Annotated in this window: 37 protein-coding genes; 18 read left to right on the forward strand and 19 right to left on the reverse strand. The window is 64.4% G+C overall.

Annotated features, from left to right (window positions below; genetic code table 11):
- The 4 genes from VNH11_13840 to VNH11_13855 form a co-directional block, all read right to left on the reverse strand.
- On the reverse strand, positions 1–4995 hold a 4995-nt coding region (locus VNH11_13840; GenBank protein HVA47446.1), incomplete at its 3' end, for a M56 family metallopeptidase.
- Between the two features lie 10 nt (positions 4996–5005).
- Positions 5006–5380 carry a BlaI/MecI/CopY family transcriptional regulator gene (locus VNH11_13845; GenBank protein ID HVA47447.1) on the reverse strand — a complete coding sequence of 125 codons (375 nt, stop codon included), beginning with the start codon at positions 5378–5380 and terminating at the stop codon, positions 5006–5008.
- Positions 5381–5612: 232 nt separating this feature from the next.
- Positions 5613–7730: a carboxypeptidase-like regulatory domain-containing protein gene (locus tag VNH11_13850; protein HVA47448.1), complete on the reverse strand. Its 2118-nt coding sequence runs from the start codon at positions 7728–7730 to the stop codon at positions 5613–5615.
- 97 nt (positions 7731–7827) lie between these two features.
- Complete coding sequence (locus tag VNH11_13855; protein ID HVA47449.1) at positions 7828–9903, reverse strand: hypothetical protein; 2076 nt, start codon at positions 9901–9903, stop codon at positions 7828–7830.
- A gap of 208 nt (positions 9904–10111) precedes the next feature.
- On the opposite strand from VNH11_13855, the gene VNH11_13860 reads away from it, so the two are divergent.
- Positions 10112–10249, forward strand: coding sequence for a hypothetical protein (locus VNH11_13860; GenBank protein HVA47450.1), 138 nt, complete (start codon positions 10112–10114; stop codon positions 10247–10249).
- Between the two features lie 6 nt (positions 10250–10255).
- Here VNH11_13860 and VNH11_13865 read toward each other — a convergent pair whose 3' ends face one another.
- A complete protein-coding gene (locus tag VNH11_13865) occupies positions 10256–10456 on the reverse strand; it encodes a hypothetical protein (protein HVA47451.1) in 201 nt (66 codons plus the stop codon).
- Positions 10441–11025: a sigma-70 family RNA polymerase sigma factor gene (locus VNH11_13870; GenBank protein ID HVA47452.1), complete on the reverse strand. Its 585-nt coding sequence runs from the start codon at positions 11023–11025 to the stop codon at positions 10441–10443. The genes VNH11_13865 and VNH11_13870 overlap by 16 nt, the downstream gene beginning before the upstream one ends.
- Positions 11026–11325: 300 nt before the next feature.
- Here VNH11_13870 and VNH11_13875 point away from each other — a divergent pair, with 300 nt between their 5' ends.
- The 5 genes from VNH11_13875 (at position 11326) to VNH11_13895 (ending at position 18730) form a co-directional block, all read left to right on the forward strand.
- Positions 11326–15177 carry a family 10 glycosylhydrolase gene (locus VNH11_13875; protein ID HVA47453.1) on the forward strand — a complete coding sequence of 1284 codons (3852 nt, stop codon included), beginning with the start codon at positions 11326–11328 and terminating at the stop codon, positions 15175–15177.
- 182 nt (positions 15178–15359) lie between these two features.
- Positions 15360–16022: an RNA polymerase sigma factor gene (locus VNH11_13880; protein ID HVA47454.1), complete on the forward strand. Its 663-nt coding sequence runs from the start codon at positions 15360–15362 to the stop codon at positions 16020–16022.
- A 15-nt stretch (positions 16023–16037) separates the two neighbouring features.
- The gene (locus VNH11_13885; protein ID HVA47455.1) at positions 16038–16712 is read left to right on the forward strand and encodes a hypothetical protein; all 675 of its coding nucleotides are present in this window, start codon (positions 16038–16040) and stop codon (positions 16710–16712) included.
- Between the two features lie 16 nt (positions 16713–16728).
- Entirely contained in the window at positions 16729–17748 is a 1020-nt protein-coding gene (locus VNH11_13890; protein HVA47456.1) for a serine/threonine-protein kinase, read from the forward strand.
- A gap of 10 nt (positions 17749–17758) precedes the next feature.
- A complete protein-coding gene (locus VNH11_13895) occupies positions 17759–18730 on the forward strand; it encodes an alpha/beta fold hydrolase (protein HVA47457.1) in 972 nt (323 codons plus the stop codon).
- A gap of 52 nt (positions 18731–18782) precedes the next feature.
- Here the strand turns inward: VNH11_13895 and VNH11_13900 are convergent, their stop codons facing one another.
- Positions 18783–27935, reverse strand: a complete 9153-nt coding sequence (locus VNH11_13900; GenBank protein HVA47458.1) for a DUF4214 domain-containing protein — start codon at positions 27933–27935, stop codon at positions 18783–18785.
- 319 nt (positions 27936–28254) lie between these two features.
- Entirely contained in the window at positions 28255–29439 is a 1185-nt protein-coding gene (locus VNH11_13905) for a M24 family metallopeptidase (protein HVA47459.1), read from the reverse strand.
- 215 nt (positions 29440–29654) lie between these two features.
- On the opposite strand from VNH11_13905, the gene VNH11_13910 reads away from it, so the two are divergent.
- From VNH11_13910 to VNH11_13925, 4 genes are read left to right on the forward strand one after another with little or no spacing between them, the layout of a single operon-like run.
- Positions 29655–30899 (forward strand): nucleotide disphospho-sugar-binding domain-containing protein, encoded by a 1245-nt coding sequence (locus VNH11_13910; GenBank protein ID HVA47460.1) that lies wholly within the window; start codon positions 29655–29657, stop codon positions 30897–30899.
- Positions 30896–32617, forward strand: a complete 1722-nt coding sequence (gene polX / locus VNH11_13915) for a DNA polymerase/3'-5' exonuclease PolX (GenBank protein HVA47461.1) — start codon at positions 30896–30898, stop codon at positions 32615–32617. Before VNH11_13910 ends, polX begins: the two co-directional genes overlap by 4 nt.
- Positions 32568–32867, forward strand: a complete 300-nt coding sequence (locus tag VNH11_13920; protein ID HVA47462.1) for a type II toxin-antitoxin system HigB family toxin — start codon at positions 32568–32570, stop codon at positions 32865–32867. Before polX ends, VNH11_13920 begins: the two co-directional genes overlap by 50 nt.
- 2 nt (positions 32868–32869) lie before the next feature.
- A complete protein-coding gene (locus VNH11_13925; protein ID HVA47463.1) occupies positions 32870–33271 on the forward strand; it encodes a helix-turn-helix domain-containing protein in 402 nt (133 codons plus the stop codon).
- 50 nt (positions 33272–33321) lie between these two features.
- On the opposite strand, the gene VNH11_13930 is transcribed toward VNH11_13925, so the two are convergent.
- The 4 genes from VNH11_13930 to VNH11_13945 form a co-directional block, all read right to left on the reverse strand.
- The gene (locus tag VNH11_13930; protein HVA47464.1) at positions 33322–34668 is read right to left on the reverse strand and encodes an MFS transporter; all 1347 of its coding nucleotides are present in this window, start codon (positions 34666–34668) and stop codon (positions 33322–33324) included.
- Positions 34659–35114, reverse strand: coding sequence for a YhcH/YjgK/YiaL family protein (locus VNH11_13935; protein HVA47465.1), 456 nt, complete (start codon positions 35112–35114; stop codon positions 34659–34661). The genes VNH11_13930 and VNH11_13935 overlap by 10 nt, the downstream gene beginning before the upstream one ends.
- Position 35115: 1 nt before the next feature.
- Entirely contained in the window at positions 35116–36306 is a 1191-nt protein-coding gene (locus tag VNH11_13940) for a SpoIIE family protein phosphatase (GenBank protein ID HVA47466.1), read from the reverse strand.
- Between the two features lie 107 nt (positions 36307–36413).
- Positions 36414–37700 (reverse strand): PP2C family serine/threonine-protein phosphatase, encoded by a 1287-nt coding sequence (locus VNH11_13945; GenBank protein ID HVA47467.1) that lies wholly within the window; start codon positions 37698–37700, stop codon positions 36414–36416.
- Positions 37701–37980: 280 nt separating this feature from the next.
- Between VNH11_13945 and VNH11_13950 the strand changes: the two genes are divergently transcribed.
- The 3 genes from VNH11_13950 (at position 37981) to hisN (ending at position 41401) form a co-directional block, all read left to right on the forward strand.
- The gene (locus VNH11_13950; protein HVA47468.1) at positions 37981–40062 is read left to right on the forward strand and encodes a hypothetical protein; all 2082 of its coding nucleotides are present in this window, start codon (positions 37981–37983) and stop codon (positions 40060–40062) included.
- Between the two features lie 139 nt (positions 40063–40201).
- Complete coding sequence (locus VNH11_13955; protein HVA47469.1) at positions 40202–40594, forward strand: 4Fe-4S binding protein; 393 nt, start codon at positions 40202–40204, stop codon at positions 40592–40594.
- A gap of 6 nt (positions 40595–40600) precedes the next feature.
- The gene (gene hisN / locus VNH11_13960; GenBank protein ID HVA47470.1) at positions 40601–41401 is read left to right on the forward strand and encodes a histidinol-phosphatase; all 801 of its coding nucleotides are present in this window, start codon (positions 40601–40603) and stop codon (positions 41399–41401) included.
- A 189-nt stretch (positions 41402–41590) separates the two neighbouring features.
- On the opposite strand, the gene VNH11_13965 is transcribed toward hisN, so the two are convergent.
- Positions 41591–42883, reverse strand: a complete 1293-nt coding sequence (locus VNH11_13965) for a hypothetical protein (GenBank protein ID HVA47471.1) — start codon at positions 42881–42883, stop codon at positions 41591–41593.
- Positions 42884–43167: 284 nt separating this feature from the next.
- Between VNH11_13965 and VNH11_13970 the strand changes: the two genes are divergently transcribed.
- The 3 genes from VNH11_13970 (at position 43168) to VNH11_13980 (ending at position 46341) form a co-directional block, all read left to right on the forward strand.
- Entirely contained in the window at positions 43168–43476 is a 309-nt protein-coding gene (locus VNH11_13970) for a HEAT repeat domain-containing protein (protein HVA47472.1), read from the forward strand.
- Between the two features lie 115 nt (positions 43477–43591).
- Positions 43592–44839 (forward strand): MFS transporter, encoded by a 1248-nt coding sequence (locus tag VNH11_13975; protein ID HVA47473.1) that lies wholly within the window; start codon positions 43592–43594, stop codon positions 44837–44839.
- Positions 44840–44883: 44 nt separating this feature from the next.
- Complete coding sequence (locus VNH11_13980; GenBank protein ID HVA47474.1) at positions 44884–46341, forward strand: leucyl aminopeptidase; 1458 nt, start codon at positions 44884–44886, stop codon at positions 46339–46341.
- A 614-nt stretch (positions 46342–46955) separates the two neighbouring features.
- Here the strand turns inward: VNH11_13980 and VNH11_13985 are convergent.
- The gene (locus VNH11_13985; GenBank protein HVA47475.1) at positions 46956–48740 is read right to left on the reverse strand and encodes an adenylate/guanylate cyclase domain-containing protein; all 1785 of its coding nucleotides are present in this window, start codon (positions 48738–48740) and stop codon (positions 46956–46958) included.
- 82 nt (positions 48741–48822) lie between these two features.
- On the opposite strand from VNH11_13985, the gene VNH11_13990 reads away from it, so the two are divergent.
- Entirely contained in the window at positions 48823–49719 is an 897-nt protein-coding gene (locus VNH11_13990) for a YihY/virulence factor BrkB family protein (GenBank protein HVA47476.1), read from the forward strand.
- Between the two features lie 13 nt (positions 49720–49732).
- Here VNH11_13990 and gmd read toward each other — a convergent pair whose 3' ends face one another.
- The 4 genes from gmd to VNH11_14010 all read right to left on the reverse strand — a co-directional run bounded on the left by gmd (position 49733) and on the right by VNH11_14010 (position 53373).
- Positions 49733–50710 (reverse strand): GDP-mannose 4,6-dehydratase, encoded by a 978-nt coding sequence (gene gmd, locus VNH11_13995; protein ID HVA47477.1) that lies wholly within the window; start codon positions 50708–50710, stop codon positions 49733–49735.
- Between the two features lies 1 nt (position 50711).
- Complete coding sequence (locus VNH11_14000) at positions 50712–51359, reverse strand: Uma2 family endonuclease (protein ID HVA47478.1); 648 nt, start codon at positions 51357–51359, stop codon at positions 50712–50714.
- 39 nt (positions 51360–51398) lie between these two features.
- A complete protein-coding gene (locus tag VNH11_14005; GenBank protein HVA47479.1) occupies positions 51399–52046 on the reverse strand; it encodes a Uma2 family endonuclease in 648 nt (215 codons plus the stop codon).
- A gap of 64 nt (positions 52047–52110) precedes the next feature.
- On the reverse strand, positions 52111–53373 hold the full coding sequence (locus tag VNH11_14010) for a hypothetical protein (GenBank protein HVA47480.1): 1263 nt from the start codon (positions 53371–53373) through the stop codon (positions 52111–52113).
- Between the two features lie 343 nt (positions 53374–53716).
- Between VNH11_14010 and VNH11_14015 the strand changes: the two genes are divergently transcribed.
- A complete protein-coding gene (locus VNH11_14015; protein ID HVA47481.1) occupies positions 53717–54436 on the forward strand; it encodes a hypothetical protein in 720 nt (239 codons plus the stop codon).
- Positions 54437–54457: 21 nt separating this feature from the next.
- Here VNH11_14015 and VNH11_14020 read toward each other — a convergent pair whose 3' ends face one another.
- Complete coding sequence (locus VNH11_14020; GenBank protein HVA47482.1) at positions 54458–57643, reverse strand: PVC-type heme-binding CxxCH protein; 3186 nt, start codon at positions 57641–57643, stop codon at positions 54458–54460.
- Positions 57644–57671: the final 28 nt, after the last annotated feature.

Here is a 57671-nt window from a genome sequence, read left to right on the forward strand (position 1 = left end):
AGCCCTCGCGCCGGCCAAAGGTTGGCCGCTGGCGTCGAGCACTTGTCCGCTCAGGGTCCGGCCGCGCACCAGGCGCACGTCCAGCGGTTCTGGCGGCGTCCGCGCGTCGGGACTAATGAGCACCGTCCGCGCGTGGCCGACCTGGCTCATGAAGCCAAATGCAAGACCAGCGCGGGCCGTGGGCAAGGAGTCGGGTAAGCCCCGCTTCAGCTCCGGCAAGTGCGCCAACGCGCGATGTTCCGGCGACCGCTCGAAAAGCTTGACCACGTCGTCGTAACCGACGCGAATCGTCGCGTACCCGTTCGGCACGCCGTCCGGGCGATCGACCGCCAGCGCGCCAGGCCCAGGCGCGACGACGATGCGGAACGAGCCGTCGGGGCCGGAGCGCGAGTGCGAGTGGAGATCCACGCCTTGTTCGGCGAGAGATGCCACGTGTTTATTCAGATAGAGCGGTTGGTAATGGATGCCAGCCACCAGCGGCCGACCGGTTTCGCTGTCCACGATAGTGCCGCGAAGCTCGATGCCTTGCACCAGTTCAACGTCTTGCACGAGCGGTGCGAGGCCGGTCGCATCGGCAACCGTTGGACTGGCGCGAAAATAGGCCGGTCCGTCGGCGCGCGGCTCGACGCTGAGCGTGTAGTTGGGCTCTTTGCCGCATCCCTCAAGAACATAACGGCCTGCCTCATCGGTCTCTGCCACGGCGGTCGTGGTGTTCCAACATCGCACCTTCACGCCGCGCACCGGTCGCCGCGTCGCGCGGTCGCGCACGACACCCTCAATGCTGCGCGCGGGTTCGGCCACATAGTCGGACACGGCGCCGTACAGAACGCGACCAGCCCGCGGCGCGGAGGTCGGTTCGACCGGCGGCGCAGGACCGCGAATCGTCTCGCGCACCGCCGTGGTCGCTTCGAAGGTCGTGTGGCGGATGCCGGCGCCGCGCACGTGCAACTTCACCACGGTATTGGCGCTGAGTCCGGCGATGCGGAAGCGTCCATCGGCTGCCGTGGTCACTCGGGCCGGCTGTTTCGGCAACGCACCGTATTGCCAATCTTTGCCCATCCGCAACAGAGTTCGGCCTTGGGCGACGTCGTCGAGCACCATCTTCATCATATCGCCGTCGTAGCGGAGGATTGTTTCGACCCGCAGTTCGACTCCCGCGAGCGGCCTGCCTTCCGCGTTGACGATACGCCCGGTAATCGTTTTCTCCTCGGGCAGGTTGAGAACAATGTCGCCGGGCGGTTGGTCTTTGCGCAGATACTTCCAATCGGGCGCGAGGCCGTCGGCAGTTGCGACCACGAGCAAGTCGGGCTTGGCGCCGATTCGTTCGTCAAATTGCGGCCAGCGGAGCGAAAACTCGAAGCGGCCCGCGTCGTCGGTCGCGGTCGATGCGAGCGGCGGATCGTCCGCGTCGAAGACCGCCAAACGCACATCCACGGCGGCGCCGGCGACAGGTCGTCCGTCGCCATCCCGCACGCGACCGCTGACAATGCTTTCTTTGACCGGCTGAGTGGACGACGCGCCTTTCTCTTGGTTGTCTGAGACGGAGTCGTCACCCACAACCAGATCGCCGAGGTCTTTGACTTCACCCGCATTCACTTGCACGTCTTTGAAAGGAATGCCGATGAACATGTCTATGGTTTGGCCTTGATAGGGGCGCGGCGCCGATGCGTTTGAATAATAGGTCCATCCGGGAATCAGCCCGTCGAGCCGGAAACGCCCTTGCTTGTCGACGGGGATTCCCGTCGGACTTCTTGCCAAGCTGGGATGCGGCGCCCAGACCGCCGAGTTATCGTGGGCGAAGGCTGCGCTAATCGTAGCGTCATCGATCGGCTCGCCGTCGGCGTCGACCAAACGCCCTTGAACGCTGCCCCCCGAGACTAGTTTGATCTCAACAGTCTCTTTCCCGCCGTACTGCACGAAGCCGCCGCCCGCCAGGTTTCGCCAGCGGTGGAAGACAAACACTTTGCGTCGTTCGCCAGGCAGCAAGTCCTGGATTTCAAACTGCGGCCCCTCTTGATTTTGCCATCCCCAGCGCTCGTTGGCGCCGTGAGCTAGGAATCCAACCACAGGATTGCCCTTGGGATCCACGACGCGCACCGCGACCGGGCGGCTGACGAACAAGGGCATGTCGACGCGGACGCTCTCTTGCCCGGCAGTCGTTGAAACCTCGGCAACCCGTTCGTAGTTCGTCGAAATAAGCTGCTGCTGCAACGTCGGGAAAACCTTTCCACCGCCGAGGTCCTTGCCGCCCGCAATCTCGTTGGCACCGAACCCGCGCGGGTAGCGGTCGATGTCGTGGTGCTTATCGAAACCGTCGTAGCGGAACGCCAGAATGCCGCGGCTGGGCAATACCGGCACGCGAAACTCTCCGTTGGCGTTGGTCCAATAGCGGCCGTCCAAAAAGGCCTCGGTCAGCCCAGGAATGGCCTCCTCCAGCTCGCGGTTCTGGAAGAAATGGTAGCTGATCTCTCCGGTGAATGGCTTGCGGGTTTCCGCGTCGAAGACGCGTCCCTCAGCCCATACGCCACGCTTGAGTCGAAAATCTCGCTCGATCACGGCGCCCTGGGCGGAGGTGTCAGTTGCATGCCCGACGGGGATATATGCCGCGTTGCCGGTGGCAAAGGCGACCAGGCTGTTGCCGCTGCCGACGGGCAGGCCCGTGATTCGATAGCGGCCGGCCGCGTCGGTGGTGGCGGCGAGATGTTCCCGCTCTCGACTGGTGGTCACAAGCTGGCCTTGCACCTGGAAGGCCCGCACGACGGCGTCGGCGATCGGTTCGCCGGTGTCAAGATCCAGCACTCGCCCTTCGACCGGCTTGGAGGGACCGACGACGAAATCGAACTCGTTGGAGTAGACCGCCAGTGTACCGCCTCCCTCGAACCGATCGAGCACGATTTTCTCGCCCGGCTCGTTTCGGGCCACGATTTCCGTCGCTTCGATGCCGTCACCTCGCACCAATAATTGCACGAACCGCTTGGCGCCGATGTCGCGCAGCTCGAAGCGTCCCGTCGCATCGGTCACGGCGCTGGGCAATACGTCTCGCAACTGAACCGGCTCAATGACGTTCATTAAGTTGGCGACCCGCTGCCGCCAGACGGCGTTCTCAACTCCGCGAGCTTCGGCATCCCCGTAGCCGCCAATGTCTCTTTCGCCATTGAACCAGCGGATGCGGACCTTCGCGCCGGCGACCGGCTGCCCATCGATGTCGATCAAGCGTCCGCGGACCGGTTCGCCGGCTTCGGGCAAGCGCGTCCGCTCCTGTTGAGCGCCGGTCACCGCGCGCGCCAGCGCCTCAAGGAATCCTGCCGGCGGGCTCGTCGCCCGGCGAATCTCGTCGGGCGAGGTGAACGCGAACCCGTGGCCGGGCGCCGTGACCGCGATTCGATCCGTGTAGCTCCAACTCGCCGGCATCGTCGGCTCGACCGGCGGCGGTTCGGCAAAATGGTATTTGCCGTCATCGCCGGTGGTCGCCAGCAATCGCGGCGGCTCGGGCTGTAGATCGTGGACGCGTGCGCGGATCCAATACAGCCTCGCCCCCGCCACCGGCTTGCCGTCCGCTCCCACCACGATGCCGTGCAGTTGGTTGTCTGGTGCCCGCTCGGGCTTATCGGTTTGTTCCCGCGGTTTCCCACGTTCCTCGGCGGCCTTCCGCTTGGATTCCGTATCGTCGGCTTTACCGGCTTCGGCGTTGGCTTTCTTATCCACCGCGTCGGATGCCGCTGGCGGGTCGGCCAACGACGGCCGTTGACCCAGACCGACGAAACCCACGGCGGTGGCCCCGATGAGCCCGCCGGCGATGATCAGGACAACCAAGAGATTACCTGTCCGCGTGGAGAGACTGCGCGACGAATCGACGATCCGCGTCACGCGCCTGGCCAAGATCGACCGCAACGACACCATAGCGACGCCGGCCGCGCCCACGGGCGGCGACGAAAGCTCGGCGATTTCCAACAGCCCGCGCGCATACCCTTCTCGGTCGCCGCCAAGCTGTACGACATAGTCGTCGCACACCTCCTCAGCCGCAGACTCCAGCCGGCGCGCGAGCAACCACACGAGCGGCTGATAGAAAAACAGGGCCTCGGTCAGTCGCATCAGCAGGTTCCACCAGCCATCGCGGCGGCGCAGGTGAGCCAGCTCATGAACCAACACGTCGCGCAGTGGCAGCGACGCCTCGGCTTCGGGCAACAGCACGACCGGACGCCGCAGCCCCGCCAGGCAAGGGCTGGCCAGATACGGACTGCGACGCACCTCCGGCGCGGCTACTGCAAGCAGGGCCGAGAGTTCGCGGCAGGCCTGCTGCGCGGTTGGCTCGGCCACCGCCGCCGCGCGACGCAGTCGGCCTAGCCGGCGCCAAGCCAGGCCCAATCGCGCGAGAAGCCACGCCGATACCGCCAGCCATATCAGCGCAATTCCGATCGCCGCGTAGCCGAATGCCCGCACGTGGAACGCCGATGGCTGACGGGCTTCGGCGGCCGACTGCCGTACGGGCGCGTTGGGCGACACCGGTGGTTCTGCCGCTGGTTGTAAGGTGGAAAAAGCGAGCTTGCGAGCGCCGGCCCACCGAGATGGACGCGCCGCATGGTGGGCCGGCGCTCGTTCCACTCGCTTGTCCCACCCTACGCCCGTAACAATGCCGAAATCGCCGGGCAGTGGCCCGCCCTGTGCCGCAGAATTGGCGACGACCGTGGCCTCTTCGGCACTTTCGGGAGGAAACGATTTCAACTCCTCGTAACCCCAGGCCACGGACAATTCCACCGACCAGCCGGAGACGCCGCCGCGTGCCAACAGGGAGGTTACCAGCGGGCAGACGATTACCGCCGCCAACGTCGTGCGATACATGGCCGACTGCAACGCCGAGCCGCGGCGGCCCAAGAACCACGCGACGGCCAGGCCCGCCGCGATCAGCAAAGTCGATTGCAGCAGCCAGTTGGCCGCGAACGAGACGACGGCCCGCGCCGCGTCGAGCAGAGCCATTTGCGCGTGAAGCCAGTGCATGGCGGTCACCTCACTTCTTGATGCGTCGATTGATGAGCTTGCGAATCTCCTCGATTTCCTCGCGCGAGACGTTTTCGTTCTTCAGCAGATGGGCCACCAGGCCCGACGCGCTGCCGCCGAACACGCGCTCCAGCACGTCGCGCGTGGCGCTCTGCTGGAACTCCTGTTCCTCCACCAGCGGGTAGAACACGAACGTCCGTTCCCGTGCTTCGTGCGACACGGCGCCTTTTTCCTCCAACCCGCGCAGCAAGGTCTGCACGGTGCTGTGGGCGATCGGTTCTCGCCGATTGATGGCGTCGGTGATTTCGCGGGCCGTCGCCCGCCCGCGCTTCCACAAGACCTGCATGATGACGAGTTGCACTCGGCCGAGTCGAGGTGCTGGCATGAATGTCTTTCCTTTGAATGCCGGTTAGTTTACTCTGATAAATCTATCAGCATAGACTGTCGCTGTCAACCGAATTCTTTTGATGCTGCCGCCGGGCAAGCGTTCGGCGCACACTGCGTAGCAGAAACTCGTGAGAGTTCTGGCCCAACTCGCGACGGCGGCCAGACTTCTCACGAAGCCTGCTACGGGCGGGGTCGACCGCGTTGCTCCGCGACTACCGCCGCCTTGTCGTTCAGTTGAGCGCCTTCATTTTCAAATCGCCCAGTTCGAGTTGTTCGCCCGGACCGAGTTGGCGGTTTTCGCTGGTGATGCGTGGACCGCCGAAAAACTTGTCGCCTTGCTGGAAGCTCAGAGTCAGCCGCTCGCCCGGCAACACGTTTTCCACCCGGAACCGGCCTTCCGCGTCGGTCTTAAGCGGCGCCTGGTCCCGCTGCAGGAACCAAAACAGCTCCCTAGCGGCGCGACGCTGGTAGCCGATCTGCACCACCGCGTCGGCGAGCGGCTCTCCGTCAGGGTCGAGAGCACGGCCGGCGATGCTGGCCGTTGGCCGCAGCCGGACCGTCACCGGCCCTGGCTCGCCGCCGGTCAGTGTCAGCGACGCGGCCAGGTGGCGCCGGGCATGGAGGATGCACACGTGTCGCGGCCGGTCGGCCCCAAGGCCATAAATCGTGCAGGTGGCCGCCGCGATTTTGAAGGTGATCGGCCCCGTGTCCGCCACCCCGGAGACAACCGCATCGGTCAGCGGCTGACCCTGCTCATCTTCGATCGCAATGGTCGCGGTCTTGCCGGGATCGAGCGGCAAGTCGCACGTCACCGGCCCGCCGTCGGGCGCAAGGTCGAGAACCTTGACGGCATTTTGCATTGTCAGCGACTGCCTTGTATCGTCCGCGCCGGCGAAATAACGATCGTCGTCGTCGCCTATCGTCGGCACGCGTTTACTGTCTTCTTCGCTGAAGCTGGCCTGCCGATAGGTCATCGGCTTGTTGCCGTCGATGCCTGGACGGCCGATTTGCACCCCCCTGGCCGTCAGCACGCCGGGGCCTGGAATGGCCAATATGCGGAAGCGGCCGTCGTCGTCGGTCTGCTTCGACCCTGTCCGCAGGAATTTGGACCAACCGTAGCCGGGGTCGTCGGCATACTGGTTTCCGGGCAGCGGCACAAACTGTACGCTGCCCTTCACCCTGCGGCCGGTTGCCTGGTCGAACAAACGGCCCTCGACAACGACCCCCTCCTTCATCTCCACATCGACGTCGACGATTGTCTGGCCCGGCGTGAGCTCGAGCCGCACCGACCTGAAAAGCAGGTTGCCGCCCGGGGGCCCATAAACGCCCAGCCCGGCGTCGTGACTGCGGCGCAGGCCGCGCAGCTCGAAGCGGCCCGTTTCGTCAGTTTGCGCATCGATGGGATTGTTCCCTGTGCCTATCCTCACGCCGGCGCCCGACGAGCCAACCAGGGCCCGCGCCACCGGCTGGCGGTCGCGTCCGGTAAACACCGTGCCGCGAACCACCAATTCCGTTTCGGCAACGTGATCGAAGACTGGGCCGGTCAACCGGGGGAACATTCCCAACCTGCGCATTTGCGGCAGCATGTTGGCCTGGGCCGCCTTGTTGTACTTCTCGGCATCGAAGCCGTCGCGGTTGATGACCCAAAGCTCGTCGGAAACGAGGCCGGCAGCGGAGATGTTCACCGACGCCACCCGCTCGGTTCCAATACCCGACAGCTCGAAACGCCCGTCTTTGTCGGTGACGGTCGTGAGAGTCGTGAGAAGCGGGAGGAAACTGGCGTACAAACTCGGTTCGAGCTTGCCGCGAGGATTGCTCTGCTTCCACCAGTCCGTTAGAAAATCGTCAAGATTACCGCTCGGCGAAGCGGATATCATGGTGACCGCGACTTTGGCGCCGGCAATATGCCGGCCTTCCGTGTCGGTCACACGGCCGCGAATTGGGCGATCTTCGACCAACCGCAGCACGGCGTCGTCCGGCACCTGATCCGGAACGAAGTAGACCCAATCGGCCCCGTAGCCCGGCTTGTAGGCGAGCAATGGCCAGTGGGCCATCCCGACGGCCGTCGGATAGATTGGTGCGTCGTTCTCCCTGAGCGACAACTCAAAACGTCCCTCGTCATCGGCGACCGCGCGCTTCTCAAACAGCACATCTTCGCGCTTGCGGGGTGGCGGCGCCTTGAAATGAACCCAGTACAATCCCGCCCCCGCCGCCGGTTTGCCGTCGGGCAACAGCACATGGCCGCGAAGCACGGTCGGCTCGTCGGCGCCGGCCGCAGCCGCCAACGACGCCGCGACAAGTGCCACTAAGATTACGCCAGAGCGAGCAAGTTGAAGTCGGGTCATCATCGGCCTCCTGAAGCATGGGGGGATTGGCGTGCCTGCCGGCATTATGTCGCGCTGCCTGTGGTGAAAGCAAATCCAGCTAAAAGTCAGTCGTCGGCGTTCACCGCACTTGCTTCACCTTCACATCACCTAGCTCGAGCTTCTGTCCGGATTCGAGCTGCCGTTCTTTCGTCGTCAGACCGTCGATATAAAAATAGGCGTCGCCTTGCTTGAAGCCGAGCGCGAGCCGCTCGTTGGGCAAGACGTCTTCCACCTGGAACCGGCCCTCAGCATCGGTCTTGAGCGGCGCCTGCTCCATGCGCGCGAATCGTAGCAGCTCCGACGCGCTGCGGCCGAAGTAATTGACCTCCACAACCGCATCGGCCAGGGGCGCTCCGTCGGGATCGAGCGCGCGACCGACGATGCTTGCCGGCGCGCCAAGGCGAACGGTTACCGGTCCTGGCTCGTCGCCCGTCAGCGTGAGTGACGCTGCCAAGTGGCGCTCGGGATGCAGGATGCACAAGTGCCGCGGCCGGTCCGCACCGAGACCGTAAACAGTGCAGGTCGGCTCGGCGATCTTGAACGTGATCGGCCACACATCCGTGACTCCCGCCACCCACGCATCCGAGACGGCCTGGCCCTGCTCATCTTCAATGGCAATCGTCACGGCCTTGCCGCGATCGAGCGGCAAATCGCAGGTGATCGGCCCACTGTCGGGCGCCGGGTCGATGACTTTGACCGCGCCGAAGAGGCTCAGGGAGCTGCTTTGATTTCTCGAGATGGTGAAGTAACGGTCGTCGTCCCCGACGGTCGTCGGCACGCGCTTGCTATCTTCTTCATTGAAGCTTGCCTGTCGATACGGTATCGGCATATTGGCGTCTAACCGCGGGCGGTTTGTTTGCACCTGGGCCCTGAGCACGCCCGGGCCCGGAGGCACCAGAAGGCGGAAGCGCCCGTCGTCGCCGGTGATCAAGCTTCCGCGCATGACGTCGTAGCCGGGTTCTTCGACGAAGCGGTTCTCGGCCAGCGGCACATAGCCCACGCCGCCCTGGACGCCCAGTCCCGTCGCCTGATCGAAGATTCGCCCTTCGACGACGATCCCCGCCTTCAATTCGACTTCCACGTCGATGACGGTCTGACCTGGCGCAACGTCGAGCCGAAGCGCGCGAGAAAGCAAGTCGCCGCGCGGATGAACACTCAGCGGCACCTCTTGACTGCGGCGCACTCCACGCACTTCGAAATGCCCGGCCGCATCGGTCGTCGGCATTGTGGAAAAGTTCTGACGACCGCCGCCGGCGCCAACTTTGGCCATGGCGATGGGCTTGCGGTCCGGCCCGGTGAATACGCTGCCGCGGATCACGAGCTCCGCTTCCATGACATGATCGAACACGGGTCCCACGAACCGCGGCAGCCGGCCCGGCTGGCGCATGAACGGACCCGTGTTGGCGGTCATCTGCTTGTTGTATTCAGCGGCGTCGAAGCCTTCGCGGGTGACGACTCGTAGCTCGTCGGACATGTAGCCCGGCGCGATGATTTTCAGCAACGCCACTCTCTCCTTGCCCACGCCCGAAACCGTATATCGCCCCTCGCCATCGGTCTCGACCGCCAAAGGCGCAAACCCCTTGTAGAGGGGCAAGATCCGCTCGGGATGGCCCATGAGTGATTGCGAATTCCGTTTCCATTTTTCCAGCAAGCGATCGAGCGGCCCGTCTTCTGCCGCTTCGATACCGTTGACGACGATTTTGGCGCCCTTGACAGGCCGGCCTTCCGTATCCGCCAGTCGCGCGCGAATGGGGCATTTTTCCGTAAGTCGTAGCGAAAGCTCCGTCTTTGCGTCGTCGCGACCGACGGTGAAGCCGTCCAGCCCGAAGCCCGCCTTGTAGGCAATCAGCGGAGGCCGGTTCGCCGGACCGATCTTGGCATCGGTCTTTTCCAACGTCCATTCAAACCGTCCCTCGTCGTCCGTGACCGCGCGTTTCTCCCACCAGAGCTCGGCCGGTGCGTCGTCGGCCTTCGGTTTCAATTGCAACCAATGAATCTCCGCCGCCGCGGCCGGCTTGCCGTCGGGCAACAGCACGCGCCCGCGAATGACGGCCGGCTCTTCGGCAATTGCCGACGCGGCCGTGGCAAGAAGCAAGAGTGCCGCGCAGAGAGTTGCCGAGAGCGACGAAGTGCGACCGATTCGGAGCCGAGTCATCGTTGGCCTCACGAAGCAAGGGATGGTTTCCGTGCCCGCCAGCATTATGCCGCGCCGCGAGTGGCGAAAGCAAATATCCGCCTCGAAATCAGTGTCGTTTGCCACTGCCCCTTGACCCGCGGAGAGCGATGCGGTAACTGTTTCTCAGTAAGCCATCAATGGCTGCTGTTGTTGCTCAGGTTCGTGTTTTTGAGAGGGGGAGCTTGCCGTGACGGTGACTCACGTTGGTTCGACGAAAAAGTACGCGGAAGGCTGGCAGTCGATTTTCAGCGGCCAGAAGGGGGCGAAAAAGCCCGCGGCCAAAGCTGCCGGCAAGAAGAAGCCCGCTGGAAAAACGAAGCGGTAGGCCCGGTCATTCAAGCTGGAACCGCACGGGGCGAATCACCACGGTGTCGTCGACGAGATCGAACGGCTTCGCGTCGGCCAGGATCGCGTTGCAACGTTTTAGCCCTTCGTCGGCGGTTTCGATGGCGGCTTTCAGCGGTTGGATTTGGTTCTTTAACTGAGCAAGTTCGGCAAGCCGCCGTTGACCGTCGATCAACTCATCAAGCACTTTCTGCTGCGCGGCAAAGCTGGCCAGATCAGCGCGTCGGCCAACCGCCGCCGCGCGGCGCTTAATTGGCCGCGCACCGTGGCGGGCGGCAGGTCCAGTATTTGCCCGATGTCAGTCGAGTTCAGGTCGCAGTAATAGCGCAGCACAATGGGGTTTCGCAGTTCGGGCGGCAATCGCCGCAAGGCCAGCCGCAGCGCCCGCTGCTCTTCGTTTTCCGCTGCCGCCTGGCTTGCATTGCCGCGCGACAGCTCCGTCCATACCGCTTGCAGCTTTTCCCAAACGTTCAGCCAGCTTCGCCGTCGGCGGTGCTGCAAGCGGCAACGGTTGATCGCCACGCGGAACAACCAGCGGCGGCAATCCTCCTGGCCGCACGGCAACGACTTGGCTTGATGCGCGGCCAGATAAACATTCTGCAGTACGTCGTCAACTTCGGTTCGTGCCACGCCCATCGCGGCGATGAGCCGGCGCAACTTGGGTTCGGCCTCTTGCCAGGCGATCAGCAACGTGTCGTCGGGTTCGGCGCGCACCGCATCTCGCCGCCTGCGGCCGGTGGGCCGGCCCGAAGGCATTGCGACCTCCTGTTTTAGAGCCGCATTCGTCACAGTCGCTTCCCGTGCTCGTGGCCGCCCTAACAAGACAATGCGCGAGGGTGCCCAAGTGTTTGGCGAACTTCGCCACTTCTCCCAATCGGCCCAGAATTCGCTGTTAAGATGGCATAGTTTCGTCCGGCCTGCCTCATTATAATCCCGGCCCTTTCGGGCAGTGTACCCTGCCAGTCTCACCACCCGTTCCATTCGCTTGGGCCAACCGAGATGATCGGACGACGCCCGACAGCATCGCGGCAGTTGCCGGCTCGCGCCGCGTGCGCGGTGCCGTTGCTACTTGTCTTGGCGCTCGCGCCCGCCGTGGCCTCGGCCGACGAGAGCGACGACGGCGCCCCGCGCGCGCCCGCCCTTCGCCTGCGCATCGAATGGGGCAGAGGCCTCGCCCGCAAATGGCAGGGCACCCTGGCCCTGAGCGAGGGCGTGCTGTCGAACCCCTCGCCGCTGGGCATCGAAGCCGACGAACCCGGCTCGATGTGGATCGAAGAAGGCCGCTTATCCGTCAGCCAGCCCAGCGCTCGGCCGTACGACGGCGTCGATGTCGACGTCGACGCCCCACTCGAGGCCTCGTTGATCGTCGCGCTCTCGCCGGCTGACAATCCGATCAGCGGAACGCCTCGGGAGATTCCCCTCGCGCAGTTGATCCATCGCAGGTTCGACGGCCAGCTCGACGACCGCAAGAACGTATTGCGAGTGCTACGCGCGCCGGGAGACAAGCTGCGAGTCACGCTCGACCGCGACGCCTTGATCTACCAGTCCGACGAGCCGCTCGAAATCGAGGTGACGCCGACCTGTCTTGCCGAGGCCGCCGGCGCCCGACTCCGCTTGCAGGCCCGGCTGACGAACGCACTGGACAAGAGCGACGCCGGCGTCCTGGAAAAGGAATGTCAGCTCGACGAGCACGGCTCGTCGCCGCCCGTGGCGTTCTCGCTGCCTCTGCCGAAGCAAGAGGGCGTCTACGATCTCGATCTCCAGCCGACCCGCCACCGGTTCGGCCTTTGGTCGCCGGTGAGCGGCGGCCGGCGAATCCAATTCGTCGTGCTCAGCCCCGGTCCGCACTTGCCCCAAGGGGGCAGCGAGCCGCCGGCGGAAACCGTCGTGGAAATCGACCCCGCCAACCCCACCTGGTGGCAGCGATTGCCGAGCATTCCGATGCTGCCGTCGCTGCGCAGGCCCTTGGGCAGCGGCGATGCCGCCGTCTGGCAGCATTCGCTCGGCAATCTGGTGCAGATTGGCGCCAGGAACGCCGCGGGCTGGGAGGCCTACCCCTTGCCGATCGATCGGCCGGGCGAACCCCACATCGTCGAAATACAGTATCCCAACGACGTGCCGCAAGTGCTCGGCGTCAGCATTGTCGAGCCAAACGACACGGCGGTGGTCACGCCGACCGGCCTCGATTCGGGCGTTTACTTGCCCGACGACGGGGCCGAGGTCGAACCGAAGATGAACCTGCACCGGCTGGTGTTCTGGCCGCGCACCAAGACGCCCCTGCTGCGGCTCGACGGCTCGAAAGCCGTGTATGGCAAAATCCGCGTGCTCGGACCGCGTCGTCCGGGCATGGCCGCCGTCTTCGATCGCGACGATTGGCAAAGCCACAGCTCGCTGCCCCGCCGCTTTCCCGCCGGCGATCAGCCGAACGGCCGACTGCTGGCCGGCTATTACGACCGGCCGCTGTTTGCCGCCAACTTCTCCGCCAATCAGGCGGTCGATCCCATTCACAAGTACCGGCTGGACGACTGGCGGACCTTCTACGAAGGCGGCAGCCGGCTCGTCGAGTACCTGAACTACGTCGGATACAACGGCCTGATGCTCACCGTGCTGGCCGACGGCAGCGCCATCTACCCCAGCGAGCTGCTCTCTCCCACGCCGCGCTACGACACCGGCGCGTACTTCACCACCGGCCAGGATGTCTATCGCAAGGACGTGCTGGAGCTGCTCTTTCGCCTCTTCGACCGCGAAGGGCTGACGCTCGTTCCCGCACTCGATTTCTCCGCTCCGCTGCCGGCACTCGAGAATTTGCGTCGCGACGGACCCGGCGGCGGGGGGATCGAACTGGTCGGGCGAGACGGTCAGCCCTGGCTGAAGCACCATCCCCCGCGGCAGCACATCGGCCCCTATTACAATCCGCTCAACGAACAGGTGCAGACCGCGATGATGGAGGTCGCGCGCGAGTTGGCGCACCGTTACCGTCATCATCCGTCGTTCGGCGGACTGGCCCTGCAGCTTACGGCCGACGGCTACGCCCAGCTTCCCGGCGACGACTGCGGCTACGACGACGAGACCCTGGCCGCCTTCGAAGCCGCCAGCGGCGAGCGGCTTCCCCCGGCCGACGGCGGCCTGGCGGGCCGCGTTGCCTGGATCGAAAAGAAAGCCCGGACCCCATGGCTCCAATGGCGGGCAGCCGAGATGACGGCCTTCTACAGCCGCATGCAGACCCAGATCGCAGCCGAGCGGCCGGGGCTGAAGCTGTATCTGGCCGGGACGGGGCTGTTCGATCGGCCCGAAATGGCGCACAAGCTCCGCCCGGTGCTGAGCCGCGTCACCACCAAGAACGAAGAGGCCCTGCTCAGCGTCGGCATCGACCCTCAAGGCCAGGCCAAGCGCGACGACGTGGTCATCATGCGGCCGCAATGGGTGGCTCCCTTGCAGTCGCTGGCGGCCCAGGCGGTCAACCTGGAACTGAATTTCGACCAGCAGCTCGACCGGCTGTTTGCCGAGCAGCCGGTCACCGCCGCGCTGTTCTATCACGAACCGCGGGAAAGCCGGCTGAAGTCGTTCGATGCCAAGAACCCGTTCAAGGGCGTGCCGTCGCGCCACCTGGCGCAAGTGGTGCCCTCCGCGCAACACACGCGGCGTCGCTTCGTTCACGCCGTGGCGACGCTCGATGCCCGGGCCATGTTCGACGGTGGCCGCTTGCTGCCCCTCGGCCAGGAGCACGAACTGGGGCCCTTGGTGGCGGCCTATCGCGGTTTGCCCAACCTGCCCTTCGCAACGGTCGAGGGCCATTGCCAGCCGGTGACGGTGCGGTCGCTCTCGCACGACGGGCGGACCTACGTCTACTTCGCCAACGATTCTCCCTGGAAGGTCGATGTCAGCCTGACGGTCGAGAAGGCGGCCGAATGTACGGTGCGGAGCCTCTATCCGGGCCGCCGGGCCACGATTCCTTCCGGCGACGGCTACAAGCAGAATTGGCTGGTGCCGCTGGAACCCTACGATCTCTTGGCCGTCGCCTTCTCCACCGAAAACGTGAAGCTTTCCGGGGCCGAGGTCCGCCTCGACAGGACAATTGTCGCCCAGCTCGATGCCCGCATTCAAGACCTGACGGAACGCGCCCGCGTGCTGAAAGAGCCTTTGCCGCTCGACGCACCGGCCAACGGCGACTTCGAGCGGCCCGCGGTGCGCGGCGGCATCTCCGGTTGGGAAAGCGCTCCGGCCGGGGCGCTGGCACGCCTGGTTCCCGCACAGCAAGGAGAGGTCGTGCTCGACAACCAAGAGCCGTACGCCGGCCAGCAGTGTGTGAAGCTTTCGGCCCGGGGCGGCAAGGTGACGCTGGCCAGTGCCGCGTTTCCCGCTCCGGCCACGGGTTGGCTTTCGGTCTCGGTGTGGATGCGCGCCAAACACGCCGGCCCGCCGCCGAAGCTTACGTTAGCGCTGGAGGGCACCGTGTCGGGCAACGTCTATCGCCGGCAGGAGAGCATACCGGACGCGCGCAACGCAGTCCGATTGGGCGACGAGTGGAAAATGTACAGCTTTGTGTTTGACAACCTGCCGACCGTGGACATCTCGCCCTTGCGGTTGCGGTTCACGTGCGACGGCAACGGCGAGGTCTGGCTCGACGACGTGCGGACGTTCGATCTGGAAAAGCGGGAAGGCAACGATCTGGTGACCTTGGTCTGGTTGGCCATTCAACGGGCCGGGGCCAAGCTGGAGAAGAAAGAGTACGCCGATTGTTGGCAGTTGCTCGACGGCTATTGGCCCCGTTATCTGCGCACCTATGTGCCCCTGACGCAGGAACCGATCGCCAACCATCCGCGTCCGCGGCGTGCGGCCCCCGCCGCGCCGCCGCCCAAGACGGGACTTTATGAGCGCGTGAAAGACAGCCTCCGCTGGTGGCGGTGAAACGGTTTTGGATCTTCGGTTGTTGAGCGTCATTCCTGGCTGCCGGACCATCACGTCTTCCAGCGACTTCGTCCTGCCACTGCGAGAGCATCGGCGCAGACGGGGCAATTCAACGGCCAGGGAGGTTTTTTTGGGGCGCCGCCCTATTGCCGCCGAGGCGGGTCCGAGCGCAAAATGGAACCATGTCGGACTCCGGCCCGCCCATCTCCGATCGGCAGTTGATGCGCCAGGCGCAAGAGGGCGACCGCGCCGCCTTCGCCGAAATCGTCCGCCGCTATCGGCCGGCCCTGCTGCGCGTGGCTCAAAGCCGGCTGGGCCGCCCCGATTGGGCCGAAGACGCCGTGCAAGAGACGCTGCTGGCCGCCTTCCAATGGCGCGGCAGCTACCGCGAAACGAACAACTTCCGCACCTGGCTCTGGACGATCCTCTTGAACCAGTGCCGCCGCTCATGGACGGGCAGGCTGCGGCGGCCTCGCGTCTACGGTTTCGACGACCAGCCAGCCTCCGAGGTCGAGCCGGCGGTTTATCAGGCCAGCATCGAGCGCGGCGAAGCGCCGCCTTGGCAACGGCTGCTGGCGCAGGAACGGTCGGAGCTGCTGGAATCGCTGTTGAAAGATTTGCCGGCGGCGCAGGCCGACGCGTTGCGGCTGCGTTTCTTCGGCGGACTGAAATTCGACGAAATTGCCGAGACCATGCAGTGCAGCCTGGGAACGGCGAAAAACCGCGTTAAATGGGGTCTGGTGCGGCTTGCGGAAATGGTCCGCCAGGCGGAACAAGAGTGCGCCGCTCCGAGAACACGGCGGCAAGACGGCCCGCCCGACAGCCGGGCCGCCGATGGGCATTGAGCGAGAGTGACGGTTATGATCCATTGCGACGAAGTCTTCGACATTCTGACCCGCGGTCCGTTCCCCACCGGTGCGCCTTCCGACGGCATCGTCGAGTCGCACCTGAACCATTGCGACGCTTGCCGCCAGTTGGCCGAAGCGCTGCGGCCCGCCATCGAGTTGCTGCAGGAGGCGATCGGCCCCGAAGAAAGCGGCAGCTTGCCTTGCTATGGCGGCGCGGCCGAGCCCTGGAGCGGGCCTTCCGCCGCATCTCTCAAGACGAAGCAAGCCGTCGCCACACGACGAGCGCGGCAGCCGGAAGCGTTGCCGACCGCGCCGGGCGTTTGGCCTTGGCGATCTGCCGCTCGATTTGCCGCCGCGGCCTGCGTCGGTCTGGTGCTGGCCGGCTTGCTGCGACAGGTCGTTCTGCAAGGTGCGATGGCCCGGCGCGGCATGCCGCCCGCCGTGGCCGTCGCCGCGAGTTGGCGATTGGATACCGACGCGCGCCAATGGGCACAAGAGCTGTCGCTGGGCGGTCCGTGCCGGCAACCGGTGGCCGGGCTGACGCTGGCCGCCGCCCGTCCGGGACAGGCCGCGGAAGATGCCCTGCAGCTTGCCTGTTGCCTGGGTTGTCATGCCGCCCGCGGCAATTCGCTGTTGCCGGCCGCGCGCCTCGGCGGTTTTGTACAAGCGTGTCAAGCATGTCATTAAGCATGAGGGTTCTCGCTTGCCTGCCTCAACGTTTCAACGCTGCGCGGTTGCCAGCGGTCTGGTGACGCAAGATGACCTGGAGCAGGCCCGGCAGGCCCTGCGAGCTGGAAAATCGCCCACGCGGCAGGCTCTCACCGACGACGACCTGGCCATCCAGCTCATCGCCATGGGGCGGGTGAATTCGTGGCAGGCGACACAGCTGGCCGCCGGACGCAGCACGTTCACTCTCGGCCCTTATCGCATCGTCGATTCGCTCGGCAAGGGGAGCACCGGCGACGTCTATATGGCCGAGCATTCGCTGATGGGCCGCATTGTGGCCATCAAGGTTTTGCCGCGGCGAATTTCATCGCCCGAGGCGATCGAAAAGTTCAATACGGAGATCCGCACGCAGGGGCAGTTGGACCACAACCACCTGGTGCGGGCCTTCGATGCGGGCCACCATCGCAACGTTCACTTTCTGGTGATGGAATACGTGCCCGGCACCAACCTGCGAAAGCTGGCGCGCCGGCAAGGGCAGCTTTCCATGCGTCGTGCCGCCGCTCTCGTCGCTCAGGCGGCCGAGGGGCTGGCCTACGCGCATGGCCGCGGCTTGACGCATCGCGACGTGAAGCCGAGCAACCTGTTGGTGACGCCGGAAGACCAGGTCAAGCTTTCCGACTTGGGTCTGGCCGGCTTCTTCAGCCACGCGCCTTCGGCAAACACCGACGGCAAGGCCGCCGCTCGCGCCGCCGACTTTCTTGCGCCGGAGCAGATTCAGCAGCCGGGCACGTTTTCTCCCGCGACCGACCTGTATGCCCTGGGTTGCACGCTGTACTACGCGGTGACCGGCAAAGTCCCCTTTCCGGGACCCACGTTGACGGCCAAGCTGGACGGGCATCTTCACGCCCTGCCGCGGCACCCACGGCTGCTGAACGCCTCGCTGAGCGAGGAGTTTGTGGAGTTGGTCGGCGATCTGATGGCCAAGGATCCGCGCGAGCGGCTTGCCGACGCCGACGCGGTTGCGACGCGGTTGAAGGAGGTGGCCGGTCAAACCTGAACCGGCGACGATGCTCGCGCCCGCCACCAGCACCTTTCGACCTCACCCGCTGCTGCGCGGCGGACACTTTCAGACCCTGGCCGGAGTCTATTTGCCGGGGCGTCGCTTTGTCTATAAGGCGCGGCAGCACCGGGTGACGCTCGATGACGGCGATCAGATCGTGTTGCACGATGATTGCCCCGCCGGCTGGCAGCCCGGCGACCGCGTGGCACTGTTGATTCATGGGCTGGCCGGTTGCCACCAAAGCCCGTACATGCCGCGCGTGGCCGCGAGGCTGGAAGCGCGCGGCGTGCGCGCTTTTCGGATGGACCTGCGCGGGTGTGGAGCGGGGGTGGGGCTGGCCCGGCTGCCCTATCACGGCGGGCGCTCGGAAGACGCGGCCGCCGCGCTGGAGACGATCGCCCGCTTGTGTCCCGGTTCGCCGGCCGCGCTCGTCGGCTTTTCGATGGGCGGCAATATCGCGCTCAAGCTGCTGGGCGAGCTGGGTGAGGAGCGGTGCGGCCATCTCGACCGGGCGGTGGCCGTGTGTCCTCCGTTCGACTTGCTGGCGGCGGTGCGGCACGTGCATCGGCCGGCGAATCGGTTGTATGAACGTCACTTTGTGCGTCTGTTGGTGGCCCAGGTGCGCCAGCGCGAACGGAATCTGCCCGACGCGCCGACTGTACGCTTCGGACGTCTGCCGCGGAGCCTGTGGGAGTTCGACGACCTGTTCACGGCGCCGGTCTGCGGGTTCGGCCGGGCCGACGACTATTATCGGCTGTCCAGCGCGGCCCGCGTGGCCGAAAACATTCGGCGGCCGGCATTGGTGATTGCCGCTCAGGACGACCCTTTGGTGCCCGCGGCGCCGTTGGAGCGGCTGCGCGATTGTCCGAGCGTGGAACTGGAGATCACGCGGCACGGCGGCCACCTGGGTTACGTCGGCTGGCGCGAAGGCGACCATCGCTGGCTCGACGAACGAATCGTGGGCTGGCTCACGTCGTGATTCTGGATCGGCGGAGTCCAAAACCGTAGGGTGGGACCAGCGCGCTACAGCGTCAGCTCAGCAGTTCGAGCGTGCCCGTGGCGGGCGGCGGCGGGCTGTTGCGGTATTCGGGCAGATTGATGAGCTCGATCTGGATGTCCGCATCGGTCGCGCCTTGCTCGAACTGCTGCACGTAACCGGCCAGCTCGGCGGCGGTCGGATTGCGGCCCAGATACTGCTGGAAGAAATGGGTCGTCAGGTTCTGGAAGTTCTCGGTGCCGTATTCGAAGCCGTTGACGACGTCGACCAACGTCATCTGGCCCGAGCTGAGATTATTCGTCCAGTATTGCAGTCCGCCGCTGTCCGGTTCGCGGTTGAGCAGCCGCTGGTAGAGCGCCGTCACCCAGGCGGCGTTGGACGAGAGATCCGGTCTGGCGGCCGCCGCCGAGGCATAGAACTCAGGCGAGCTGATCATGCCGCTGATGACTTGCTCCGGCCCTCCGCTGTCCTTCCACACCTGGTCCCAATAGGCGAGGCCCGCGGTGTCGGCCGGCCGCAACAGGAACTGTTGGTAATAGCCTTCGATAATCGGGTCGAGCCGCTCGTCGCTCTCAAAAATGCCTTGGGCCACCGTGCCATAGGGCTGCCCGGCGCCGACCTGTTGCGTCCAGTAGGCCAGTCCGCCCGCATCGGGGGCCCGGCCCAACACCTGCTGATAAAGCTTATCGACGATCGCCGCCTGCTCGGACGTGATGGTGACCGTCGCCACGTTGCTCACGGCAACGCCATTGGTCACCTGATAGGTGAAACTGTCGCTTCCCTGGAAGCTGGCCGAGGGAGTGTAGGTGAACGAGCCGTCGGCGTTGAGCCGCACGCTGCCGCTGGAGGGCGGCGAAACCAGTCGAGCCGACAGCGGCAGCCCACTGGGATCGTGGTCGCCGACCAGCATGCCGGAACCGGCCGCGACGGATGCCGCGGCGCCGGTGCGCAGCAGGTAGGAATGGTTGACGGCCGTCGGCTGGCCCGCCACCTCGATCTGGAACGTCTGCACCGGCGAGGTGTCGCTGCCGCCGTGCAGCGTGCCGCCGCTGTTGTACAAGGCGACGGCAATCGTGGCCGTGCCGAACTGGTTGGCGGCGGGCGTGAAGCTGAGAATGCCGGTTTTCGAGTCGACCGTCGGCGGGCTGCTGAACAAGTTGGGGTTGGTCGCCGAAAGGATGCTGGTCGCAAAGTTGAGCGTGTCGGTGGCGGGGTCGTCTTTCCCGTCGACGATCTTGCCGGCCCAGGGCGCGCTTTGCGGCCCGGCGTTCATGACCACTTGCAGGTTGCCGCCGGGTGTGAACGACGGCGGCTCGTTCGATTGATAAACGGTGACCGAGATCTTGTCATCGGCCGACGCGCCGGCATTGTCGGTGGCCTTCAAATCGATCGTCGCCGTGCCGTACTGGTCGGGCAAAAAGTGCAGCGTCAGCGTGGCGGTCGAGGGGTCGCTGCCCGACAGGCTGGCCGTCACCAGGTTGGGCGTATCGCTGGCCGCCGACAAGCGGAGCTGGTCGCCAAGGTGCAGATCGACGTCGACATCGTCGAACACCTTCGAGACGGCGGCGTTGCTGAACACGAAGTCGGCCGCGTTCTCATTGACCGATACGTCCGGAAGCCCTTGCGCCTTAGTGGGAGGGTGATCGACCTGGTCGATCTCGATCTGGAAGGTGACCGGGTGCGACGAAACCACGTTCGCTCCCAGCGCGCCGCCGGTCTCTTGGGCCACGACCGTGACCGTCGCAGTGCCGAAGACGTGTGTGCCGGGCGTGAAGGTGAGCGTGCCGTCGGCGTGGATCGACGGCTGGCCGGTGGAGGCGAACAGCGGTTGGCCCGTAGTGGCTACCGAGGTCGCCAAGTAGCTGATGGTCTCGTTTTGCTGGTCGCCGTCGATGCCGGGACTGGCCGCGGCAAATCCGCTGAAGCTGGCCTTGCCGGAGTCTTCATTCCACACGGCTTTGGGTGTGAGCGACGTGAACGAGGGCGGTTGGGGGACAAAATTGGCAGTGATGGTGAAGGTCTGCGGCTGCGAGGCGTCGACGCCGCCGTTGGCTGCGCCCCCGTTGTTTTCGGCGGTCACGGTGACCGTGGACGTGCCGAACACGTTGGGATTCAGCGTGTAGGTGAGGTTGCCGGACGCATCGATGGCCGGCTGTCCCGTCTGGGTAAACAGGGCCCCGTTGGTCACGGGCTTGACCGTGAACTGAACGGACTCGTTCGCTTGGTTCGCGGCCGGCGGATAGGTGGACGAAGGGCTGATCTGGGTGGCAAAGCCGACCACGGTCTGGGCCCCGCTGTTTTCATTCGCGGCCGGCGGGTTTGGGTTGGCGGTCACAAAACTGGGCGGCTGGTTCACGAAATTCACCGTGATGGTGAAGGCGTTCTTGCCGGAGCTGTCGCGGCCGCCGTTGGTTGTGCCGCCGCTGTTGTGCAACTGGGCGACGACGTGCGCCACGCCCGATGCGTTCGGCGCGGGCGTGTATGTAAGATCGCCCGTGACGGGGTCGATTTGCGGGGGCGTCGAGAACAGCGAGGGATTGTCGTTGACGACCGTGAAATTGAGCGTCTCGTCGATCTGGTTGGGCGCCCCAGGGTTGATGTTGGTCGCCCATGCTTTGACCGTCTGCTGGACGGAAGCGGTGCTTTCGTCAACCGGGGGCGGATTGCCCAGGGCGGTCACCTCGTAGTAATACGTGCCGCTGGCGAGCGTTCCGCCGCTGGCGGAGGCGACCAGCGACGTCTGCACCGGCGCCGGCAAACCGGTGGGATTGGTGGTGGGCGGCAGCGCGACGATGCCGCCGCCCGTATCGACAAAGCTGGTCGCCGTGCCGCCGACCGTGCCGACCAGCATGTTTTCCTGACCGGAGGACGTGCCGCGGTAAATGTCGTATCCGGTCGCGCCGCTGAGGGGCATCCAGTTCACGGTGACGGCGCCCGTGGGAGGGGTTGCGGAAGAGGCGATCACGGCGTTTTCTTCCTTGCTGACCGCGGACTGGCCGCCGATGAAGCTGGGCGGCTGGTTGACGAACGCCACCGCGATCGTAAACGATTGCGCGGCCGAAGTATCGTGACCGCCGTTTTGGGTGCCGCCATCATCGTGCAGTGCGACGTTGACGGTGGCCGTGCCATCGACGTTCGTGGCGGGCGTGAAGGTAAGGTCGCCCTTCGTGGGGTCGATCTGCGGCGCGACGGCAAACAGCGAGGCGTTGTCGGTCGTGACGACAAAGTTGAGCGCCTGCGATGCCTCGTTCGGCGCGCCGGCGTTCATGCCGCTGGCCCAGCCACTGAAGGTTTGCCGCCCGGAGTTTTCCGAAACTTGCACGCTGGGCCCGCCGCTGAAGAAGGGCGCCTGGTTGACCGGATTGACCGTGATCGCGAATTTTTGCAACCGCGACGTATCGTTGCCGCCGTTGGCGGTGCCGCCGTTGTCGTGCAAGGCGACGCTCACGTTCGCCACTCCGTTGGCATCGGGAGCGGGAGTATACGTGAGGTCGCCCGTGGCGGGATCGATGGCCGGCAACACCGAAAACAAGGCGTTGTTGTCGGTCGTGACTGTGAAATTGACTTTCTGATACGACTCGTCCGGCGGCCCCGCGTTGATGCTCGTGGCCCAGCCAGAGACACGTTGGCTGCCGGCGTTCTCATCGACGGCCGGCGGCGGACTGCTGGGAATCGTAAAGCTGGGCGCCTGGTTGACAAACGTGACGGAGATGAGGAAAGTCGCCGGCGCCGAGGTATCGATGCCGCCGTTGGCGGTCCCTCCGCTGTTGTGCAGCGCGGCGGTGACGTTCGCCTGGCCGCTCATGCCGGGTATGGGTGTGAAGGTCAGATCGCCGCTGGAGCTGTCGATGGCGGGCGGCACCAAGAACAGGCCGGCGTTGTCGGTGCTGATGATAAAGTTCAACAATTGCCCAGCTTGGTTCGGGGGCCCGTTGCTGATATTCGTGGCCCAGTTGGGAACAGCCACTTGGCCAAAGCTGCCGCTCAACGTTTCGTCCGAACCGGGAGTGAACGAGGGCGGTTGGTTGGACGCGGTGACCGTGATCGTGAACGTCTGCGGCGCCGAGGTGTCGACGCCGCCGTTGGCGGTGCCGCCGCTGTTCTGTAGCCGCACCGTCACGTCGGCGATGCCGGTGGCATAAACGGCGGGCGTGTAGTTCAGGTTGCCCGTCGCGGGGTCGATGCTCGGCAGCGCTGAGAACAGGCTATCGTTGTCGGTGGTGACGATGAAGTTGACCGACTGGGACCGGGCGACCTGATTGGGCGGTCCCACGCTGATGTTGCTGGCCCAGCCGGCCACCGTTTGCGGCCCCGGCGTCTCGTGAACGCTCTGGTTGGGGCCCGCCGTAAAGCTCGGTGGCTGGTTGACGAACGTGACGCTGATGGTAAACGTCTGGACCGCCGAAGTATCGGTGCCGCCGTTGGCGGTGCCGCCGTTGTCGTGCAATTTCACGCTGACGTGCGCCACGCCGTCTTCATCGGCGGCGGGCGTGTAGGTGAGCTTGCCGGTCACCGGGTCGATCGACGGCAGCGTCGGAAACAGCGCCGAGTTGTCGGTGGTCACGACGAAGTTGAGCGTCTGGCTGGCCTCGCTGGGCGGGCCGGCGCTGATGTTGCTGGCCCAGCCGGCGATGACCTGCGTGCCGGCGTTTTCCAGCACGGCTTGATTGCCGCCTTCCGTGAAGCTCGGCACATGATTGACAAAGTTCACCGTGATCGTGAACGTTTGCGGCAGCGACGTATCGTTGCCGCCGTTGGCAGTCCCGCCGCTGTTGTGCAACTCGACTGTGACATTTGCCACGCCGAACTCGTCGGGGGCCGGAGTATAGGTGAGCGTGCCGGTGGTCGGATCGATGGCGGGCGGCACCGAAAACAGATTCGCGTTGTCGGTGGTGATCGTGAAATTGACCGTCTGACCCGCTTGCTGCTGTTGCAACGAGCCGGGGCTGATGTTTTTGGCCCAGCCGGTCACCGCCTGCGCCCCGGAGTTCTCGTCGACTGCCACATCGGGTCCGGCGGTGAACGTGGGAGGCTGGTTGACGAAGTTCACCGTAATACTGAACGTCTGCTGCGGCGAGAGGTCGTTGCCGCCGTTGGCCGTTCCACCGTTGTCCCGCAGTTCGACGGTCACGTTGGCCACGCCACTCACGTCGAGCGCCGGCGTGTAGGTCAGCGTGCCGGTGGTCGGATCGATGGCGGGCAGCGACGAAAACAGCGAGTCGTTGTCGGTGTTGACGATGAACGTGAGCTGCTCGCCGGCCTCGCTCGGCGGACCCGCCAGGATCTGCGTGGCCCAGTTGGCCACCGATCGTGGGCCGGAGTTCTCGTTGGTGGTCTGGTCGCTGCCGGCGACGAAGCTCGGCGGCTGGTTGACGAACAGCGCGTTGATGTTGAAGACCTGGGGCGACGAAGTATCGTTGCCGCCGAAGGCCGTGCCGCCGTTGTCGTGCAATTCGACGTTCACGACCGCGGTGCCCCAGACGTTGGGCGCCAGCGTGTAGGTGAGCTTGCCCGTCGAGTCGATCGCGGGCGCCACCGAGAACAAGGCGGTGCTGCCGGCAGGCACGTTGCTGCTGCCGTTGAGGCTGTTGATGGTATACGTGACGATGAAATTGAGCGTCTGGCCGGCTTCGTCGGGCGGGCCGGGACTCAGGTTGGTGGCCCACTGCACGGGGCCGTGTGCGCCGGAGTTTTCCAGCACGGCCTGGTCCCTCCCCGGAGTGAACGTGGGAGCGTGGTTCACGCCGACCGAGATCACGAACGTCTGCGGCGCCGACGTGTCGGACCCGCCGTTGGCCGTGCCGCCGTTGTTGTGCGCCACGACAGTGATGTCCGCCGTGCCGCCCGCGCCGGGCGTGGGAGTGTAGGTGAGCGTGCCTGTGGCGTCGATGGACGGCTCGACCGAGAACAAGCTGGGATTGTCGTTGGTGATTTGGAAGGTGAGCACCTCGTTGTTTTCGCCCGGCGGTCCCGGCACGATATTGCTTAGGAAGCCGGGCACGGTCTGGGCCGGCGCATTTAGCGGCAGCGACTGCTGCGGGCCCTGGATCGTAAAGCTGGGCGCCGCGTTCACCAGCGCGCCGAAGGTGTTGCCCAACCGCAACACGAGAAGGTCCTGCTCGCTGGCGGCACCCACGGTGAAGGGGCCAAACTTCGTCGGCCCGCTACCCAGCACGCCCGTCACGTAAACGTTGCCGAAAGTGTCCACTGCGATGGCGTTGCCTTGATCTTCGCCGGCGCCGCCGTAACTCTCCGCGCTGACGAGGTTTCCTTTCTTGTCGAGCTCGGAAATGAAAACGTTGTACAGAGCGCTGCCCGAGGTCAAATTGTCCGTGGGCGAACCGTTGGGATTGAAGTTGGCTGTCCCGGAATAGCTGCCGGTCGTGTAAACGTTGCCGCTGGAGTCGACGGCGATGCCTTGTCCTTCCACATCGTAGGCCTTGCCGCCGCCAACCGCCTTGCCCCAAACAAAGTTGCCGTTGCCGTCCAGCTTCGAGATGAACTGAGAATTAATGCCCGTGACGGCATCAGTAGAATTGTTCGGATCGAGTTGGGCATCGAGCCCAAAGTAGCCGGTGGTGTAGACGTTGCCCTGCGCATCGACCGCGATGCGATTAAGCGGTTGCACGACGTCAAAGATGATTTGACCGCTGGCGAACTTGCTGGTGAGCGCTTTCGCCCAGACGACGCTCCCGCTGGACGAACTCAGCTTGGCGACGAAGTCGTTGGGCGATGAACCCGCGGCACTGGTGAGCTTGGTGCTTCCGAACGTCGCCGTCGCTTCGAAAATACCCGTGATGACCGGGTTCCCGGCAGGATCAACGGCTGCGGAGTCGGCCATATCGTCTGATGCCCCGCCGTAATTGACCGCCCATTGCGCATTGCCGCCCGGCGAATACTTGACGACGAAGACATCGCTGCCGCCCGCGCTGGTCAGCGTCGTGGATGTCGGGGTGTTGACGGTGGCGCTCCCCGTGAAGCCACCCACGACATAAGCGTCACCCAAAGGGTCGACGGCCAGTCCGGAGTTGAAGTCCTCGGCGCCGGAAATCACCGTGGTCGCCCAGAGCGGATTGCCGTTGCTGTCAAACTTGGCCAAATACGCCATATTGGCGTTTTTGGCGTCGCTGAGCGCGAGCGGGCCGATGGTCGTGTTTCCCGTCAGCACGCCGGACAGATAGAGGTTGCCAAAGCCGTCCAGCTTCAGCGTCGGGGCATACTGCCAGAGGTCGCTCACCATTTGCTGGACCCACAGCAAGCTGCCGTCGGGAGCATACTTGGCGATGAAATCGTTGGGAGCGTAGGTCGTCGAAAGCGTCACCCCTCCGGCCCCTGAGCCGAACGTCGTGGTCCCGTCGAAATTGCCGGCCACGTAGATGTCGCCGAGGCTGTCGGCGACAATCGAGCTTCCGTAGGTGAATCCGATCGACGGGATTCCAAAAGCCAGGCCGAAGTTGTTCGTCACGACCTGCTCGAACCCGGCGTTGACGATCACCGACTGCCCCGGCGAGACGGTGATCGCGCCGCTATCGCCGGTCAGGGGCGAGACGTTGCTGGCGATCGTCGGATCGGTGCCCACGTTTTCCGTCGCGAAGGTGTCGCCTGGCGGAAGCGAGACCTGCACGTAATAGCTCTGGTTGACCGACACGCCGTTGAAGCTGTACAAGCCCAGCGAGTCCGTCACCGTGGTGGCGACCTGCGTGCCGCTGCCCGGCGTGCCGGTGAATAACGCCACGGGCACGCCGCCCACTCCCGCTTCCGTCGACTCGCGGATGTTGTCGCCGTTTTGGTCGTTCCATACGACGCCGCCGATCTGGTTATGAAAATAATTGAGGCCCCAGAGAAAGCCGTCCCAGATGGCGTTGGCTGGCACATTGTCGGCGGGACCGTTTCCTGGATTGAAGTTGATCGTGTTCGAGTACGATCCGCAGGCGTAGACATAGGCGCCGCCGGCGGCCGAGGCGGTGGCAACGCCGTAGCCTTGGTCGGTACCGTTTTCACCCGCGGTTGCGACCCAGAGAAAACTCCCTTGGCTGGTCAGCGCCGAGACATAAACATCGTCGCCGCCGGCGCTGGTTCGCAGTTGGCTGCCGTTGGGATCGAAATTGGCGATGCCGTCATAGTAACCGACCGTGTATACGTTCCCGCTGGCATCGGTCGCGATGTCCTCGGGCTGCAAGCCGCCGATGCCAATGCCGGTGTTGTGCAGATCGGCGGCCCAATCGAAGTTGCCGGACGAATCGAGCTTGAGCACGAAAGCATCGTGAAAGACGAAATCGGCCGAGGTATTGAGGTCGCCGCCGTTGGGATCGAGCTCCACGGGGCCGCCAAAGGTTCCCGTGTTATAGATGTTGCCTTGCGCGTCCACGGCGATTCCGTAGCCTTCGGCGCTGCCGTCGCCGGCGGTGGTATTGGCGTTGAGCTTCTTGGCCCAAACATAGTTGCCGTTGGTGTCGAGCTTGAGCAGGAAGTCGGTGGAGAAAAACGTAGTGAGGTCGTGAGTTCCGGGGGCCGCTGGATCGAAGTCGACCTGGGAAAACGGACTGGAAAACTCGCCGGTGACGTAAGCGTTGCCTTGCGCATCGACGGCGATGCCTCGACCATCTCCGCTTCCCTTGCCGGTGCCGGTGTCGCCGTAGGCGTTGACCCACAGCAGAGCGCCGGTAGGGTCGAATTTCGCCACCAGAATGTCGCCGGTTTTGGTAGTCAACGTTTTCGCGTTTTGCCCGGTGCCAATCGTCGCCGTGCCGTTGAAGTGGCCGGTGATGTAGGCGTTTCCCGAACTATCGGCGGCCACGCCATACGCCACGTCATCGTCGCTTCCGCCGAACGATTCGGCCCAGACAAAGTTTCCGTTACTGTCGAGCTTGGCTAGATAGCCGTCGTTTCCGCCGGCCGAAACAAGCGCGGTGCTGCCGAACTTGGCCGGGCTGCCGGCGCCATTGCTGAAGTTGCCGGCAATGTAGATGTCGCCGCTGTTGTCAACGGCCAGGCTCTCTTTCTGATTGATGCCCGATGAAGCCGTGTACGGCGACGACCAAATCTCCGTGCCGTCGGGGGCGAATTTGTAAACCGCGTCCGTGGCAAGTTCATAGACATTGCCGGCCGCGTCGGCGCGGATTGCAAACGCCTGCTCGGCGTTCGGACCCGGCCCCGCGATGGCAAAACTGAGGTTTGCGGCCAACATTGCCCGTTGCTCGAGCTGCTCGCCCCGGATGCGGCGTTTTGGCCATGCCGATACTGTTCGCCGACGCGACGATGCGCGCGAGCGCGCACGACGGAAGAAGGATGCCATGATCGAGGCCCGCTCTGGATGTATCGTGATGAGATCTTGCCCGAAAGTTCGTTGCCGCACCTGGCAACGTGCCGACGGTTCCCACCCCCCTGCGTAGACCGCCCGCTAAGGGGCTGTTGTAGGTTGCCTCTACGGCAAAGTCAAGAAAATTCCACGCTGATACGCTGATTGGCGTAGGGACGGCCCAGGAAGGTGGAAGGCCATCCTCCGCTCACCGCAGAATCGGCGGCACCGCGGTTTGCAGCGGGCCGCCGGTGACATGGACGTAGTCCGCGGCATCGATGAAGACGTTGACCTCGCTACGGACCCCAAAATCGGGCAAGTAAATGCCCGGCTCGATGGAAAAGCAGGTGCGCGGCAGCACCCGCCGCTCGTCGTGGGTTTCCAGGTCGTCCATGTTCGCGCCGTTGCCGTGCGTCTCGCGGCCGATGCTGTGGCCGGTGCGGTGGACAAAATGCTCGCCGTAGCCCGCCGCGTCGATCACGCCCCGCGCGGCCTGATCGACTTGCCAACCGCATAGCCGCTCGCCGCTGGCAAACGCCCGCCGTACCCGCTCGATGGCCGCGTCGCGTGCCTGGGCGACAATCTGGAAAACGTCTTCATACCGCGTCGGCACCGTCTGGCCCGCAAAGCCGACGCGGGTCAAGTCGCTGTACACGGCGTCGGCATGGTCGAGCTTGCCCCACAGGTCGATCAGCACGAAATCGCCGCGGCGAATCCGTCCCTCGTCGCCCGGCCGCGGCTCGTAGTGTGGATCGCCGCTGTGTTTGCCCACGGCCACGATCGGCGGATGATCGGTCACCAGTCCCGCTTGGCGAAAGAAATCGAGAATCGCCTGCTGCACTTCGAGTTCGTGGATGCCGTCGTCTTGGGCCGCTCGTGAGGCGATGAGCCGCCAAGCATGATCGTAGGCGGCGGTCGTGTGCTTCTCGGCGGCCAGGTGCATCCGCCATTGCTCGTCGCTCCACGTCGCTTCGAACCGCTGCACGAGATCGCCCGACGAAACCACCTCGACGCTCTGCGCCCGGACGGCTTCGATCGTGCCGGCATCGACGCGCGAGATATACGGAATGGCGTTCTGCGGCGAATACTCCATCGCCACCCGCCTCATGCTCGACAGCAGCGCCGCCAGCCCCGCGTCGAGGTCTTGCCAGCGCGAGTAAACCTGCCGTTTGCCCGGCAAATGGTCGAGCGCGCCTGATTCGATGCGGTGTACGAGCTTTCGCGGTTGCCCTTTCGCGGGCACGCAATAATAGAACCGCCGCGTGGTGACGGCATCGTCGCGAATCTGCAAAATGCGTCGCGCCAGCACATTGCTGCCGCGGAAGTCGTAGAATAACCAGCCGTCGAGTTGGGCCTCGACGAGCTCGGCTTGGATGGCCGCTAGTTCGAACATGGCGGGTTCCTCGTAGAAAACGGCATGGTAGCAGTGGCCTGTGGCCCGTGACTAGGGATGAGGGATGAGGGATGCGGGATGCGACGATTTTGGATTTTGGATTGCGGATTTTGGATTCAGGTCTTGGGTCTTTCTGCTCCACGCCTGGCTTGCAATTGCCAATTTGCAATTCGCAATTGGCAATTTCCCCTGAACGCTGAACCCTGAACCCTCCTATGCACGCCATCTTGGTCGCCATCGGCAGCGCAGGCGACGTCCATCCCTTCGTCGGCCTCGGCCTGCAACTCGCGGCGCGCGGACACCGCGTGACGCTGCTGGCCAGCGGATACTTCGAAAAGCTGGCCCGGCAGGCGGGCTTCGATTTTGTGCCGGTCTTCAGCGCCGACGAATTCTTGGCCCTGCTCAAAAATCCCCGCGCCTGGCATCGCTTCCGGGGCTTCATCGAGTGCTTCCGTGGCGGCGTGCTGCCGACCATCGAACCCACATATCGTGCCATCGCCGATCGCTATGTGCCGGGCGAGACCGTCGTCGTGGCCTCGACCTTGGGCATCGGCGCCCGCTGTGCGCAGGAGCGGCTAGGCGTGCCGCTGGTGTCGGTCCACCTCTCGCCTTCGGTGTTCCGCAGCGACTATCAAAACCCCGTGCTGCCGGGCATGTTCTTGCCCGACTGGCTGCCCGGCCCACTCAAGCGGTCGCAATACTGGCTGGCCGACACGTTGGTGATCGAGCCGTTGCTGCGGGGGCCGCTGAACGAGTTCCGTCGTTCGATCGGACTTCCTCCCGTGAAAGGGATCCTTTCGCAGTGGCACAATTCGCCGCACGGCGTTTTGGGGCTTTTTCCGTCGTGGTTCGCCGCACAACAGCCCGATTGGCCGGCCCAGACGGTGCTGGCCGGCTTTCCGCTGTACGATGAGCGCGGCTTAAGCCCGTTCGATGAAGACCTGGTCGCGTTTTTGGATTCCGGCGGTCCGCCGATCGTGTTTACGCCCGGCTCGGCAATGCTGCACGGCCGCGAGTTTTTTCAGGCTGCGGCCGAGGCTTGCGTGCTGCTGGGCCGCCGGGGCATCTTGCTAACGCGGTTCCCCGAGCAAGTTCGGCGAGCGTTGCCGGCGTGCGTGCGGCACTTTTCCTACGCGCCGTTCAGCGAGCTGTTGCCGCGCGCCGCGGCGCTGGTCCATCACGGCGGCATCGGCACGCTCTCGCAAGGCTTCGCGGCCGGGCTGCCGCAGCTTGTGATGCCGATGAGCTTCGACCAGCCCGACAACGCGGCCCGCTTGAGGCGGCTCGGCGCGGGTGCCTCACTCCCGCGCAAGCGTTTTCGGGGCGCGACGGTGGCAGCGGCCCTGGCGGAATTGCTAAACTCTTCACAGGTCGCCGCACGCTGCCGCCAACTGGCCGAACGGCTGGCGGCGGAGCGGCCGCTGGAAACCGCCTGTGATCTGATCGAGGGTCTGGCATGAATAACGCCCAAATCGCCAATGTGCTCGACGAAATCGCCGATCTGCTGGAGATCGAAAACGCCAACCCGTTTCGCGTGCGGGCCTATCGCAACGGCGCGCGGGCCGTTCGCGACCTGACCGAGACGGTCGAAACGATTCTCTGCGACGAAACGAGGAAGCTGACCGACATCACGGGCATCGGCAACGACCTGGCCGAAAAGATCGCCACGCTCTGCCAGACCGGCAGCCTGCCGTTTCACCAGGAGCTGCTGGCCCACATTCCGGTGTCGGTGCTCGCGCTGATGCGCGTGCCCGGCGTCGGCCCGAAGAAGGCGGCGGCCCTGCACCGCGAGCTGAAGATCAGCACGCTCGAAGAGCTGCGCGAGGCGTGCGCGGCTCATCGCGTTCAGGCGCTGAAAGGCTTCGGCGCGAAGACCGAGCAGACCATCCTGGCCGGATTGCAGTTGGCCAGCTCCGCGCAGCAGCGCATGACGTGGGCCGAGGCCGACGATTTTGCCCGATCGCTGATGGCCCATCTGCGATCTTGCCCCAGCATCAAGGAGCTGGAGCCGGCGGGAAGCTATCGCCGGGGCCGCGACACCGTGGCCGATCTCGACCTGCTGGTCGTGTCGGGCAACGCCCACGAAGTGATGGACCGCCTGGCGGCTTTCGCCGGCGTCGAAAGCGTGCTGGCCCGCGGAGAGACGAAGATGTCGGTCCGCCTGGCGGGCGGGTTGCAGGTCGATCTGCGTGTCGTGCCCGAAGAATCGTTCGGCGCCGCCTTGCAGTATTTCACAGGGTCGAAGCAGCACAACGTGGTGTTACGCGGTTTGGCGAAGAACCGCGGGCTGAAGATCAATGAATACGGCGTGTTCCGCGGCAGCGACTACGTGGCCGGCCGCACGGAAGACGAAGTTTATGCGACGCTCGACCTGCCCTGCTTTCCGCCGGAGCTGCGCGAGGCGCGGCGGGAGTTCGAGTGGGCGGCGTCGGGGACGTTGCCGGCGCTAATCGAGCGCGGCGACATCCAAGGCGATCTGCACATGCACACCACGGCCACCGATGGCAAGGCGACCTTGGAAGAGATGGTCGCCGCCGCCCAACAGCGCGGGCTGAAGTACATCGCCATTACCGACCATTCCAAGCGTGTTTCGATGGCCAACGGCCTCGATGCCGGCCGGCTGCGCGAGCAATGGGCCGAGATCGACCGGCTCAACCGGCGATTGAAAGGCATCATGGTGCTCAAGGGCGTCGAAGTCGACATCCTGGAGAAAGGCGGTCTCGATCTCGCCGACGACGTGCTGTCCGAAGCCGATTGGATCGTGGCCAGTCTGCACTACGGGCAAAAGCAGCCGCGCGAGCAGATCACGCGGCGGATTCTGGAGGCGATCGAAAACCCCAACGTCTGCGCCATCGCTCATCCCACGGGCCGCTTGATCAATCGCCGGGCGGCGTATGACGTCGATCTTGACGCGATGATCAAAGCGGCCCGCAAGCACCGCAAGTTCCTGGAGCTGAACGCCCACCCCATGCGGCTCGATCTGGACGACGTGGCCTGCGCGGCGGCCAAAGAGCAAGGCGTGCCGATCGTCATCTCGACCGACGCCCACAACGTCGAGGGTCTCGACAAGCTGCGCTACGGCATTTTGCAGGCCCGCCGTGCCGGTCTGACGAAGGCCGACGTGGCCAATACGCGGCCCTGGCGCGAGGTGCGAAAAATGTTGGGGCGGGGTAAATAACGCGGTTTGGCTCGACGCATGGTGGAAGAACGTTTGGAAGGCCCGCTGGGAGAATCCGAACGATGTTAAAGCTGCGTACGATTCGGTAGACCGAGTGGGAGAATGCTACGTGTTTAACGTCTGCCGCAATCGCTATCGCTTGACAGTCAAGATCGTTTTTGCGCACGAGACGAAGGACGGGACCGTCTTCATTAAACATGTGCTTACGCACGCCGACTACGACAAAGGTGGCTGGAAGGAGGATTGTTAAGCATGAGCGCGACCACTAGCCAAGACCAGTTTGTTGCTCTCGTTCAGTTTTTTGCTCCACGACCGATTCGCACAAAGAAGCGACTGCGGACGGCCTGCCAGGAGATTGATCGTCTGATGCGGCGACCAAAACTGTCGGCCGACGAGCGAGACTATTTGGAACTCCTCAGTATTCTCGTCGAGAAATACGAAGCGTCGCAGATACCGCCCCCGGATGTGTCGCAGGGAGAAATGCTTGACCACCTTTTGGAAGCTAAAGCTGTGACACAGGCCCAAGTGGCCAAGGCGACGGGGATCTCGGCAAATCTGCTTTCCAACGTCCGCGCCGGCCGGCGCGAACTGAGCAAGGAAAACGTCCGCCGGCTGTCGGCATACTTCAACGTATCGCCCGCGGTTTGGCTCTGACGGCATCTGGGCTTACCGGTGCCGGTACGGGACGCATCGACGCACCTCGATCAATTTCCATCGCGTATCACCGGCTTCGTCGCGTCGATGAAGAACGACGCCACGCCGGAAATCATGAAGGCCGCGGCGCACACGAACAACGTGGCGTTCCAGTTGATTGCCTGGCCGTCGCCGCTCAGCTTGGCAACGATCAACTGGAAGACCGCCGCGCCGAAGTTGCCCCACATATTACCCCAACCGAGCACCGCCGCCACGTATCGACCGCCGACGTCCTGCATGTAGGCCCACGTGCCCGGCAGGCCCAAGTCGGTCGCAAACGAGACCAAACAGAACAGTGCGACGGCCCCCCAGCGCGACTCGACATGGGGTATGGCCAGGTAAGCGCCCGCCGCCAGAAAACGCGAAAGGGCCAGCGGCAACGCACGCCCGTGCCGCAACCCAAAGGTACGGCTGAGGACATCGGTTAACCGGCCGCCCAGCAGCGTGCCGAACATGCCCGCCACCAACATGATGGCGTTCATATTGGCTCCTTGCTGCTCGTCGAATTTTCGTTCTTCCACCAGATACTTGGGGAGCCATGTAACCAGGAACACCCAGCCGATGTTGGTCATGAATTGCGACAGGCACATGGCCCACATGCTCGCGCTGCGAAGCAACTGACTAAAGCCGCGCAGCGATTCCAGCAGGTACTCCGCGGCCGGCAGGCGCGGCGGCGTCTCGCGCAACCGGCCGCGCTCGATGAGCGCCAACTCGGCGTCGTTCACCCTGGGGTGCTCCGCCGGCCAGTCGCGGGCGATCAACCAGAAGGCCACGCCCACCAGGCCACCCAGCGCTCCATAGGCCAGCATGAGCCACCGCCACGAGCCCGACCATCGCATCAGGGCCGTGGTACACGCCAGTGCCGACGCGGCCCCGAACCGTCCGCCAAACGCGATCAACGCGCTGGCCGCACCGCGGTCGGCCAGCGGTATCCACCGGCTCGACACGTTCGCGCTCGTGGGATACGCACCGGCCTGCATCACGCCCAGCCCCAGCCGCACGAGAAACAACGATTCAAACCCCGTGGCCATGCCCATCGCCGCGGCGCACGTCGACCAGCCGATCACGTAGATGGTCAGCAGCCAGCGCGGGCCGAAACGGTCGGCGAGCCATCCCGACGGCACCTGCAGCAGACCGTAAGACCAGAAAAACGCGCTCAAACTCCACGAGAGCCCGTCTGTGTCGAGTCCCAGCTCCGTTGTGACCGACTTGTGCTTGAGCAGTTCGCCCAGGCAATAACGGTCGACATACAGCATGAACGAGGCGGCCACGGCCACCGACATGACTTGATAGCGCACCCTGGTGGGCGCGGCGAGTTGGCGGCCGGCCGCGTCGTGGCTGGCGGTGTCTACTGCCACTCGACGGCCACCTTCGCTACCGCCTTGACGAGTTCGCCCTTGCCGGCCAGCGGGGCATGCGCATCGGAAGGAAAGAAAATGGCGAACGTTTCCGGCGGCACCGCCAGCCAGCTTTCGGGCCGGGCAGAATAGAAGGCGATGTCGCGCTCCGTCGAAAAGGCCGTTTCCGGCTCTCCACAATCGCACAGCGGCAGCCAGCCGATCTCTTCCTGTCCGGCCAAGGTTAACTGAATGTCGATGTAACGGCGATGCGATTCGAGCCTGGCGCCGTCGCGGCTGCGACCGGGGTCATGGCCCTTAATGAGGTAGATTCGCTCGCCGTCGATGGCGTGACGCCCGACGGGCAACTCGGCGGTGCTCGGGTCGGCAAGCGCCGTCAGCGCGGCGGCAAATCCAGGGTGCAGCACCGCATATCGCCGCCAGTCAGCAAGCCGGTCCAGGATCATGTCAGTCGTCCAAGCGCCGTTCGAGTAATAAGACGGAGGTATCGTCGTGGCGTCCCTCGCCGCCGGTGAATTCCATCGATTCGCGGAACAGTTCGTCGAGGGTCCGGCTCAGCGGCTGGCGACGGCAAGCGTGCAGCGTGCGCCGCAGGCCCTCGATGCCAAACTGCTTGTGCTCGCTGCCGTTGGACATGGCTTCGATAATGCCGTCGGTGTAGACCACTAGCCGATGGCCGGGCGGTATCTCGGTGGCCATCGTTTCATAGTCGGCATCGTCGTAGATGCCCAGCGGCAGGCCGCCGTCGCGCGTGGGGTCGCCGATCTCCACCGTCTTGCCGGTCTCCATGTCTTGCAAGAGCGGCACGCAGTGCCCGGCGGAAGTCCAGCGCAACACGCCGTCTTCGAGCACGCCGTAAACCAGCGTGATGAAACCCTCCTGATCTTGCACCAGGTTCTGGATACACAGCCGCCGGTTGATCTGCTTGACGAACTCATGGGGGGCGGCGTGTAGATCGTCCTGGAGCATGCTGATCAGCGTGTGCATGCCCATGATCGACATACAGGCCTTGATGCCGTGCCCGGAGGCGTCGCCGACCAGAAACACCAGCCGCTGGCCGCTCAACTTAAAGGCGTAATAGTAATCGCCGCCGGCCAGCACCACCGGCTGCCCGCCGCTGACGTTGATCTGCGACGGCTCGTAACGGGCCACGATCTCGTAGCCGAGCGGGGCCTCCATGTTCCGCGGAATCATCGACTCTTGCAACTTGCGCACCGAATCGACCTCGCTGCGCAGCTTCTCGGCCAGCAGCCGGGCCTGCTCCGCCTGGCGGGCCTTGAGGGCCGATTCCAGCAGCGTTTGCAACAGGAACAGGTATTCCTTGGCTGGATCGCGATAGATATGGGCCTGCACGCCGTGGCCGATGAACCGCGAGAGCGGATAGATTTCGCCCGGCCTGGCCGCCACCATCACGGGCATATCGGGATTGGCCCGCCGGATTTTCTCGAACAGGTCGAACGCCTGATCGCTGTCGGGGAAGGTGATCGGCAGCAGCACGACGTCGCAAGCCTCGGTCTCGAACGCCGCGAGCAGTTCGTCGGGCGAGCGCGTGACCCGCACCTGGGTGCCCCCGGCCTCCAGATACATGGTCAAGAGGTCGGTCTCTTCCTCGTCGTCCCAACCCACCAATACGCGCACCGCTGCACTCCCGTCTAACTGCCGGTTGTCGGACATAAACCGGTTCTCGCTGTTTGGGTCTCCGCCTTTGCGTGCTTCAGGCTACCGCCTGCCGCAGCTTCATGCAACTACGGGCCCTTCTTATCGCCTTGGCCGCGGATTTCTTCCATCATGAAGCTCATGGCGTGGCCGTATTCGCGGACGGCGGTGAGATAGTCTTTCTTTTCGGCGGCGGCCAGCGCCCGCGCGTCGAGATGGTTGAAGTGGCTCCAATCGACGGAGTACTTTGCCTCCAACGCGGCCTTGCGCAGCTCGTCGACAAACTTGGCGAGTTTGCCGACGAATTCGTTGTTGATCAGCACCGTGTGCGGGTTATAAGTCCCGTGGCCGAAGTGCTGGCCTTCGAGTCGCCTTCCCTGCGTGCCCAGGGCCCGCGCCAGCACCGTTGCGCCACTAATCAGCGTGGCCAGCCCCATGACCGCGGCCCCACCGGGATGCCGGGCCAGCACCAATAATAACGTCGCCAGGGCGAACACCCCCAGCACGACCCACGCCACCGGATGCACCGGCCGGCGCGTCGCTCGTCCCGGCGCCGGCCAGGCGATGTTGGCGGCCGGCGGAACGCCCACGACCCTGGCCACAATCACGCTGATGTTGTCCGGCCCTCCGCGCAGGTTGGCGAGATCGACCAGCACGCGCACCGCCTCGGCCGGGCTGAATGTGCTCAGGATGGCGCCGATCTCTTCGTCACTGACTTGCCCGCTCAGGCCGTCGCTGCAGAGCAGGAAGGTGTCGCCCGCCGCCGTCGGCCACGGCCCTTCCAGATCGACCTCGACGTGCGGCGATGGGCCAAGCGAACGCGTGATGATGTTCTTCGGAATGTAGCCGGGCACCTCGTCTTCGCGCAGCTTGCCGGCGGCCATCATCTCCCACACCAGGCTGTGGTCGAACGTGAGTTGCTCGATGCGGTTGCCGCGCAGACGATAAACGCGGCTGTCGCCCACGTGGGCCACGACCGCGCCCTGGGGCAAGAGCAGCAGCACGCTGGTGGTGGTGCCCATGCCGCGGAAGTCGAGATTGGCCTGGCCCCGCGAATGGATGCGGTCGTTGGCGTCTTCGATGGCCTTGCGGACGGCCAAGGGCGCCGCTTCGTCGAGCAGTTTGTGGTAGGTCAACGGCACGGTGTCGCAGGCCATTTTGCTGGCCAGCTCGCCGGCGGCGTGGGCGCCCATGCCATCCGCCACCATGAACAGGTGGCCACGCTGCAACCAGAGTTCGCCGCTCTTGGCCATCACCACCGTGATCGAATCCTGGTTGTTCGAGCGGCGCAACCCGATGTCACTAAGAGCGGCATGTTCGACGTAGCTCTCCCAGGTCAAGCTGCTTTCGGCCATACGGTTGGCTAACAGGCTCATGTTTCGTGCGGGGGGGAGAACCAACGGCGCCAGAGCCGCCTTGCAAATTCTAATTCGTGGCAGCGCTTGATGATAGATAGTCAACCGCTCAAACACAGAATGGCCTTCCCTTGGCCGGCGACTTTTGGTACTTAGGCCCGCGAGATACCCGTCGGGCGGCGGGGCAATTGTGCCCTGGGCATCTCACTCCACCTCGGTCGTGGCGGGCCGATTACGAACCCCGTCTGCCGGCTTGTCAAGTCACAGTCCCATCTTGCCCCTCTTATTCGGAGATCAACCGATGAAACGGTTGCACGTGCGCGCGGCTGCGTTGGCCGGCTTGACGGCAGTGGCGGTTTTTGCCGTCGTGCAAATCCACCGCGCCCAGCCCGTCGCCCTGGGGCAAGATCGGCCGCCCGAGGTCGTCCCGCAGAAGAAAAAGCCGAAGCCCAAAGCCGCCCCGCGCCGAAAACCGGCCGCACCGCCCGCGACTCTTCCGTCGCCGGCCGAAGACCGCTATTCCGATCGCTACGCCGAACGTTACAGCGACGCGAGTCTCGCTGAGCCGCCGCCGGCGACGGAGGGCGCCGCGCTACTGGGGTCCAACCTCGACGAAGTACCCGAAGCGGGGCCCGATCTGTATCGAGACGGCGCCGACGGTCCAGCCCCAGTGCGTTCCGTAGCCGGTCGCAATAGCCCGGCGAGCGATCCGTTCGCCCAAGCCGTGACTGCCGACGATCGCGGTCCTCTGGCGAGAAAGGCGGCATCGGCCGGCAAAAAGCCGTCGCGGACCGGCCGGGGCGACCGCGCAGGGGCCGCGGCCCACACGAAGCACGCCCGTCCGGCCATCGACGCCTTCGGCCCCGATTCTGCGGAACGGCCGACGAGCGACGACCGTCGGGCAAGCAACGCTCCGCCTCGCGATCCCTTTGGCGATGCCGCCCCGGCGCGGCCGGCCGTTGAGAAACCGCGTTCGATGACCGGCCACGGCCGGCCCGGCGGCAAGCAGCTCGAAGGCGCCCAGTCGCCGACGCTGGTCGTCGAAAAGGCCGCGCCCGACGAAATTCAGGTCGGCAAACCGGCGGTGTTTGCCATTCGCGTACAGAACACGAGTACGGCCACGGCGCACGAGGTGGTGATTCAGGATCTCATCCCGCAAGGCATGCAGCTTATCGACACGCACCCCGCCGCGGCCGAGGTGCTGGACGGCCGCGTCGTCTGGTCGGTGGGCACGTTGAAGCCCAACGATACGGCCACGGTCGAAATGGAGTTGATGCCATTGACCGAGGGGGAGATCGGCAGCGTGGCAACGGTGCATTTTGCCGGCGAGGCATCGGTCCGCACCCGTTGCACGCGGCCCCAATTGGCCCTCGACGTGAGCGTGCCCGGCGAGGTGTTGATCGGCGACGACGTGGCCATCGCCATCAAGATATCGAACCCCGGCACGGGCATCGCCACGGGCGTGGTCTTGGCGGAAACCATCCCCGACCAGCTTCAGCACCCCTCGGGCAGCGAGCTGGAATATGAGGTCGGCGACCTGAAACCGGGCGAGTCGCGGCAGATCGAGCTGACGATGAACGCCGTCAAGGCGGGCCAGGTGGTCAACAACCTCGTGGCCCAGGGCGAGGGGCAGTTGCGGGCCGAGCAGCAATCGGAGTTTATGGTCGTGGCCCCGCAGCTCGAAGTTTCGATGCAGGGGCCGAAACGACGCTATCTCGAACGGCAGGCCACCTATACGGTGACGGTGAGCAATCCCGGCACGGCGCCGGCCAAAGAGGTGCAGCTTGTCACGCACTTGCCCAAGGGCCTGCAATTCGTCGACGCCAACAACGCCGGCCAGTACGATCCGGTCACGAACACCGTCCATTGGTTGCTGGACGAATTGCCCGCCAAGGAGGCCGGGCAGGTGACACTCACCACGTTGCCGATCGAGCCGGGCGAACAGATGCTCAAGGTCGAAGGCGTCGCCCAGCGGGGTTTGTCGGCCGAGCAGGAAGAGGTGGTTTCCGTCGAGGGAGTCGCGGCGATCCTGTTCCAATTGGCCGATATTGCCGACCCGATCGAGGTCGGGGGCGAGACGACCTATGAGATTCGCGTGGTCAACCAGGGTTCCAAGGCGGCGACCAATATCGAGTTGGTGGCGACCTTTCCGCCGCAGCTCAAGCCGCGCAGCGCTCACGGCCCCACCCGCGACGCGATTCATGGACAGGAAGTCCGCTTTCAGCCGCTCGGCCGGTTGCCGCCCAAAGGCGAGACGACTTACCAGATTCGGGCGCAGGGCATTCAGCCGGGCGACCTGCGGGTGCAGGTGCAGCTTTTGACCGACGAGATGCAAAGCCCGGTGACGAAAGAAGAAAGCACGCGGGTCTATGCCGACGAGTGAGGGCGCTCGTAGGGTGGGGCCAGCGAGCTTGCCCGGCGGATTTACCGCGCGGTGGGTTGGCCGGCAGCCGATTTCTTCCTATCATTGAGTGTTCCAAAGTCATAGCGACAGGCACCTTACTTAGATAGGACGACCAACGATGGCCAAACAGGGGCCGCGCAAAAAGCTGCCGAAAGAACTCGCCGTCATCAACGCCGACAACTGCACGGGCTGCGAGGCATGCCTGGAAGTTTGCCCGGTCGATTGCATCGTCAAACTCCAGCAATTCGACGCTTTTCAAAACCTTCAAAGCTGGTGCCAGATCGATCTGGAGCGTTGTGTGGGTTGCGAGGTCTGCGTCCACATTCCTCGCAAGAAGACCGATCCCTACGACCTGACCGTCTGCCCGTGGGATGCCATTGAGATGGTTCCCACCGAGCAAGTCGCCCAGTACGTGGCCCAGATCGGCGGGCCGCCGGAATATATCGAGCAGAATTGGGACCGGCTGGTCGGCACGGCTCAGCACCTGGCGGAGCTGAAGGCTTCGGGCTAGGAATCAATGTCGAACGCTGATTGGTCGCCCCGACTTGAGCTGGCGCGGACGGCGGCCCGCGAGGCGGGCGCGATCACGCTCCGCTACTTTCGCGAGCACAACTACGCGGTCGAGTTGAAACGCGATCAGTCGCCGGTGACGGTGGCCGATCGTGAGGCCGAGCAACACCTTCGTTCTCGGATCGCCGAGGTTTTTCCCGGCGATGCCGTGCTGGGCGAAGAGTTTGGCGAGCGGCCAGGCGATTCGGGCTATCGCTGGATTCTCGACCCGATCGATGGCACGAAGTCGTTTATTTCGGGCGTGCCGCTGTACGGGGCTCTGATCGGCGTCGAATTCGAACAGCGAAGCGTGGTCGGCGTCATTCACATCGCCGCGCTCGACGAGATGGTCTATGCGGCACGCGGTCAAGGCGCGTGGATGCTGCGTGGCGATCGCCCGCCGATGGCGGCCCGTGTGTCACGGACGCCGCGTTTGGCGGACAGCCTGTTTTGCACGTCCGAGGTCAAATCGTTTTCCAAGTCGGGCCGCCGGCAGGCCTTCGACGATTTCGACGCGGTCTGTCGCCTGAGCCGCACTTGGGGCGATTGTTACGGCTATTTGTTGGTCGCCACTGGCCGGGCAGACCTGATGGTCGATCCGCTGATGAACGTCTGGGACTGTGCCGCGTTGCAACCCATTTTGGAGGAAGCCGGCGGCACGTTTACCGACTGGCAAGGCGTGCCGACGATCTACGGTGGCGAGGCGATTGCCACGAACGGGCTGGTGCTCGACGAAGCATTGGCCATTGCGCGGCGGTATCGCGCGTAGCCCGCTTGCTCCGCAAGCGGAACGGCGTGCCATCTCGTTAGGCTTTCCGTCCTCAAGACGCTGCAAGTTGGTCACGCCCATCCGCTTGCGGACCAAGCGGGCTACCTGCCGCAAACCGCCCAACAAAGAAAGCCGTCCGAGCAGGCCCGGACGGCTTTCAAGCTTGTTCGTTGACCGTCGCCGGACGGCTTAACGCTTGATCTTGCTGTGGACCTTGGTGGGAGCAGCCGGATGGGGCGGCAGGGCTTCCGCCTTGTGAGGCACCACAGGCAACACATCCACCACTTTGGTATCGCCGTGCGTCAGGTCGGCCGTCTCGTGGACGCGGCCGTTGGTATCCCACCAACGCCAGCGGCCGGTCGGGTTGCCATCGACGTACTCGCCCTGCGTCGATTTCTGACCGTTCTGGTGCCACCAGGTCCACTTGCCCACCTGTTTGCCGGCATCGTAAGCGCCTAGTAAGGCGACCTGTCCCGTCTCGTACCACCAGTGGAACTTGCCCACCTGCAGATCGTTGCGATACTCGCCCTGCATCTGCTTCTGACCGCTCTGGTACCACGTGATCCAGATGCCGTGCTTCTCGTCCTTGCCCTGCTTGATGTAGGTGGCCACTTTGGCGGTCCACCAGTCGTCGGGCGTCTGCACGACTTCCCTGGCGTGGAGGTACATGCCCTCGGTCTTCTTCTGCTTGTTGGCGTAGTAGTCGATCTTGGGAGCGACCTTGCGGCCGGCCTGATAGCTGTCCTTGATGGTCAGATGGCCATCGGCGCTCCACTCATTGTGTTCGCCGTCGATTTCGCCGTCGCGGTAGTCGATTTCCCGCATTTTGCGGCCGGTGGCGAAGTACCAGGTCGACTTGCCGTCGCGGTTTCCGCCGGCGAAGTGCCACTCGCTGATCTTCCGTTGCTTGCTGTCGTAGATGCCCCAGCGGCCGTTCAGCTTGCCGTTCTCGAAGGCCGCTTGCGACACAAACGGCGCAGAAAACTGCTGGTAGGGGAGCTTGGTCAGCAGATCAACTTCGTTGCCACGATACCAGCGGTTCCAGACGCCCTCGCGCTCGCCGTTGCGATAGTGGCCTTCGGCGACGATCGTGCCGCGGTCGTCGAACATCTTCCACGAGCCGTGGTTGATGTAGTTGCCGTCGGCGTCCTGGGTGACTTCGCGCTCGATGCGGATGCTGCCGTTGGGAAACCGCTCGCGGATGACCTCGTGCTCGCTCTCCTCGTCGCCCGTTTCGGGGGCCGGAGCGGCCTGCTCGCCGGAGTGTTCGTCCGGCATGGCGCTCTCTTCGTCGGCCGACTCGTCGCGATTCGAGTTCTCGCCGTACTCATAGTCGTCGCCGTCCTCCGTCAGAAGAGCGGTCGCCGTGGGAATTCGTTTAAAGCCGGGATAGCCGTCCTCCGCGTGTGCCGCCAGGCCGTCGAGCGACAACACGAAGCATGCGGCTAGAGGTAAGGGAAAAAGGGCCGAGTAGCGGGCCATTGCTCACTCCTTTAAGTCCAAAAGTAATTCTGCCAGCCGCCGAAACTCCGCGATTCAGTTAACCTTATCGGCATACCGCGCCGTTACCTTCGGCGTTTCTGGCATCTCGGAAGACGGCGAAAATAGGGCGAGATTGCGGCCTGTCCGGTTAGGCCATCACGGTAGGCTGGGCGAACTGAGCGATTTTTCGTAAGATCGGTAAACCGCGGGCCGACGTTCCTTCGTCCTGGGCCAACTGGAGGGCTGAGCCGCGCGGGTTTCAGGCAACGACGAGCAGTAGGAAGATGATGGAACCGGAAGCCGTCCGCCAGCGTATCAACGAGCTAAAAGACCGCGACATGGTGGTGCGCCAGCGCGCCGTCGAGGCCTTGTCGGGCATGGGGGCCGATACCGCGGAGGTGGTCGCGGCACTGACCCAGGCCTTGCGCGACAGTTCCAGCGGGGTGCGTCGCCGTGCGGCACAGGCACTCGGCAAGTTGGAGGCCGCGGCGGAACCGGCGGTGGTGGCCCTGACGGAGGCCCTGCGCGACCGCATTCACACGGTCCGCGATGCCGCCCGCGAGGCCCTGGCCGCAATCAAGCCCCGCAATTGACGCGCAAGGACCCAAACAGGCGGCTGGGGCAGAGCTTGGCCCGATTCGGCCCGGTTTGAGAACACGCTCTGCGGCCAAGCTCTGCCCCAGCCACCGCCCGTCCATCAATTGACGAATGACACAAGGAACAGAGTTGCCCGACACGCCCGAACCACCGCCGACCGTGCCCGCCGGCCGACTGCCGCGCAACGTCTGGCTGTTGGGCTGGACGAGCCTGCTGAACGACACGGCCAGCGAAATGGCGGCCCCGCTGCTGCCCTATTTTTTGATCGGCGTGCTGCACGCGAGCAAGGAATCGCTGGGACTGATCGAAGGCTGCGCCGACAGCGCCGCCAGCATCCTCAAGCTTTTTTCGGGCGGCTGGTCCGATCGGGCGGGGCGTCGCAAGGGGTTCGTCGTCTTCGGCTACGCGTTGCCGGCCCTGGTCCGGCCGCTGCTCAAATGGGCACTGCTGCCCTGGCACGTGTTGGCCATCCGCGTGGGCGACCGCGTGGGCAAGGGAATGCGCACCGCCCCGCGAGACGCCTTGATCGCCGACTCGACCGATCCCCTGATGCGCGGCCGGGCCTTTGGCCTGCACCGGGCGATGGACCACCTCGGCGCCGCGCTCGGACCGCTGCTGGCCTCCGCGTACCTTTGGGCCTGGCCCGATCAGATAAGGCCGATGTTCTTTTTGGCACTCATCCCCGGCCTGCTGGTGGTGGCGTTGACCGTCTTCGGCCTGAAAGAAGCCGAGCCTCACGAGCATGCGGGAAAGCCGCTCGACCTGAGCTTGCGGCACTACTCCCGCGACTTCCGGCTCTACCTGGCGGCCTTGCTGGTGTTCAGCCTGGGGAATTCGAGCGACCTGTTTCTGCTGGCCCGCGCCGGCGAATTGGGCGTGGCCAAGCCGCTGCTGCCGATTCTTTGGTTCGTGTTCCACCTCGCCAAGAGCGCCGGCAACATTCTGGGCGGGCACACCGTCGATCGGTTGGGAGCGAAACCCCTGTTGATCGTCGGCTGGCTGTGGTATGCCGTGATTTATCTGGGCTTCGCCTTCGCGAGCTCCATCTGGCACATCTGGGCGTTGTTCATTCTTTACGCGGCGTATTATGCCTTGACGGAGCCAAGCGAAAAGACGCTTGTGGTGCAGCTTGCCGGCCGGCAGCGCACGGGCGTGGCGTATGGCTGGTATAACTTGCTGATGGGAATCGCCGCCTTGCCCGCGAGTTGGGTGTTCGGTTTATTGTATGAACGGGCCGGCCCTTTGGCGGCCTTTGGCCTGGGCGCCGCGCTGGCGGCCAGCGCCGTCGTGCTGCTGGCGCTGGTCCGCTCGCCGGAGCGAGGGCGAACAACGGTGGCTGGGACAGAGCAAAGCGGGTAGCGAGCTTGCGAGCGCCGGCCCACCCTACAACGAAAGAGATCCTGATGCAGATTTCAACCACTGACCAGAGCGTAATTAAGGTCTCCGCCGATGCCGCGGTTGTCGGCGTCTTCGCCGACACCGGGCTGAACCCCGCCGGCATCGAAGCCGACCGGGCCAGCGGTGGCCTGCTCACGCGGCTTATCGAGAGCAAGGAGATTTCGGGCAAACTCTACGAGCTCACGCCTCTCTGGGGCGTGGTGGGCATCGAAGCACCGCAGCTTCTGGTGGTGGGCCTGGGCAAACAGGCCGAGTACGATCGGGGCACGGCGCTGCGCACGGCGGCGACCGCTGCCCGGCAGCTTGCCGCCAAAGAACGTTCGCGAGTCGCCTTTTATCTGACACGCGGCGCCAGCGATGCGGTCGTCGAAAGCGGCATCGCGGGAGCGATCATTGGGTGCCAGGGCCAAGACCTGTACCGCACGGAGAAGAAACGGTTTCCGTTCACCGAGCTGGTATGGGCGGGCGCAACGGATCGGGCGGTGGAAGCGGGCAGCGTGCTGGGAGAAAGCGTCAACTTGGCCCGTCGGTTGATCAACGAGCCGCCGCAAGAGCTTTACCCCGAAACGTTCGCGGCACGAGCGGCCGAATTGGCGGAAGCGTGCGGCCTGGCGATCGAGCTATGGGACCTCGATCGGCTGCAGCGCGAGGGGTGCGGCTCGCTGCTGGCCGTGGCGCACGGCTCGGTCCGTCCGCCGCGGCTGGTGATCTTGCGGCACCACGGCGGACCCGCGGATCAGCGCCCGCTGGCGTTCGTGGGCAAAGGCGTGACGTTCGATTCAGGCGGACTCTCGTTGAAGCCGAACGATTCGATGAAAACCATGAAGTGCGATATGTCGGGCGCGGCGGCGGTGCTGGCCGCCATGACGGCCGTTGCCCGTCTGAAGTTGCCGGTGAATGTGGTGGGCCTGATGGGCCTGGTCGAGAACATGCCCAGCGGCTCGGCGATGAAGCTGGGCGACGTACTGCGGGCGCGCAACGGCAAAACGATCGAAGTCATGAACACCGACGCCGAGGGGCGGCTGGTGCTGGCCGACGTGCTCGACGTGGCGGTCGCCCAAAAACCGTCGGCGATCGTCGACCTGGCCACACTCACCGGCGCCTGCGTGGTGGCGTTGGGCATCGACGTGGCCGGCGCCATGACGAACAATCAATCTTGGTGCGACCGGGTGATGGCCGCCGCGCGCGATTGCGGCGAACCCCTCTGGCAACTGCCGATGTATGCCGATTATCGCGAAGACATTCGCAGCGAGGTGGCCGACATCCGCAACACGGGCGAAGGCCGTTGGGCGGGGGCGATTGCCGGGGCCAAGTTCCTGGAAGAGTTTGTGAGTGACGTTCCCTGGGTGCATCTCGACATTGCCGGCCCGGCCTTTCTGGAGAAGCCCAAGCCCTGGCTCGACGGCGGCGGCAGCGGCGTCTTTGTCCGCACGCTCGTCGAGCTTGCCCGACAAGGGTCGTAAGTTGGGGCTGGCATGCGCAAAAAATCACCTCCGACGAGCGTGTGCTGATGCCAGTTTTGTTCCGACCGGAGGCCGTCCGCTTGCCGGGCGGAGGTTCGCGTTCGCGGTCTAACAGAACGACGCGCCCAACAGCCCCTTCCAGTCGAGGGCGGCAGGGAAGCGTCCAACCGAAATCGCACCAGTTCTTGAACGCAACCCATTTCTTGCGCCGCGGGATCGGCCCCCTGAGAACACGCGACAAACGTGTCGCCTGCCGCGCAGGCCGAGGCCTTGCGGCCGACCCATTCGGCCACGGCATTGCCACCGGCGACGGCATAAGGTACGCCGGCGGCGTCGAGCGCGCGAGTTGCCCTGCTCAGCCGCTCCTTGACTTTTTCGGCTGCCACGAGTGCCCTTTCCCAACCACTTGCCAGTGGGACGCGGAACGGCTGCGCAACTGTCGGAATCCGACAGTTGGCCAATGGTGGGGTTACCTCCGCGCTGCGACGAGCGGTGCGGTTCAAAAATGGCCCTTGTGTCGGGAAGTTACCGGGACGCTGACGCGTCCCGCTCGCCACGGCTTTGGGCGAGGTGGGCGCCGCGCCCACCCCCCTCCCTATCCGCAGCCGGAAGGCTTAGCTCTTGCGTTCGAGCGTCACAACGCCGTCCCAGCCGGCCGGCGGAGTGCGGTTGTATTGGGCGATGTAGACGGTCAAAAAGTCCTTGACGCGGTCCTTGGCCGGCACGCGGTGCAACAGCTCGACCGCTTGCGACCAATCGCCGGAAACGAAGGCGTCGAGCGCGGCCTCGTAGTCGCGGATGTTCTCGTCGCTCAAGTCGGGGTAAACGTCGGCCGGCGGCAGCAATTCGCTGACCTCGACCGGACCCTCGAAGCCGTACGGCCGCACCACGGCAATCCGCCGAGACCGCGCCACGGTGGCCGCCACCTGCTGACGCACCGCACGCGAGGTCGGCTCGTCGAGCAGAATCGGACTGTGCAAAATCTTGGTCATCCCTTCGAGCCGGCTGGCCAGGTTGACCACCGGGCCAAAGACCGTGACTTTCGACTGGTCGGTCGTGCCGATCCGCCCCGCCACGGCGCGGCCCGTCGCCAGGCCGATGCCCACGCGGAAGTCGGCCAACGGATGACCCGGCTCGCGGGCCGCCGTCTCAAAGGCCAGCCGAATCGCCAGGGCCGCCGAGCATGCCCGCTCGACCATGTTCTCCTGGGCGATCGGCCAGCCCCAAAAACCCATCGCCGCGTCGCCCTGGAAGTCGCCGAACACGCCGCCCTTGTCGAGAATGTGGTGCGTCATCACCCCCAGCGCCTTGCTGACGCGGTCGAGCAGCGTGAGCAAGTGCTCCGCCTGACGCTCGGCGCGGCGCGAGAAGCCGCGCACGTCGCAGAACAGCACCGAGACCTCGGTTTCGCGAGGCGCCAGCACGACTTCGGGGTCTTCGTGCGTGATCGCCTCCAGAATCTGCGGCGAAAAGAAGCCCCGCAGGGCCGCTTGCTTTCGCTGCAACAGCTCCGTCTGCCGCAGCGAGTTGAGCGTGGCGGCCACCAGCTCCGTGAACTTCATGTCCTCACGCAGGTCGTCCGGCGCGGCGGGCCGCTCGCTCAACAGCGACCCCGTGAACTGGCCGGCCACATACACGCCCCAGCCCCGGCAGGCCTCGCCGTGGACCGGCGTGCAAAAGGCCCAATCGACGTTGGCGCTCATGGTGAACAGGGCGGCCGAGGCGTCTCGCTCAGGCTCCCAGATATGGAGCACCGACTCGCCGCGCCGCACGGCGTCGAGAATCAGCCGCTGGCTGGGGCGAAAATCGTCGCCGCCCGACAGCCGCCGGTCCCAGTGCAGCACCCGCACGGGCGGCCCCGAGGCCGGACTCTCCGACGTGGCCACCAGCGCCACGGCGCTGGCCCGCGGAATGCCCGCCAGCAGCATGCTCACCAAACGCACGAAAAGCTCGTTTTCGCTGACCGATCCGGAGATCACGTCAGGCAAGCGGCTGAGCACCTCGATCCGCTGGTCGGCGTTGCGGAAGCGGACCCGTTCCAGGGCCTGCGGGCTGAAGGTCTGCTCCTCAACCGGCCGGTTCAAGTCGGCCAGCCATTTCACGGTGTCGCTGGCCAGGGTGAAGGTGGTCTGTCCGATGACAAAATGTTCGCCGGCAGAGAGGACGAAGTGTTCGTTGGCCTGGCCGGAAAGAAAGATCGGGTTGCGGGCCTCGGCGAGCTTTTCGACGCGTAGCCGGCCGTCGGTCCAACAGACCGAGGCATGGTGGCGGGAAATTTGGGCGTCCCAGGGCGTGGAATAGATTCCCGCGTCGCGGCCGAGCACAAACTGCTGATTGGCGCGCAAGGTGCGTCGCCAGCGCTGGTGCGGTTCGTTTCCTTGTGCGATCAGGTCGGCCACGTTGATTGGGATCCGGAGTCCGTCCCCATCATAACATCCCGCCGCGCATCGCAAGATTTTTGTCGTCGGGTAGACTCATAATATGTCTGGCCTGTGGGAAGTGATCAAGCAAACGTTCGTCGAGTGGCAGGAAGACAACGTGCCGCGCCTGGGCGCGGCGCTGGCTTTTTATTCGGTGTTCTCGTTGGCGCCGGGGCTGATCATCACGCTGGCGTTGGCCGGCGCCATCTGGGGGCCCGACGCGGCCCAGGGCAAGTTGGCGGCCGAACTCGAGACGCTGATCGGCAGCGACGTGGCCGCCTATTTGCAGGATCTGGCCGACCATATTCACCGCTCGCAAGGCGGCGTTTTCGCGGCCCTGATCAGCGGGGTGTTGCTCTTCTTCGGCGCCACGGGAGCCGTGGTGGGGCTGAAAGACGCCCTGAACACAGTATGGGGCGTCGTGGACACGTCGCACGGCGTGTGGTGGTCGCTGCTCCGCGATCGGCTGTTGTCGGTGGCGCTCGTCTTGGCAACCGGACTGTTGTTGTTGGCATCGGTAGTGCTGACTTCGTTTTTGCAAGGAATGAGCGAGCGCGCGGCGCTTCAGTTCCCGATTTCGTTTCCGACGGCGGTGATCATCAACTGGGTGGTGTCGTTTACCGTGATTTCGCTGTTGTTCGCGTTGATCTTCACCATTTTGCCCGACGTCGAACTCGGCTGGCGCGACGTGCTGGTCGGTTCGGCGGTGACTTCGGTGCTGTTCTTGATCGGCCGCGAGTTGATCGCGTTTTACCTGGGGCGGTTCAGCTTTACGTCAACGTATGGCACCGCGGGTTCGCTGGTGGCCGTGCTGTTGTGGGTCTATTACTCGGCACAGATTCTCTTGTTGGGAGCGGAGTTCACGCAGGTCTATGCCCGGCGTTACGGCTTCCCCATCAAGCTGCCGCCGGGCGTCAGGAGCATCGACGAAGTCGCGGAACACAGGAATCAATCGTAGGCTTCTCAAGAAGTCAGCTACCGGCGATTTCGCGACGCACGCGCTCCAGGTCGGCGTTGACCATCATCTCCACCAGCTCGCGGAAGCCGACACGCGGCCGCCAGCCGAGCCGCTCGCGCGCCTTGCGGGCGTCGCCGCAAAGATGGTTCACCTCGGCGGGGCGCAGCAACGCCGGATCGGTGACGACGTGCTGTTCGGGATCGATGCCGACCCGCGCAAAAGCGATCTCGATCAGCTCGCGCACGGAGTGCTTTTCGCCGGTCGCGACCACGTAGTCGTCCGGCGCCTCTTGCTGCAGCATCAACCACATGGCCTCGACATAGTCGCCGGCGAATCCCCAATCGCGCAGCGCGTCGACATTGCCCACGCGAAGCGTGTCTTGCACGCCCAGCTTGATGCGGGCGGCGGCGTCGGTCACCTTGCGCGTGACGAACTCTTTGCCGCGCAGCGGCGACTCGTGGTTAAAGAGGATTCCCGAACAGCAAAAGATGCCGTAGCTTTCGCGGTAGTTCACGGTGATCCAGTGCCCGTAAACCTTGGCCACGCCGTAGGGACTGCGCGGCCAGAACGACGTGCGTTCGGTCTGCGGCTCCTCCTGCACCTGGCCGAACATCTCGCTGCTGCTGGCCTGGTAGAAGCGGATGGCCGGATCGACCAGGCGGATGGCTTCCAGCACGCGCGTGACGCCGAGCGCGGTGAACTCGCCGGTCAGCAAGGGCTGCAGCCAGCTTGTGGGCACGAAGCTTTGGGCCGCCAGGTTATAGACTTCGCTGGGCCGCACGTCGCGCAGCAGGTTGACGATCGAGAGTTGATCGAGCAGGTCGGCCTGGTGCAATGAGATTTTGCCGGAAAGGTCGGCGATGCGTTCGAAGTTCTCGCTGCTGGAGCGCCGCACCATACCATGCACTTCGTAGCCTTTGCCAAGCAGAAATCTGGCCAGGTAAGCGCCGTCTTGTCCGGTGATGCCGGTGATGAGGGCCTTGCGTGTCATGCTATGCTCCAAACCGCTCTTGCACCCATTGACGAAATACACGGCTCCATTGCGACTCGTCCGCCGTCAGTTTGGGATCGAGAAACGGCTCCAAGTCTTTCACGCGCAACATCGGCAAATTCAGGCTCATTTCGATCTCGCGATAGCTGCCGTCGGGCTGAAGCGCATAAGCCTTCAAGGCGTTTTTGTGCCACCGCCAGACTTCGGGCACGCCAAGGGCCGCATAGAGGGCCATCCGCTTGATGGCGCCACGTCGAATTTCGACTTCGATCGCCAGGTCGGGCGGAGGATCAACTTCGAGATTGATTTCTTGCAGGTCTCGGATGCGCGGGTGATTCAAGATGTAATAGCACTCGTCGGGCTCGAGGCCTTTGAACATCACGTGCCGCTTCCAGGTCGTCGAACGCAGGCTGCGTCGGGGAATTTGTAGCTCGTTGGTAAAGGCTACGAGCAACTGACCGAGCAGCGAATTAACTGATTCGTGTCGTTGCGACGGTGTCATGAGTTCCAAGGTCCCTCGGTCATAGGTCATCCGAACACGCTCGAGGCCGCGAGCGTCGCGCAGCAACTCGTACGTCTCCCAAGGAACGCTGTAGAGAACAAAACGATGTTCCGCTCCAAGTTGTGCGGACCGTTGAATTGTCGCCATCGAGAGTCTCCTCGCGCAAGTACACGTGCTGCGAATTGCCTACGCTCCAAACCGCTCTTGCACCCACTGACGGAACGCCAGCAGCCATTGCGACTCGTCGCCGGCCAGCTCGACGTCGAGAAACGGCTCCAGGTCTTTGACTCGCAGCATCGGCAGGTTCGGGCTGAACTCCGTCTCGATGTATTCCCCGTCGGCGCCGAACACTAACGACCGCAACGACTCATCGTGCCAACGCCATACCTCAAGCACGCCGAGCGCCGCGTAGATGCCCATTTTCTTGATCGCGCTGGTGCTGACTTCAACTTCAATCGCCAGATCGGGTGGAGCGTCGACATCGAGATTGATATCGTGTCTGCCCCGGATCTTCTCAAAGTTGGCGATATAGTAGCACTCGTCCGGCTCCAACGATTTATACTTCTTGCGCGGCTGGCACGTCATCGAGCCTAAGCTGCGCCGTGGGATTCGTAGCTCGACAGTAAACGACTCCACCATTTGAGCGAGCAGCTTCTTGATCACTTCGTGCCGGTAGGAGGGTGACATCAGCTCCAGCATCCCTTCATTGTAGGTCATGCGGGTACGTTCCAGGCCGTCGGCGTTGCGCAGCAACTGGAACGTTTCCCACGGAATGTTGTAGAGCACGAACCGGTTTTCCGCGGCGGTCTGGACCGGTCTTTCGGCGGTCGCCATCAAAGTGCCTCATTAGGACTGCAAGGAAGTTTGGTTATCTTTGATTATAACAGATGCAGAAGCGTCAGGTTTTCCCCTTCATCGCCGCCGCCAGAATCTGCGACGTGCTCTCGCGCATGATCCGCGGATCGACCGTCTTGCCCTCGATCAGCGTCTTGCGAACGTCTTTGCCCGAAATGAAGACCGGCTTCTCGTCCTTGTGGAGCTCCATCAGATCGACGCGGCCGGCCGATTCATAGTAGGCGGCAAAACCGACCTTCAGCGGCTTGATCTGCAAGTCGCCGGACAAGTTGCTGAAGATTTCCTGGGCGTCGAAGTCGCCCCAGATGGCCGTGCCGTCGTGATACGGCGCGTCGGCGTGTTTGCGGCCGATGACGATGTCGGTAAAGCCGAAGTTCTGCCGGTAGATGCCGTGCATCACCGCTTCCTTCGGCCCGGCATAGAACATCTTGATGTCGAGGCCCAGCAGAATCACGCGGTCGGGCACGGCTTCCTTCCGCTTGCCCCACAGGTCCGAATCGCTGTCGCCCTCGCCAAGCTGCCGCCGCTCGATCAGGGCCTCGTAGGTCTGCATGCGGACGTCGGCGTGAACGTCGTCGCCCTTGGTCTCGCCGACCAGCGGGTTGAGGCAGGCGCCGGCGTTGTGGCCCGCGCGGAGCAGCGTTTCCAGCCCGTAAACCAGGGCGTACTCGTGGGCGCGGTGCAGCGGGTTGCGGGTCTGAAAAGCGACGGTGCGGTCCCAGCCCTTCGACGCCAGCAGCTTGCGGACCTCGCGCGGCGAGAGCACGTATTTGCCGAACTTGGGGATCTTCGGCTGCGGCAGCACGCGGATGGCGCCGCCCAACAGGTGCGTCTTGTCGCCGTCGGCCTTGAGCACCATGTCGGCGCCGGGGTGGTCCGTGCGCTCAGTGAGATAGACGCTTTTGAGATATTTCGGTTTGTCCCAGGGATAGATGTCGCTGATGTCGAGCATGGCCACCACGTCGTCCGACGAGTTGGCCAGCGCCACGCGCTGGCCCGTGGCTAGCTTCTCGGCTGTCTCCGTCGGCACGGGGAAGGCCAGCGGGATGGTCCAGGCATGGCGCCGGCCGCCGTGCAGGATGTAGCCTTCGTCGAGCACCCGGTGATAAGTAGCCGAGTCCATGGGTCCGACAAGCGGGCTGAGTGTGCCGTCGCCCAGGCGATAGACGGTGGAAAGGTCGGCGTCGGAAACCGCCACTTTGGTGAGACCTTGGGCCTCGGACTTGAACGCGTCGATCTGGTCGGCCGGAACGGTCCGGCAGACGGGTTCTTTCAAACCACCGTGGGGCTGGGGCAGGCTGGCCATCTTCGCTTCGTACCTCTTGTTTTCCGTCGGACTCAAACCGGCAAGTATAAAGCCCGGCGCGAACGGACTAAAGGGCAAACTGCCGCGGTGGCGTGCGGGAACGAGCCGGCGGCTTGATCGTCAAGAACCATTTGTCGATGATGGTTTGCAACGCAGCGACTTCGCGACACGCGGTGGCTGGGGCAGAGGTTGGCCAGGCAGCGGTCGGAAGTACCCAACGACTCCGCGGCCAACCGATGCCCCGGCTCATACCACCGGGGCATCGCTGGCCGCAGAGTGTTTTGGCAGTTGACAATCGAACTCGGCCAGCTTTGCCCCAGCCAGCAGCAAACGCCCAATGCCCATGACGCGATCTACAATCCGATGCCTGTTTCTGTTTTTCGCGACGGCCGCTTGCGCCGGGGCCGACGACCGCATCACCGCCGACAAGGCGGCGCTGGCCCCGTTCCAACAGTTCGTGGGCTCGTGGAGGGGCGTAGGTCAGCCCCGCCGCGGTTCGAGCCAGGGCGCGTGGACCGAAACGGCCGATTGGGCCTGGAAGTTTGCCGAGGGCCGTGCGGCGCTGGTCTTCGATTCGCCGAAGGGGAAGTACTATCGGTCTGGCAAGCTGATGCCCGGCGAAGCGAAGGGGCAATTCAAGCTGACCGCCAAGCGGGCCGACGAATCGGGCGACGACCAGTTCTCCGGGAGCCGGGATGCCAACGGGCGACTCGTGCTCGTGGCGGTCGAGCAGGGACAAGCAGCCGACATGCCCGCTCGCGTCACGATTCACACCGTCGCGGCGGGCGACCGTTTGCTGGTGCTGTATGAGAAGCGGTCCGGTGCGGCCGACCGCTTTGTCCGTCTGGCCGAGGTCGGCTCGACGCGCGTGGGCGCGGCTTTCGCCAAAGGACCGGGCGAGCCGGAATGCGTGGTGACGGGCGGGCTGGGCACGATCGCCGTCCAGCACCAGGGCAAGACGTATTATGTCTGCTGCACCGGCTGCCGCGATCTTTTCAATGAGGATCCCGAAGGCGCGTTGGCCGAGTATCGCCAACGCAAGGCGGCGGAAGCAGCCAAGTAGTGAGGCGATGGCTCGTTGGTTTCACTTGCAGCCCTGCAAAAAGACCACCAGATCGGCGAGCTCCTGCGGAGTAAGCTGCTTGTCGAGGCCCTGCGGCATGATCGAGACGGTGCCCGGTCGAATCTCTTCGATCGTGTTTCGGGGAATGCGGATCTCTTCGGTGGGGCTCTTGACGAGCACCAGTTCGTCGGGCGCGTCTTTGCGCACGAGGCCGTTGTAGGTCAGCCCGTCGACGGTGACGACCGCGACCGGTTCAAAGCTGCGAACGAAACTGGCACTGGGATAGACGATCGATTCGAGCAAGTCGCGTGCGGCCCGCACCTGGCCGATGCGCGTCAGGTCGGGCCCGATCCGTCCGCCCAAGTAGCCGATGGCGTGGCAGGTGGCGCAGGCGGTCTTGGTATTATTGAAAATCGCCTGCCCGCGCCGGACGTCGCCGCGCGGCAGCGATTCAGCCAATTCATCGAGCCTGGCCCGCTGGGCCGCCATGTCGGCCGTCAGCCGCGCGTAGAGTTTTTCCGCTTCGGCATGCACGGCGGGCGGATACTTGGCCAGCCGCGGCTTGATCATTTCGACGCGGAGCGAGGGTATCACCGCCGGCTCGCCGAGCGAGGCCAAGAGCGCCCGGCCTACCTGAGCGTCGGTCGATTGCTCGAAGGCCGACAGCAACCGATCGATTTCCAGCGGGCCGACGGCAGCGAAATTGGGTGCTAGAACGGTGAGTTGATCGCTCGTAAGTTTCGCCTTGGAAAACACCTCGACGGCCGCGGCGCGGTTGCCGGCCACGGCATCGATATCAAGCTGGGCCGTGAGCAGCTCGAACATGGCCGTCGGCACCGCATCGAGTCCGCCGGGCACCGCCGCAAGCGCCGCGAGACGGTCTTGGTCCTCGATGCCCTCGCGCGACGCGAACTCCTTGAGCGCCGCTCGAACCGGGCCGGCCGCGGCCCTGGCAATCGGAACTGCGCGAATCGCGGCGAGAAGATCGGGATCAACTTTCTTATCGGCGACCCCGACGAGTTGGGCCAGAGCGCTTATCCAAGGGGCCGGCACGTCTTTTAGCCCAGAGCGTTGCATAGCCTCCAAAACGGTCCGACGTTCCGCCAGCGTCACGTTGCCATCGACCATTCGGGCTGAGAGCAACTCCTGAATCGTCGGCGACTGCGCGAATGTGCCGAGCTGCGTGGCCAGTTCGGCGCGGTCTTCGTTCGACAACCGCTCGTCGGCCAATCGCTGGCGTAGATAGCCGGCCAACGCATCGGCCCAGTCCGGATGGTGGCCGGCGACCCAGGCCGCCGTCCGCCGCAGGTCGCTGTCGTTTGCTGCTAGCAGCGGCATGACCGTCTCGGCCGTCAAGCCGCCATTGGGCATCTGGTCGAGGGCGATCAGCGCCGCCCGCTGCACCACGGCGTTGTTGCTCGTTAGACCACCCGCGGTAGACTTCGCATTGCCGATCTCAATCAGGGCATAGATCAACGAATGCTCCAGTACGCGGTCCGACGACGACTCGCGCGAGGGCGACATCTTACCGATCGCCACCATCAGCGGTTCGACACCGCGCCAACTACCAAATCGGCCGATCGCCTCGGCGGCAGCCCGCCGGTTTGGCAACGATTCACTCGACAACAATGCGATAAGTTTCGACAGCGCGTCGCGGTCGCGGAGCACGGAGACGGAGTGGATCGCTGCTTGACGCGCGATGGGATTCGGATCATCCAGAGCCAACCGTAGCGCTTCGCGCGCCGACGGTGTGCCGATTCGCAACAACGCCCAGATCGCGTTCACGTTCTTTCGGGCAGGGCCCGGAGTGGCCCGAGGTCTCTTCTCGAAGATGCGGTTCCGTCCCAATAAAACCGTTTTCAACACAGGCACGGAATCTTCTCCAGCCGCGCCAAGTCCTTGAATGGCGCGATGCCGAACCGCGGGCCGCGCGTCGTCCAGCAGTTCGATCAGGTTCGCCTTCTTCCATTCGAGCTTCGATCCCCGAGGATCAGCGATCCGGTCGGCATCTTTTCGCCGCACGCGATAAATCGCGCCTAACACGTCGGGCTTCACGAGCTGCGACGTCGGGCAACAGAGCTTGTACCATCCGCCGGTATCGACGATCAGCAAGCTGCCGTCGGCATCCTCCAGCACGTCGGTGGGATGGAAGTCGCGGTTGTTCGACACCACAAAATCTTCGTCGCGCGATGCGAAGCTGGCTCCATCTTCCGACAGCACGTGCCGCGTGACCTTCTGCATATTGAACAGGCAGGCGAACAGATTGTCTTGATAGTCTTTGCCGAACACGTCCGATTCGTATCGTGTCAGACCGCAAGGCGCGGCGGGACCGAGATGAGCGAGCACCGGCATCACGTCGGGACTGGTGCGCGGGTGTCCGTCGAGCACGGCGTGGACCTTGCCATACACGCCGCCATACACCGCGTGAATCAGGCCGTCGCGCAGTCCGCCGCCGGGGTGGACCAGAAACGTGGTCGTAAAAATGCGCTCGCCGCCGGGCGTGAACACCACGTCCACCGGGTTATCCATGCCGCCGGTCATCACCGGCTCGATCTGCGTGCCGTCGGGCCGGGCGCGAAAGATGTGCGACGCCTTCGTCACCAGCGGCGGGCGGCCGGGCCGCTCGTAGGTCTGCTCGGCAAAGGCCCCTTTGCACCAGTAAATCCAGCCGTCGGGGCCGAGGTAGGGTCCGTGCAGGTCGTTGGCGCAGCCGGTGAGCGTTTTGCCCTGGAACCATTCTTCTCGTTTGTCGGCCACGCCGTCGCCGTCGGTGTCGGTGAGCTTCCAGATGCTGGGCGGCGCGGCGACATAGAGCGAACCGTCGTACCACATCGTCCCTTCCGGGAACATCAGCTTGTCGGCGAACACCGTGCTGCGGTCGAAGCGGCCGTCGCCGTCGGTGTCTTCCAGCCGCACGACACGGTGCGGCTTCTCTTCAAGCTGCTTCTGCACCTTGTCGTTCGAGCCGGAAGAATCCGACACGTAAAGCCGGCCTCGCTCATCGAAATCAGCCGTGATCGGCCGCTCGACCAGCGGCGCGGCGGCGGCCACTTCGATCGTAAAGCCGCTGGGCAGCGTGAAGGTGTGCCCGTTGAGTTCGATCTGCTCGTTGCTCGCCTCCAAGGCAATGGCACGCGGCGCCGACGCACCAAAAAGGACATACAGCAACGCGACCGGCAGGCGCAAGCGCTTAGCTATTCGCAGCATCGTCGACCTCGATTATCCCATGACGTTG

The organism is Pirellulales bacterium (assembly GCA_035533075.1).
GTDB lineage: Bacteria > Planctomycetota > Planctomycetia > Pirellulales > JAICIG01 > DASSFG01.

What these genes read in the sequence shown, in the direction of transcription:
- VNH11_13850 (HVA47448.1), bottom strand. Translation starts at nt 7,730, where the DNA reads ATGATGACCCGACTTCAACTTGCTCGCTCTGGCGTAATCTTAGTGGCA.
- VNH11_13935 (HVA47465.1), bottom strand. Translation starts at nt 35,114, where the DNA reads ATGATCCTGGACCGGCTTGCTGACTGGCGGCGATATGCGGTGCTGCAC.
- VNH11_13905 (HVA47459.1), bottom strand. Translation starts at nt 29,439, where the DNA reads ATGTTCGAACTAGCGGCCATCCAAGCCGAGCTCGTCGAGGCCCAACTC.
- VNH11_13990 (HVA47476.1), top strand. Translation starts at nt 48,823, where the DNA reads ATGTCTGGCCTGTGGGAAGTGATCAAGCAAACGTTCGTCGAGTGGCAG.
- gmd (HVA47477.1), bottom strand. Translation starts at nt 50,710, where the DNA reads ATGACACGCAAGGCCCTCATCACCGGCATCACCGGACAAGACGGCGCT.
- VNH11_13910 (HVA47460.1), top strand. Translation starts at nt 29,655, where the DNA reads ATGCACGCCATCTTGGTCGCCATCGGCAGCGCAGGCGACGTCCATCCC.
- VNH11_13945 (HVA47467.1), bottom strand. Translation starts at nt 37,700, where the DNA reads ATGAGCCTGTTAGCCAACCGTATGGCCGAAAGCAGCTTGACCTGGGAG.
- VNH11_13855 (HVA47449.1), bottom strand. Translation starts at nt 9,903, where the DNA reads ATGACTCGGCTCCGAATCGGTCGCACTTCGTCGCTCTCGGCAACTCTC.
- VNH11_13885 (HVA47455.1), top strand. Translation starts at nt 16,038, where the DNA reads ATGATCCATTGCGACGAAGTCTTCGACATTCTGACCCGCGGTCCGTTC.
- VNH11_13950 (HVA47468.1), top strand. Translation starts at nt 37,981, where the DNA reads ATGAAACGGTTGCACGTGCGCGCGGCTGCGTTGGCCGGCTTGACGGCA.
- VNH11_13880 (HVA47454.1), top strand. Translation starts at nt 15,360, where the DNA reads ATGTCGGACTCCGGCCCGCCCATCTCCGATCGGCAGTTGATGCGCCAG.
- VNH11_14000 (HVA47478.1), bottom strand. Translation starts at nt 51,359, where the DNA reads ATGGCGACAATTCAACGGTCCGCACAACTTGGAGCGGAACATCGTTTT.
- VNH11_14015 (HVA47481.1), top strand. Translation starts at nt 53,717, where the DNA reads ATGACGCGATCTACAATCCGATGCCTGTTTCTGTTTTTCGCGACGGCC.
- VNH11_13900 (HVA47458.1), bottom strand. Translation starts at nt 27,935, where the DNA reads ATGTTGGCCGCAAACCTCAGTTTTGCCATCGCGGGGCCGGGTCCGAAC.
- VNH11_14010 (HVA47480.1), bottom strand. Translation starts at nt 53,373, where the DNA reads ATGGCCAGCCTGCCCCAGCCCCACGGTGGTTTGAAAGAACCCGTCTGC.
- polX (HVA47461.1), top strand. Translation starts at nt 30,896, where the DNA reads ATGAATAACGCCCAAATCGCCAATGTGCTCGACGAAATCGCCGATCTG.
- VNH11_13925 (HVA47463.1), top strand. Translation starts at nt 32,870, where the DNA reads ATGAGCGCGACCACTAGCCAAGACCAGTTTGTTGCTCTCGTTCAGTTT.
- VNH11_13955 (HVA47469.1), top strand. Translation starts at nt 40,202, where the DNA reads ATGGCCAAACAGGGGCCGCGCAAAAAGCTGCCGAAAGAACTCGCCGTC.
- VNH11_13980 (HVA47474.1), top strand. Translation starts at nt 44,884, where the DNA reads ATGCAGATTTCAACCACTGACCAGAGCGTAATTAAGGTCTCCGCCGAT.
- VNH11_14020 (HVA47482.1), bottom strand. Translation starts at nt 57,643, where the DNA reads ATGCTGCGAATAGCTAAGCGCTTGCGCCTGCCGGTCGCGTTGCTGTAT.
- VNH11_13870 (HVA47452.1), bottom strand. Translation starts at nt 11,025, where the DNA reads ATGCCTTCGGGCCGGCCCACCGGCCGCAGGCGGCGAGATGCGGTGCGC.
- VNH11_14005 (HVA47479.1), bottom strand. Translation starts at nt 52,046, where the DNA reads ATGGCGACCGCCGAAAGACCGGTCCAGACCGCCGCGGAAAACCGGTTC.
- VNH11_13895 (HVA47457.1), top strand. Translation starts at nt 17,759, where the DNA reads ATGCTCGCGCCCGCCACCAGCACCTTTCGACCTCACCCGCTGCTGCGC.
- hisN (HVA47470.1), top strand. Translation starts at nt 40,601, where the DNA reads ATGTCGAACGCTGATTGGTCGCCCCGACTTGAGCTGGCGCGGACGGCG.
- VNH11_13845 (HVA47447.1), bottom strand. Translation starts at nt 5,380, where the DNA reads ATGCCAGCACCTCGACTCGGCCGAGTGCAACTCGTCATCATGCAGGTC.
- VNH11_13975 (HVA47473.1), top strand. Translation starts at nt 43,592, where the DNA reads ATGACACAAGGAACAGAGTTGCCCGACACGCCCGAACCACCGCCGACC.
- VNH11_13965 (HVA47471.1), bottom strand. Translation starts at nt 42,883, where the DNA reads ATGGCCCGCTACTCGGCCCTTTTTCCCTTACCTCTAGCCGCATGCTTC.
- VNH11_13970 (HVA47472.1), top strand. Translation starts at nt 43,168, where the DNA reads ATGATGGAACCGGAAGCCGTCCGCCAGCGTATCAACGAGCTAAAAGAC.